The sequence below is a fragment of the Rothia nasimurium genome (assembly GCF_928381705.1).
Classification (GTDB): Bacteria; Actinomycetota; Actinomycetes; order Actinomycetales; family Micrococcaceae; genus Rothia; species Rothia nasimurium_G.
Map to the genome: position 1 here is coordinate 115,343 of NZ_CAKMSR010000003.1, position 57,671 is coordinate 173,013.

Here is a 57,671-nt window from a genome sequence, read left to right on the forward strand (position 1 = left end):
CCTTGTGTATAGTAATAACTCGTTGCCAGCACGGCTTCAGTTGAAGTCTGCAAGACACCTTGCGCGGGTGGCGGAATAGGCAGACGCGCTAGCTTGAGGTGCTAGTCCTCGTATTAGAGGGTGGGGGTTCAAGTCCCCCCTCGCGCACAAGAAAACCCCATGTGGGATATAGAAAAACCGGCTCCTGTCAACAGGAGCCGGTTTTTTGTTGATTTAGGCCCCTCTGCTGCGAGTCAGGCTCTGGCGGAATTTTATACCCCGGTAGATTATCAACTTTACTCATCAGTTAAACTGATTATTTTTGCCTGGCGCCCTTAAAAAATTTTGAAATCGGTGGCAGCTCCCAGCCTCCAAGCCAGTCTCTCTAGCCTTAGACCGGCGATAAACTAGCCCTATGCAGCCTACTGAACCCCGTGCGTCCGCCCCGCTCCTTGACCATACCTACAGCGAGACCTTCCCCGACCTCACCCGCCGTGCCCAGCCGGACATCCCGCAGGGTACCCGCCTGGCCTGGCTCAACGAGAATCTTGCCCGCGACTTGGGGCTGAACCCGGCCTGGTTGCGCACTGACGCCGGTCTAGCTTGGATGACTGGCAGGGGAGAGGCCCCCACGGTCGCCCTGGCCTACTCGGGCTACCAGTTCGGGCAGCTCTCGCCGGTGTTGGGTGACGGTCGGGCCCACCTCATTGGCGAACTGGCTACCCCCGCGCGAGAAGAAGGCGGTGGGGTTGCCCGTTGCGATCTGCACCTGAAAGGCAGTGGCCGGACGCCCTTCTCGCGCCCCGGTTCGGACGGTAAGGCTCCACTGTCGGCGGCCTGGCGCGAGGCTGTCATCGGAGAGTCCCTGCATGCGCTCGGCCTGCCGACCACCAGGGCCCTGGCCGTGTTCGAGACCGGAGAGAAGGTGCAGCGCCGCGCACCTGAACCGGAGCCGGCGGGTCTGGTCCTACGTGTTGCCGCTAGCCACCTGCGGGTAGGTACCTTCCAGTATGCCCAGTATCACTGCGACCCTGAGGTACGGGGGCAGCTGGTCGATTATGCCCTGGCCCGTCATTACCCTGACCTCATCTCGGGAGAAACCAGCAGTGAACGGGCCCTTGCTCTGCTTCGGGCCGTGGCGCGGCGGCAAGCTCACCTGGTAGCTAGCTGGCAGGCGCTGGGGTTCGTGCACGGGGTGCTCAATACCGATAACGTGACTATTTCCGGCGAGGCTATCGATTTTGGCCCCTGCGCTTTCATTGATGCTTTTGAGCGCGGCAAGGTTTTTAGTTCTATCGACCGCCAGGGCCGCTACGCCTACAACCACCAGCCCGGTATCACCGCCTGGAACCTTTCCCGTTTTGCCGAAACCCTGCTCGATATCATCGACCCTGAAGACCCGAACCGGGCAATCCACCTAGCCACCGAAGTGATCTCGGAGTTTGAAGATGAAGTGGTAGAGCAGCAAATAGCGGCATTTGCTGCCAAGCTGGGGATTGACCGGGGTGGGGTTGGTGAGGGCGTCCGCGCCCAGGTAGGCAGGTTTGGGCAGGCAACCCTGGGGCTACTCGAGCGCCACGCGCTGGACTTTACAGGGTTCTTTAGGTCTTTGACAGAAGGAACCTGCCTGCTACCCGAGGAAGACCGGCAGGGCTGGTTGACTCGGTGGGAAGAACTGAAGGTCGCTACAGGTACTACCCCTGAATGGGCCACGGAACTCATGCTGGCACATAACCCTGTCTACATCCCGAGAAATTTAGCCCTCGACGCTGCCCTACGGCAGATGGAGCGTGGAAACCAGCAACCGATTGAGGAGCTGCTGGAAGCCGTCAGTAACCCCTTTGAGCGCCATGCCGGCCTGGACTATCTGGAAGGCGCTCCTGCCGAGTCCCGCTTCTTCACGAGCTTTTGCGGAACATAGAGCAACTTCTCTTATCTAGAATTTGGTTTAAAAAGGCCGGGGCCTGCCGCCGAATTCATCGGTGGCAGGCCCCGGCCTTCTGCTATTGGGAGTGCCTAGCGGGAGCGGCATCTTCAGCCTGCTTGTTGCCCTGAGCGTTCTCCTGCAGACCCGAAGCTGCACGCAGCGGGGGAGTCTTGAAGAAGAGAGTCAGAACAAAGGCCAGAATGGTGGCAAAGAAGCCAACCCAGTAGACCGACAGGGTTGAAGCGTTGAAGCCAACCATGAAGGGGCGGGTGAGGCGGGCGTCCGCACCGGTGAGGTAAGAGGTATCAGAGGTTGAAACGCCTGAGCCTTCACCATCGGTGGAGGTAGAAGAAATCTGCTCTGCCAGGGTGGGGGTGAGCTGGTCTACCCAGTAGGAGCGCTGGGCTTCATCGGACCAGTCAACGGCCAGGGTGCCGTCCTGAACCGACGCGTGAGCCTGCTCGGCGGCAGATGCCAGTGCGGCCTCTTCAGCGGCCGGGGTGGCTTCAGCTACCTGGGTGTCAATGAAGGTCTGGGCCTGGTCGGCAGGCAGGGCACCAGCGTCAACCTGGGCCTGAACCGCAGCAGAAACCTGCTGGTACACCGTATCGTCGGCGGCGGTTCGAGCCTGGTCAGAGGCGGTTGAGAGCTGAGAGGCGATAGAGCTCTGGGCGGGCTCCACAATCTGATTCCACATCTGCTCCATGATGCCCTGGTTTTCAGGAGCGGAGGCCACTGCGGGAGTCAGCGCGGCGTCAAGACCCGAACGCAGGTCGTCCTCGTTGCCCATGGCCTTCATGATGTTGCCGGGCATAGCTGAGAAGAGAACCGACAGCAGGACGGCGGTACCCATGGTGCCACCGATCTGACGGAAGAAGGTGGCGGCGGAGGACGCCACACCCATGTAGGAGGGAGCAACAGCATTCTGGGCTGCCAGGGTCAGGGACTGCATGAGCTGACCCAGGCCAAGACCCATGATGAACATGCCTAGCATGAGGAACCAGAGGGGGCGGTCCGCTGTCATGAAGGTCAGGTAGTAGTAGGCAACTACCATGAGGGCGGTGCCCAGAATGGGGAAGATGCGGTATTTACCGGTGCTAGCGACCATTCGACCCGACACGATGGAGGCGGTCATAATACCGGCCATCATGGGTAGGGTTGCGAAGCCCGACTCGGTGGAGGTTAGCCCGGTGACAATCTGCAGGTAGAGGGGGATGGTCATCATGGCGCCGAACATGCCGAAGCCAACCAGGAAGCCCAGAAGGGACGACATGGAGAAGGCACCGGAGCGGAAGAGAGCCAGCGGGAGGATGGCGTCCTGGCCCATCTTGGATTCGATGATGAGGAAGGCTGCTAGACCCAGGGCGGAGATGACGAAGCAGGTGATGGACGCAGCGGAGGTCCAGCCCCATTCGCGACCCTGTTCAGCCACGAGCAGGAGGGGGACCAGAGCTACAACAACGCTGGTTGCACCCCACCAGTCAACGCGGGGCTTGAGGGCAGCATCGGTGATGCGAGGCAGGTGCAGGAACTTCCAGACCATAGCCAGGGCAATGATACCGATGGGGACGTTGATGAGGAAGACCCAGCGCCAGCCGGTAATCCACAGAATTTCGTCGCTACCGGCAAAGAGGCCACCGGTGAGGGGGCCGAGCACGGAGGAGATGCCAAAGACGGCCAGGAAGTAGCCCTGGTACTTGGCGCGCTCACGGGGAGCCAGCATATCGCCCATAATCGCCATAGGCAGAGACATGAGGGCGCCCGCACCGATGCCCTGGAAAGCGCGGAAGGCAGCCAGCATAATCATCGAGGTGGAGAAGCTGGAAAAAAGCGAACCCAGAATAAAGACGACGATACCGAAGAGGTAGAGGGGGCGACGGCCGAAGAGGTCGGAGAGCTTGCCGTAGATAGGGGTGGTGATCGTGGAGGTGATCATGTAGGCGGTGGTGACCCACGCCTGCTGTTCTAGGCCGTGGAGGTCATCACCGATCGTCCTGATAGCTGTAGAGACGATGGTTTGATCGAGGGATGAGAGGAACATGCCCGCCATAAGACCGACGATGACCAGCATGATTTGCCGATGGGTCATGAGGGGTTGGTCTTGGGTGGTTGTCTGCTCTGGTGTAGCTGGTGCTGTAGACATGACGAACCTTTAGGTCTGGAGTGAATTGCGGGTTCGCGCGGTTTTGCTTGGTCTACGGTGCGCGGACGCTTGTGGCGGGCGGTTGCGTAGTCTTGGGTTCGCGAACTTAACAAGCTTAAGTGCAGTTCTGCAAAAATACTTCCTTCTGAAAGCGTCTTGTGCGCCACAGTGGGCAGGGTGGCTTGAAATTATCTACGTAAGACCGGGTGTGAGCTTTCACAAAGGGTCATCCTGCACATATTTGGTTTTGTGGGCTTTTCTGACTAAAGGTCAGCAAAACCCCAAATGAAAAGCAGATAAACCCACATAAAAGCGTATTTTTTCTGGCATACTTGAGATGTAACGAACACAAAACAACCGCACAGCATCTGCTGAAAGGAACCTCCCATGGCTCTCGAAAAGAAGAACACCAAGCTCGGCGTTATCGGCGCAGGTGGTGTTGGTTCAGCAACCGCCTACGCAGCAACCCTGCGCGGCGCAGCTGATGAAATCGTTATCTACGACATCGCCGGTGAGCGCGCTGAGGCAGAAGGCCTCGATATCGCCCACGGCACCATGTTCGCCCACGAAGCTGAAGTTTCAGGCAGTGGCGATGTAGAAATCCTGCGCGACTCAGACCTCATCATCGTTACCGCAGGCGCCCGCCAGAAGCCCGGCCAGCCCCGCCTCGAACTGGCAGAAGCAAACGTCAACATCTTCAAGTCCATGCTTCCCAAGGTCATGGAGGTAGCCCCCAACGCTATCCTCATGATCGTCACCAACCCCTGCGACGTCCTCGCCGTTGTTGCTCAGAAGATCACCGGCCTGCCCACCGAGCGCTGCTTCGCATCCGGTACCGTGCTCGACTCATCCCGCCTGCGCTGGCTGATTGCTGAAAAGGCCGGTGTCTCCATCAAGTCAGTTCACGCCAACATCGTTGGTGAGCACGGCGACTCAGAATTCCCCGTCTGGTCAGCAGCCAACATCGGTATGGTTCCCCTTGACGAGTGGACCAACGAAGACGGCGAAAAGGTCTTCACCGAAGAAGTCAAGGCAGAACTGGCAGAAGAAGCCATGCGTGCAGCCTACAAGGTCATCGAAGGTAAGGGTTCCACCAACTACGCCATCGGCATCTCGGCGACCCGCATCGCCGAAGCTATCCTGCACGGCCAGGACGCCGTACTCAACGTCGCAACCCAGGTACGCGGCCGCTACGGCATCGAGGGTGAAGCCGCTCTCTCACTGCCCTCAGTTGTCTCCCGTGACGGCGTCAAGCGTGTACTCGACGTCCCCATGACCGACGAGGAAATCGAGCGTCTGCGCGCCTCAGCCAACGCCATCAACTCCTCACTGGCAACCCTGGGCTTCTAAAACCGGATAAGCACTAGCGCATCCGAAGCCTAGCCCTATAGACGGTGCCGCCCCGCTCCCACCCGAGCGGGGCGGCACTGTTATGTGTGATTCACCAAATTTTCACCGCCCGGTATTTCCCACGCACTGAGAAAGGGGGTAACGTCTACTGTATGAGTAATAACCCTCGTGCCGAACTGGCTCACCTGACCGCCGCCCTCGAAGAGCACCTCAACGCTATTATCAATAGCCGCGGTGAACACGACGCCGCCGTCGACAACACCTACGTAGCCATCGCAAACGCCTTTGAACGCTACGAAGAAGCCCTGTTCGACGCCTACGAAGAGGTCACACCGCTCGAAGTTTTCATCGAAGATGAAGATGACGACGATGACTTTGACTACGACTTCGATGATGAAGACGACGAAGACGATGACGAGGTGGAGTACTACCTCGATGAAGAGCAGAAGTAGACCGGTTATCTAGGTTCTACCTGTTATTCCAAGCACAGCACCGCGAGCGGTGCTGTGCTTTTTCTTTGACTCGCGTAGAGTTTTCTGCTGTGGAATGGATACAAGCAATCATCCTGGGTCTCGTCCAGGGTCTAACTGAGTTTTTGCCGATCTCGTCATCGGGTCATATTCGTATCGTGGGTCAGTTCTTGCCGAACGGTGAGGACCCCGGTGCGGCTTTTACCGCTATCACCCAGCTGGGTACTGAAGCGGCTGTTTTGGTCTTCTTCTGGAAGGACATCGTTCGCATCATCAAGAACTGGTTCGGTTCTCTGGTGGGCAAGGTTGATAAGAAGGATCCGGACGCCCGCATGGGCTGGTTCATTATCATCGGCTCCCTGCCGATTGGTATTCTGGGCATCCTGCTGGAGAACTACATCGATTCAACCTTCCGTAGCCTCTGGATTACCGCAACCATGCTGATTGTGTTCGCAATCTTCCTGGGTATTGCAGACCGTATCGGTCGCGAACAGCGCGAGCTGAAAGACCTCACCATCAAGCACGGTATTCTGTACGGTTTCGCGCAGGCCCTGGCCCTGGTTCCCGGTGTTTCTCGCTCCGGCGGTACTATCATGGCCGGTCTGCTCATGGGCTACACCCGTGAGGCTGCCGCCCGTTACTCCTTCCTGCTGGCAATCCCCGCGGTTTTCGCTTCGGGCCTCTACAAGCTGGCAGGCAGCATCTCTGAGGGCTTCACCGGCTACTACGGTTTCGGTTCCACCATGGTCGCAACCCTGGTTGCTTTCGTGGTCGGCTACCTGATCATTGGCTGGTTCCTCAAGTACGTTTCCAACAAGAGCTACAGCATCTTCGTCTGGTACCGTATCGCGCTGGGTCTTGCCCTGTACATCCTGCTGGGCACCGGCGTCCTCGCCGCGTAGACCTGTCTCACTTTTTACCCGCCCGGAAATACCTTTCCGGGCGGGTATTGTTTTAGGAAGAGAAAAAGTGCCGCCCGAGGCTATTTGGGGTAGGCGCACATCAACTATCGTGAGGTTTTCATGCGAGCTTGGGACCAGCCCACCATTCCGTCACTACCGGGGCAGGCGCCCCTTCCCACCGTCTTTGATACTGCGGCCGGAGGCCGGCAGACCCTTGAGCGTGAGAGCCGCGCCGGGCTGTATGTCTGCGGTATTACCCCCTACGACGCTACCCACATGGGGCACGCTTCTACCTATGTTGCTTTTGACGTGCTGAACCGAGCCTGGCGAGATGCCGGGGTAGAGGTAACCTTCGTACAGAACGTCACCGACGTTGATGATCCCCTGCTTGAACGTGCCGAAGCGACCGGCGTTGACTGGCGGCAGCTGGCTGAGGAACAGACCGAGCTGTTCCGTACCGATATGGTGGCCCTGAACGTCATTGCCCCCGACCACTACGTGAGCGTTGTCGACTCGGTGCCCTCTGTGGCGGCTGCCGTGCAGAAACTGTTGCACGAGGGCGTGGCCTACCGCGTGCCCGGTTTCACCGATGAGCATGGTGTTACCCAGCCCGACGGTGATATCTACTTCGATATTGAGGCCGCCCAGAAACTGGGTGAAGGCCGCGAAGGCGGCTGGTCGCTGGGTCAGGTGGCCCATTACAGTCTGGAAGAGATGCTGACCATTTTTGGCGAGCGCGGCGGTGACCCTAATCGCCCCGGTAAGCGTAATGCCCTTGACCCCCTGCTGTGGCGCGTTGAGCGGGCGGGGGAGCCTGCCTGGGAGGCGGGGGAGCTAGGACGCGGCCGCCCCGGCTGGCATATCGAGTGCAGTGTGATCTCGAGTGAGTTCCTGGGCGCACCCTTCTCTGTTCAGGGCGGTGGCTCTGACCTGATTTTCCCGCACCACGATTTGGGTTCGAGCCATTCCTTTGCCCTGAACGGTGAGCCTATGGCCCGCCACTACATGCACACCGGCATGGTGGGTCTTGACGGGGAGAAGATGAGCAAGTCCCTGGGTAACCTGGTGCTGGTGTCGAAGCTGCGGGCTGCCGGTGTAGAACCTGCTGCTATCCGCCTGGCGATTATGGATAACCACTACCGCACCGACTGGTTCTGGCAGGAAGATTTGCTGACCAAGGCCCAGGGGCGTCTGGAACTCTACCGCTCGGCTGCGGAAGCTGCCGAGGGGCAGCCCGATGAGGCCGCCCTTTCCCTGCTTGAGAGCGTCCGCCAGCATCTTGCCGACGACCTCAACACTCCCGCCGCTCTGGTTGCCCTTGACCAGTGGGCCCTCTCTACCCTTGAGAACGGTGGTGCCGGCGGTCAGCTGGTAGCCGACCTGCTCATGGCCCGCCTGGGTGTTGATTTGGTACCTGCTGCCTAGTTGTCGTCCTGGTCCTTGAGGAATTTCTCGAACTGGGCCGCAATATCTATTTGGCTGAGGTCAGCGATATCGTCGTTGGCCTCAGCTATTGATTCTAGGGTTCGTACGTAGCTGGCCAGCTCGGGCTCGTCCTCGATGAGGGCGTCGGCCTGGTGGTTCCAGCTGGCGATGTCGTCTGCGCTGCGCTCTAGGGGCATGGGGAAGCCCAGAATCGCTTCGAGGGCAGAGAGCAGGGTGAAGGTTGCCTTGGGGTGGGGCGGCTCAGGCAGGTAGTGGGGAACCGAGACCCAGAGGGAGAGCGCCGGTATGTGAGCCTGCCCGGCCTCGAACGCCAACACGCCGATCAGGCCGGTTGGGCCCTGGTAGGCATTGGCTTCTACGCCCTCTAAGGCGAGGACGCTACTGGTATAGCTGGTGACGCTTAGCGGCAGGGGCCGGGTATGGGGGACCTCATCGAGCAGGGCCCCGCAGAAAACAACCAGGTCAACCTGTTCCCGCTGCACCAGGTCTTTAAAACGCTCGATGTAGGCCTGCCAGTTCATGGAGGGTTCGGGACCCGAGAGGGTCAGCAGGCGGACGCCGGCGGTGGTGTGTGCCTCGGTGAAGACTGTATCGGGCCAGGCAATGCGCTGGGTGCCGTCCTCGTCGATACTCAGAAGAGGCCGGGTTTCGGTGTAGTTGTAGCAGCCGCTCACGTCAAAGCCGGGCGCCGGTGTGGCGGGGTAGTGCTCCCACAGTGCGCGGAAGGCGTCGATAACGGCATCACCGGCGTCATTCCACCCAGCGAAACCGACCAGGAGCACGGTGGGGGCGTGAGCCGGTAGGGTGGAGGTGCTTGCAAAATGGTTCAGAGCGTTGAGGGGGAGGGGCTGATTAATCACCCCCATATCCTACTCCTGATAGGCCGTAACCTCTACAGGCAATAGACTAGAGAGTTCCGGGGCGGTAGCTCCGGTGATGTAGCGCTCAGGAGGTAAAGGTATGACGTCCCATCCGGGTCTTCGGATTGGTTCTTTCGCGGGGGCGCCAATATATCTGCGCCTCTCCTGGTTCCCCCTCATGGCTTTGGTTGTGGTGGGTTACGGTATGAATCTGGCGTCATTGCGGTCTTTAACAGAGGTGCAGGGCTATCTCGCTGCAGGTGTGGTTGCCGGTACCCTGGCGCTGGGAGTCTTCGCCCACGAACTGGCACACGCTGCGGTGGGCCGGGCACGGGGGGTACGGATCTCGTCTATCTCCCTGAACATGTGGGGCGGGCAGACCAAGATGCAGACCGCTTCGGCGGCTACCTCGCTACTGGTGTCGGTGGCTGGCCCGCTGGTGAACTTTGCGGTAGCGGCCCTGTGCCAGCTTATCTGGCTGGTGACGGGTTCCGCCGACTTCTTTGGCTTCGCCTTAGCTGCCCAGGTCAACCTTGCTATCGGTATTTTTAACCTGATACCGGCCTTCCCCCTCGACGGTGGCTATGCCCTCGAAGCCCTGGTCTTTATCCTGGTAGGACGCCGGTCGGTGGCAACCCGGGTGACGGCCTATACGGGACTTCTGCTCCTTGCCCTCTTAGCTAGCGCCCTGCTCTTTACCGGCCTGTGGCGGTCCCCCTGGGTGTTACTGGTGGCCGCTGCCCTGGCCTTTTATCTGTGGAGCGGTACCAACCACTCCCTCAAACAACTCGCGCAGGATTCTGACCCTCACCATCCCCTACGGGCGTCCGCCCTGATGGTCCCCGCCCAGCTCGCTGACCCGCACAGCAGCATCGGTGGTGCCCACCAGCGCTGGGACGGCGTATCCCACCTTCTCCTGGTAGAGCAGCAGGGAACATCCGTGCACCCCCTTGCCCTCGTTGACCCTACAACCCTCGCTGCCTCGCTGGGCACTCTTGACCAGCAGCCCCTGGCCGCTATCGCCCAGCCCCTTGCAGCCCGCACCCTGGACATGCAGACCGGTTACATCGACACCCTCGATGAGTACAGCGGCTTTGCCCACTACCGGCTGCCCGAAGAGCAGCGGGGGCAGAACCTCACCTGGGTGGTGATGGACGCCGCCACCCCCGTAGGTCTGGTAACCTCCCAGGCCATGACCCAGGCGGTGCTGGCCACCGTGGGCGCTGGCACGTCTTCATCTAAATGACCCCACCGCGCTTTTCTGAGACAATAGAAGAAACCAGACCAAAAACGAAAGAGAAATCTGACCTTATGAGCACCCCTACCGGTAGTGTCAACCGTCGTGGCCCCTTCCGCCCGGGAGAGCGCGTCCAGCTAACCGACGAGCGCGGACGCATGACCACCATTACCCTGGCTGAAGGCGGGGAGTACCACTCTCACCGCGGTTTTTTTAAGCACAGCGAGCTCATCGGCAACGTTGAGGGCACCGTGATTGAAAACTCCGAGGGGTTCAAGTTCCAGGCCCTGCGCCCGCTCTACAAGGATTTTGTGCTTTCTATGCCCCGCGGCGCTGCCGTGGTCTACCCCAAGGATGCCGGCCAGATTGTGGCCATGGCCGATATCTTCCCCGGTGCCCGCGTGATTGAAGCTGGCGTCGGCTCCGGTGCCCTCTCTATCGCCCTGCTGCGGGCCGTGGGGGACGGCGGCCACCTGCGCTCTTTCGAACGCCGAGAAGAATTTGCCGATATCGCCCGCGGCAACATCGAGACCTTCTTCGGTGGGGAGCACCCCGCCTGGTCGCTGACCCTGGGCGATTTGGCTGAAGCACTGGGCGAGGTTGAAGAACCCGGTAGCGTAGACCGCGCCGTCCTCGACATGCTGGCCCCCTGGGAGTGCCTGGATGCTGTAGCCACCGCCCTGGCGCCCGGTGGCGTCATCATCTGCTACGTTGCAACCGTAACCCAGCTCTCCCGCGTGGCTGAGGCCCTGCGCGCCGATGGCCGCTTCACCGAGCCCGAATCCCACGAAACCATGGTACGAGGCTGGCACGTTGAGGGCCTGGCAGTGCGCCCCGACCACCGCATGGTAGCCCACACCGGCTTCCTCATTACCGCCCGCCGCCTAGCTGACGGGGCAGAGCGTCTGGCCCCCAAACGCCGTGCCTCAAAGACCGATTTCTCAGAAGAGGATATGAACGCCTGGACTCCCGCAGCCCTGGGCGAGCGCAATGTCTCTGACCGTAAGCTCCGCCGGGCCGGTCGCGATGCCCTGAACCTGGCTGAAAAGGCCGCCTCCGCCGCCCAAAAGGCTGAGGCAGCGCAGGCTGACCAGGATTCCGAAAACTAAAACCCCATGACGGCCCCGCCACCCGATGATTGGGGTGGCGGGGTTCTGACTCACCGGTGAGTCGTCACCAGAAGGAAGTGCCCCAGCATGAGTGAACGTTTAACCGTTTCGTCGGTAGATTACGAGCGTATTCTGCGGCAGCTCAATATCGCTAACGATAACCGCCGCAATCTGGATCGGCAGTTGCGGGCGGCTGGCGAGCGTAACCAGAAGCTGGTGACGGCTCTGACCAAGACGAAGAACGAGATTGAGCATTTGCGCATGGCGCTGGCTCAGGAGGTGGCTCCGCCGCTGAATTCTGCCCTGGTGCTGAGGGTGCACGGGGCGACGATAACCTACCAGGATCTTGCCGAGGGTAAGACTCCGGCTGAGATTGAGGAGCATCTTGATGTGCTCTTGGGCGGCCGCCTGGTGCGTATCACCTGCTCACCCCTGCTACCGATTGCCCAAGTGAAGCCGGGTATGACCGTCCTGCTCAACGAGCAGACCCAGGCCGTGGTGTCGCTGGGGTTTGAGGGCTACGGTGATGTGGTGACGGTGCGTGAGGTGCTCGATCACGATCACCTGGTGGTTGACCTGCCCAATCAGTCTAAGGCTGTGGCCCGCATCTCGGGCGCTCTGGACCCGGACGAGCTGCGGGTGGGGGATACCGTCACCTACGATTCGCGTATTCAGATGGTGACCTCCCTGGTTCCCCATACCGATGCCCAGGAGCTGGTGCTGGAAGAGGTACCCGATGTTACCTATGACAATATCGGTGGTCTGGGTGACCAGATTGACCTGATTAGGGACGCCGTTGAGCTACCTTTCTTGCATCCCGATATTTACCGCCAGTACCGCCTTACCCCGCCCAAGGGTATCTTGCTGTACGGCCCTCCTGGCAATGGTAAGACCCTGATTGCCAAGGCTGTGGCTAACTCTCTGGCTGCGCGGGCTGCGGAGCGGTCTGAGAATGGTAAAAAGACCGGCTACTTCTTGAACATCAAGGGTCCGGAGCTGCTGGATAAGTATGTGGGTGAGACCGAGCGACAGATTCGCGATATCTTCTCTGCTGCCCGCGACAAGGCACGCGCGGGCCACCCCGTGGTAGTTTTCTTTGACGAGATGGAGTCGCTCTTCCGCACCCGCGGTTCGGGCCGGTCTTCGGACGTAGAAACTACCATTGTGCCCCAGCTTCTGGCTGAGATTGACGGGGTTGAGAGCCTGGATAACGTCATTGTGATTGGTGCGACCAACCGCGAAGACATGATTGACCCGGCCGTGTTGCGCCCGGGGCGTTTGGACGTGAAAATCCGTATTAACCGCCCCAACCGGGCCGGCGCTGCCGAAATCTTCGGGCTTTACCTGACAGAGGATCTGCCGATTAGTCAGGCTGAGGTGGCACGAGCTGGGTCCCAGCAGCAGGCGGTTGCCAGCATGATTGAGACGGTCATCGAGAATCTCTTCTCCGCTGAGCCGGCGAACCGCTACATCAGTGTTGATTTAGAGAACGGCGTGAGCCGCTGGCTCTTCAGGGGCGACTTCCTTTCGGGTGCCGTGATCCGCAATATTGTCGATCAGGCTAAGAAGCTGGCGATTAAGTCTTACCTGTCTACCGGGGCTGAGGGTATCAGCACCGAGCACCTGCTTGAGGCCGTGCGCGCAGAGTTCGAGGATCAGGTCGAGGTTCCCCAGGCTAGCGAAATTGAGGATGTTCTCTCTACCCTTAACATTCGTCTGCGCGTGCTTAACGCCGCCCCGGCTCGTGCCGTCGATACCGGAGCGGGGGTCTAGCGATGACTGTTCGCCGTATCATGGGGGCCGAGACCGAGTATGGGGTTCATGCCCCGTCAAAGCCCCACGCCAACCCCACGGTGCTCTCTGCCTTTGTGGTCAACACCTACGACACCCTTTTCAAGCAGGAGCTCTCAGCGGCCCTTGAGACCCGCTGGGAGTACGGTTCAGAAGCACCGCTAGCCGATGCGCGCGGTTTCGACATGCCGCGCGAGCAGGCCCACCCCACCCAGCTAACCGATACCGCCCACGTGCTCACCAGCGAAGATATCGCGGCAGAAGCCCTGAGCGAGGCCGGGCATTTTGCCGAGCGTATCGACTGGGATGCGGTCACCATGAACTCGATTCTGCCCAACGGGGCCCGTTTTTATGTGGACCATGCCCACCCCGAGTACTCCTCGCCCGAGGTGACTAACCCGCGCGACGCCGTCCTCTGGGATGCGGCAGGCGACCACATCGCCGCACAAACCGTAGCCACCATTGAAAAGGTAACCGCTAGCCAGAGTTCGGCTATGCCTGCGGTCAACCTCTACAAGAACAATACGGACGGCAAGGGCCAGTCCTACGGTTCCCACGAGAACTATCTGGTGCCCCGCACCGTCGATTTTGAGTACCTGGCAGCTAGCCTGCTGCCCTTCTTCGCTACCCGTCAGGTCATGGTGGGGGCAGGACGGCTGGGCTTGGGTACAGCGGGGGAGCAGGCAGGTTTTCAGATTTCCCAGCGTGCTGACTTCTTTGAGCGCACCGTCGGTCTGGAAACCACCGTCCGCCGCCCGCTGATTAACACCCGCGACGAGCCCCACGCCGACAGCAACCGTTATCGCCGCCTGCACGTGATTACCGGTGACGCTAACCTGTCGCACACCTCCAACCTGCTCAAGTTCGGCACCATGTCCCTGGTACTGAACCTCATCGAGGCCAAGACTGCTCCTGCCATTAAACTGGCTGACCCGGTTGCTGCCATGCACACGGTCAGCCACGACCTGACCCTGAGCGCCAAGCTGCCCCTCGCGGGCGGGGGCAGCATGAGCGCCCTGCAGATTCAGCGGGCCTACCTCGATGCTGCCATCGCGCTAGAGACCAACCCCGATGAGGCAACCGCCGAGATTCTGCAGCTTTGGGGCGAGGTGCTAGAGGCCCTGGCAGATAACCCCCTATCCCTGGCCGACCGCCTGGACTGGGTTGCCAAGTACGCCCTACTGAAGGGCTACGTTGACCGGGGCCTGAGCTGGGATAACCCCAAGCTGGCCGCCATCGACCTGCAGTATTCGGACGTCCGCCCCGGCAAGGGCCTGTACCACAAGCTGGTAGCCCTGGGCCGCATGAAGACACTCTTCAGCCCCGAAGACATTGCCCGGGCCGCCGCCGAGCCGCCGCGCGACACCCGTGCCTACTTGCGCGGTAAACTCATCACCACCTGGCCCGACGAGGTCGTGGGAGCCAACTGGGACACCCTCTCGGTACGCAACCCGCTCTCCATCGACCTGCACCGCCTGACCATGGATAACCCCGAGTACTTTACCGCCGAAATCGTTGAACCCCACCTGGGGCTAGAGCACGCAGACCAGCTTTTTGCCCTACTGGCCGGCCAGCAGCAGCACAGCTAGCCGTCATATCACATAGAAAGAGAGACATCATGGACCGCATTCAGCGTCAGAACACCACCTCAACCACCTCCCAGCAGGTAGAAGAAGTAGCCATCGCCCACCAGAACACCGAGGTGAACGAGCAGGCAGTATCAGACATCGATGACCTGCTGGCAGAAATCGACGGCGTGCTCGAAGAGAACGCCGAAGACTTCGTCAAGGGCTTCGTCCAAAAGGGCGGCCAGTAGGCCCAGCCCCTCACAAGCAGCCAGTACCCGCCCCAACGCCTAAGGAAGACCCGTGGAACGCAGAATATTCGGCATCGAAACCGAGTTCGGCATCAGATACATCCCGAAAGGGCTTGGCCCCCTGGCCCCAGAAGAGGCCGCCCGCAAGCTCTTCAAACCGGTGGTAGACACCTGGCGTTCCTCCAACGTCTTCCTGCCCAACGGCGGGCGACTCTACCTCGATGTGGGATCCCACCCCGAATACGCCACCGCCGAGACCGCCTCGGTTCGCGATGCCCTGATTCAGGACAAGGCGGGGGAGTACCTGCTCAATGACCTGGTCAACCAGGCAGAAGATTCCCTCGAAGCAGAGGGCTATCAGGGGCAGATCTTCCTCTTCAAAAACAATGTTGACTCGGCGGGCAACTCTTTCGGCTCCCACGAGAACTACATGCTAGAGCGCAAGGTGGAGTTCTCCCGCCTGGTCCGCTCCCTGATTCCCTTCCTGATTACCCGCCAGATTGTGGTGGGGGCGGGTAAGGTACACCCGGCAGGCCCCCCGCAGTGGGGCGGACGTCCGCTCGGGCCAGAGGGGCAGCCCAGCTTCTCCTTCTCCCAGCGCGCCGACTACATCTGGGAGGGCTCATCAACAGCCACCACCAGGGCCCGCCCCATCATCAACACCCGCGACGAGCCCCACGCCGACGCCTCGCTCTACCGTCGTATGCACGTCATCAACGGGGATTCCAACATGTCGCAGGCCACCACCCTGCTCAAACTCGGGGCTACCGACCTGGTGCTTCGCATGCTTGAGGACTACTACCCCCTCGAGAACTTTGAAATCAAAGACACCGCCACCGCCCTGCGCGTTATCTCCCACGACCTGACCGGCACAGCAACCTTCCCCCTGGCGGACGGCCGTGAAGCCAACGCCCTGACCCTGCAACGTCACTACCAGGTGGCTGCCACCCGCTACATCGAAGAGAAAGGGGCCCACCACGAGGACGTGCCCTATATCCTGGATCTCTGGGGCCGGGCCCTGGATGCGGTGGAAAGCGGCGATACCTCCCAGATCGATACCGAAATTGACTGGGCCATCAAAAAGAAGCTACTCGATACCTACATCGCCCGCGGGGCCAGCGGCTACGACGACCCCAAAATCCAGCAGCTTGATTTGGCCTACCACGATATCGACCCCGCACGAGGCGTCTTTGGCCTGCTCACCCGCAAGGGCCTGGTCAAGAACCTGGTCAGCCCCGATGACATTGCCCATGCCACCGTGCACCCTCCTGCCACCAGGGCCTCCCTGCGCGGCCGCTTCATCAGTGCTGCCCGCAACGCCGGCGAGCCCTTCACCGTGGACTGGGTACACCTGAAACTCAACAACAAGCCCCACCTGACCGTCATGTGCAAGGACCCCTTCGCCACCGAAAGCGCCGCCATGGACGACCTGCTGGCCACCCTCAACCCCGGCCCCCAGGACGCCTGGTCCCCACCCTTTATCTAGGCAAACCGGCAAATTACCAGACCCCACCCAGCTCTATCCGCTAGTATGTACGCGGTGAATAAAAGCGTTCTGCTGAAGAGCGCAACCTCAAGGAAAGTGAAACCAGTGAAGAAAAAGTCAGCCCTTTTCGCATCCAGCGGCGCCGTGCTCGCCCTCGTTCTGTCTGCCTGCGGCGGCTCCGGCAGCGGCAGCAGCCTCTCAGATGTCGACTACTCCATGAACGGGGCAACCGCCGAACCCTCGGTTTCCTTCGCAACCCCCTTCGCAGCCAACGGCACCGAAGCCTACAAGATTGAGGACGGCGACGGCGCCACCATCGAGGACGGCGACAGCCTGCTCGTTGACGCCACCGTCTTCAGCGGAGCCGACGGCACCTCCCTGGGCACCACCTACACCGACGCACCCATGATTATCCCCGTGGGCGAAGACCTGAAGAACGCCGCCCCCGAGCTATACGACATTCTGATCGGCTCAAAGGTCGGTATGTCCTTCTCTTACTCCACCAACATCGATACCACCTCCACCTCAACCGCTGAGGCAACCCCCACCGTTTCAGCAGGCACCGCCACCAACGTCGAGGTCTACACCGTCTCCGGTAAGCTGCTCAAGAGCGCTGAAGGCACCGAGAACGAGAAGAAGTCATCTGCCCTGGAAAGCTTCTCCCTTGCCGATGACGGCACCGCCACCCTGACCCTGTCACCAGACCGCGGCGATGCCCCCACCGAGCTTTACACCGAAGACCTCATCACCGGCACCGGTGCAACCGTGAGTGAATCCGACACCCTCTACGTCAACTACGTTGGCGTGACCTGGTCAGACGGCACCCAGTTCGACGGTAACTTCGGCGCTACCCCCACCGCCCTCTCCCTGAACGGCGTCATCGAGGGCTGGAAGCAGGGCCTGGCCGGTAAGACCGTCGGTTCCCGCGTCCTGCTGGTCATCCCCAGCGAGCTGGCCTACGGTGAGGACGCCGCCACCAGCGGCGCCCCCGAAGGTGCCCTGGTCTTCGTGGTAGACATCCTGGGCTCCTCACCCACCCGCACCGCCGCAGCATCAGCTAGCGCCTCAGCCGACGCGTCCGCAGCTGCAACCGCAGATGCCAGCGCAAACGCTACCGAGTCTGCGAGCGCTGAAGCTACCGCCTCAGCCAGCGAATAAGACCTCTATTATCACTCGATTAGAAAAGGTAAAACCTCATGTCATTTGGTCAGCGTAATCTCGACCGTAGCAAGCCCGAAATTGATTTCCCCGAAGGTGGCACCCCCGAAGAACTCATCATCATCGATGAGATTGAGGGTGCCGGTGAGGTCGTTGAGGCTGGCGATACCGTGTCAGCCCACTACGTGGGTGTAGCTTTCTCCACCGGTGAAGAGTTTGACTCTTCCTGGGGTCGCGGTGAGCCCCTGCGTTTCCAGGTCGGTGTCGGTATGGTGATCCGAGGCTGGGATGAGGGCCTGCTGGGTATGAAGGTGGGCGGCCGCCGTCGCCTGGAGATTCCCAGCGAGATGGCTTACGGTTCCCGCGGTGCCGGTTCTGCTATTGGCCCTAACGAATCACTGATTTTTGTGGTTGACCTGGTAGACGTCATTAAGCGTTAATTCTCGCTGCGGGCTTGTGCCTGCGCGTGTTTGGCCCCCGGTTCGAAAGAGCCGGGGGCTATCTTTATGTATGTGACTTCTAAAGCTGTTGAACGTGCTGCTGCCTTACTTGATGTGCTCTCGTCTGCCCCTTGGGGGCTGGACCGGGATGCTGTGCGCCAGCGGGTGCCGGGCTATGACCAGGCGGCGACCGATGCTGCGTTTGAGCGTATGTTTGAGCGCGATAAGCAGGTCTTACGGGCCCTGGGCGTTGAGCTGGTGGCTGAGCGGGCTGATCGTTCTCGGCTGGGCTTTGTGTATCGGCTGGAGGCTAGGTCGCAGGCGGTGGCTGATTTTTCGGCCTTGGACGTGGTGGTGCTGAGCCACTGTGCGCGGGCCTGGGAAGGCACCGAGGTGGAGCGGCTGGCTCGTGCTGCCCTGCTCAAGGTGGGGGCGAGTGTGGGCCAGCGTCTTGGTGGTGAGCTGGGGGAGCCCGCCCGGTTCACCACGGTCCCCGGGGTTGCAGAGTGCCTGGCGGCGGTGGCTGAGGGTAAGGGCGTGAGTTTTCGCTATGCCGGTAGGGACGAGGTGCGCACGGTTACCTGCTGGGGGCTGGGTTTGCGGTTTGGTCACTGGTACCTGGTGGGCTGGGATCGGGCCCGTCAGGGGCAGCGTATTTTTAGGCTTGATCGGGCGGCAGGTTTGTCTGTTTTGGCTGTTGAGGGGCCGCAGCCCCCTGCCACTTTTTCGATGGTACGGGAGTTGGCCGCGCTTGAACCTGAGCAGGTTCCGCAGGTAGCTACCGTGCCCCTGCTGCCCGGGAAGGGGGCGGACGGGGTGCAGCTGGCTCCCTCCTACGGGGTAGTGGAGTCTGCCCTGCAGGCTATAAAGGGCGGACGCACCCACCGGCTCCCGGAGGGCACATCAGCTCCTGGCGTGGTGGGGGACTACCAGCGAAAGGTCGCTGATGAAGAGGAAAGACTACGGCAGGAGCTGCGGGCCTGGCACACCCCGGCGCCCAATATCGCTGCTCCTGAACGAACAAAGGCCTGGAAGCCTGTAGCTGCTCAGCGGGCCCGTGAAAGTGCTTCAGACCAGCTCATGAGGCTTCTGCTGATGGTGTCCCTGATCGAGAGCACCGGGGGTCTGCCCCTTACTACCCTGGCAGATTTCTTTTCAACGACGGAACAGAAAGCCCGTACCCAGCTGGAAGGCTTAGCCAGCAGCGTTGGGTTTGAGTCCTTGGATCTAGCCATTAACTCGGCTGGGTTTGTGACCCTGCGGGGGCAGCAGGTGCTGACCCGCGGTGTGTCTCTGACTGAAACAGAAGCCCTGGCGCTGAGCCTGGCTCTCGACCTGTCGGCCAGCCTCGATACAGAGTCCTTTTACCGCCACCTGCGCCAGAAGATATGGGCCTCGGTTGCTACCGAGAACCTACCCGAGGTTGCGCCCATGCCTGAACGGGTAGGGGTCTATCGGGCCGACCTTGACCCCCTAGTACAGCGGGCTCTTGATCAGCAGATTCCCCTCGATATCACCTACAGCTCCCACCGGTCTGTCTCCCGCCGCGTTATTGAACCGCTGGCCCTCATCGTTGATAACGGGCCTCGCTACCTGCAAGCTTGGTGCCGGTTGAGCGGGCAGGTGCGGCACTTTAGGCTTGACCAGATATTGAGTATGGCCCCGGTCGAGGGTGATAGTTTCACCCAGCAGGTGCTGACTGAATCCGAGGCGGGGGAGGACGCGTCCGCCCCCGTTAGCCCTCGCAGCTGGCTCACCCAGTTGACCAGCGGCCAAGTTGCTGCCGAGACCATGATTCTGGCTGTCGCTAAAAGTCTGCCGGTAGCCCAGCGCGAAAAAACCCACAGCACCCTCTACCGCTACGCCCTTGAAACAGCCGAAGAAAACGGTGTGACCTTCTACAAAATACCGGTCGCCCACACCGCCTGGGCCCTCAACCTGCTCATAGACCTGGGCCCGACCGTCCGCCTGCTCATCCCTGCCCACCTGCGGCAAGACCTACTAGAGCTACTGGGTGACTAGGGGCCACAAACAACTGCCCCGGCACATTACCCACCCATATCCCAGCAGAATCGGTGCAAGCCCACAGCAAAATATTCTCAAAACTAAAGCCGCTTGGGATATATAATTGTCACTATGCCTTGGTGGTTTTGGATAGTTTTATGGACCGTGCTCGTAGTGAGCTCGCTCTGCCTGCTAGCCTGGCTGCTATACCGCGTCTTCCGCAAAGCCTTAGGGGCACTCGATGCCGCCCAAGACTGGGAGTCCAGCATTACAGATGCGCTTGGGCAGGCCAACCACGCCCAGCCCCTCAGAGAAGAACCGCAACCGGCTCTTTTCACCCCGGTAGGAACCGCCTACGCAGACTACATCCAGGGCAAGAACACTCGAACGCTCGACCGAGCCCGCCGCCGCTCTCAGCGCCGCGACGAACTCGGACAGCCCCAACTCGTCGGAGACCTCAAACGTCTTCAAGAAAGGTGACGCTCGTGCTCGGTAACCTCGGCCCCGTCCATCTCATCATCCTCCTTGTCATCATCATCCTGCTCTTCGGTGCCCCCAAGCTCCCCGGCATGGCCCGCAGCCTCGGCCAGTCCATGCGTATCTTCAAGTCAGAAGTTGACGGCCTGAAGAACGACTCCAAGAAGAACAACGAAGCAAACGGCGACACCAACGGTTCCGTCGTTTCCGGTGAGGTCATCAACAACCCCACCACCACCGATCAGAACAAGGGCTCACAGAACTAAGTTCTCGCCCCCCCCAGAGCGTTCGTGAGTTAACCGCCCGACCCGTGCCCTGGCCACCCAGGGCGCGGGTTTATGGGCTCCCAGAGTTTCAGTAGAAGGCACCCATGGCTAAATCAACCAGCCGAAAGAACAACCCCCAGGCCACCATGGCCCTCGGCGAGCACTTTCGCGAATTCCGCAACCGCCTCATCAAAGCGGCTGTTGCTACCTTTATCTGCGCTATCGGCGGCTTCTTCCTCTACGAGCCCTTCATGGAGGCCATCAGCGCCCCGGTCTACGCCATCAACACCGAAGCTGGCCGCACCGCAGCCCTGAACTACTCCACCGCAACATCTCCCTTCGACCAGATGGTGCGTATCTCCCTCTACATCGGCCTGGTTATCGCAAGCCCCGTCTGGCTCTACCAACTCTGGGCCTTCATCACCCCGGCCCTCTACCGCAAGGAAAAGCTCTACACCCTGGGCTTCACCTTCACCGCCATCCCCATGTTCCTTCTGGGCACCGGCCTGGCCTGGTGGGTGCTGCCCACCGCCGTCCGCACCCTGACCATGTTCAGCCCCGATGGCGCAACCAACCTCTTCACCGCCGACGTCTACGTCAGCTTCGTGGTTAAATTCATGCTGGTCTTCGGTATCGCCTTCGTGCTGCCCGTTATCCTGGTCGGCCTTAACTTCATCGGCCTGATCCGCGGTAAGACCATTCTCAAGTCCTGGCGCTGGGTAGTCGTGCTCGTTGGTCTGCTCGCTGCAATGGCAGCCCCCGGTAACGACATCATGTCCATGCTCTACCTCATGCTGCCCCTGCTCTTCTTCTTCTTTGTTGCTATCGGTATCGCCATGCTTAACGACAAGCGCCGCGACCGCCGCAACGCCAAACTGGCAGAGGGTCTCACCGACGACGAACTCAACCGAGCCACCAGCTTAGAAGAACTCGACCAGCTCGGTCGCTCCTAAAACTTTCCCGCCCCGGCACGCTGTGTCGGGGCGGTTTTTTGTTCGCGCTGGAACGAAAGCTGACTGCGGGGTGCCTCTGGCCGAAATCTACCGCCTAAGATTAGACATATGGCTAGCTACGCTGAACAGTACCTGCGCGCCAAAGAACGCGCCACCTTCTCAAAGACCGCCCTCTACCGCTTTGAGCAGACCCTGAGCTTTGACCTGGATGACTTCCAGCGCCGGGCCTGCACTTCGGTTGAGGACGGCCGGGGCGTGCTGGTTGCTGCCCCCACTGGGGCGGGCAAGACGATCGTGGGAGAGTTCGCTATCTACCTGGCTCTATCGCAGGGTAAAAAGGCCTTTTACACCACCCCGATTAAGGCTCTGAGTAACCAGAAGTACAACGACCTGGTGGCAGCCTACGGTGAGGACGCCGTGGGGCTGCTGACCGGCGACACCTCCATCAATTCCGAAGCCCCCGTGGTCGTGATGACCACCGAGGTGCTCCGTAACATGCTCTATGCAGATTCCGCCACTCTGGCCAACCTGGGCTATGTGGTGATGGACGAGGTGCACTACCTGGCTGACCGCTCCCGCGGGGCGGTGTGGGAAGAGTGCATTATTCACCTGCCCGAATCGATCTCTGTTATCGCCCTATCGGCTACTATCTCTAACGCTGAGGAGTTCGGTGCCTGGCTCGATACCGTGCGCGGGCAGACCGACATTATCGTTTCTGAACACCGCCCGGTTCCCCTTTGGCAGCACGTGATGGTGGGCCGCCACCTCATGGACCTCTTCGCTGGCGATACCACTGTCGAGGACGCCGCAGCCGCCACCGACCTGCCCGAGGTCAACCCAGAGCTGGTGCGGGTCGGACGCCGCCCCCGCCCCTCGCGGGGTCCGGGCGGCAAGTCCTTCTCCCGCCTGGGCAAGGGCAAACGTAGTCGTAACCAGGGCTACCAGTCCCAGGGCTATGACCGCGAGCGCCGCAGCAGCGCGGACGAGGCGAGCGCCCCCGTCCGCCCCCAGCGCATTAGCCGCCCAGAGATGATTCGCTCCCTCGATAAGGCGGGTCTGCTGCCCGGTATCTGTTTTATTTTCTCGCGGGTGGGCTGCGATGCTGCGGTATCGCAGTGTATCGATGCCGACATTCGCCTAACAACCGAGGCCGAGGCCCAGGCTATTCGGGCCTATATAGCTGAGGCTACCGCTAGCCTTGAGACCAGTGACCTGGCGGTGCTCGGTTTTTACGAGTGGCGTGAAGGCCTGATGCGGGGTGTAGCGGCCCACCATGCGGGCCTGTTGCCGGTCTTCAAGGAGGTTGTTGAGACCCTCTTCTCTGAGGGGCTGATTCGCATGGTTTTTGCAACCGAGACCCTGGCGCTGGGCATCAATATGCCGGCCCGGTCGGTGGTTCTAGAGAAGCTCACCAAGTTCAACGGTGAGACCCACGTGGATATTACGCCGGGGGAGTACACCCAGCTGACCGGACGCGCGGGCCGCCGCGGTATCGACGTTGAGGGTCACGCTGTGGTCATGTGGCGCCCCGGACTAGAGCCCCAGCAGGTAGCGGGCCTGGCCTCGAAGCGCACCTACCCCCTCAATTCCTCTTTTAAGCCCACCTACAATATGAGCGCCAACCTGATTGCCCAGTTTGGCACTGAGCGCACCAAGAAGATTCTGGAAAGCTCCTTTGCCCAGTTCCAGGCCGATAAGTCGGTGGTGGGAGTGGCTTCTCGGGTGAGGAAGAACGAAAAGGCTCTGGCAGGTTTCGAAGAGGCGATGACCTGCCATCTGGGTGATTTTACCGAGTATGCTCGCATCCGCCGTGACCTCTCTGACCTTGAGAAAAAGGCCGAGAAGGGCCGTAGCCGTCTGCGGCAGTCCCAGGCGGTGGCGTCCGTCCTTGACCTGCTGCCCGGCGATATCATCGAAATCCCCCGGGGCCGTAATGCGGGCCCCGCCGTGGTGCTGGCCAGGGCCGAGTCTCTGGACGACCCGCGCCCGTCCATTCTGACGATGGCGGCGCAGCTACGCCGCCTCGACCCCCGCGACCTCGACGGGCCTGTTCTGCCGGTTTCGAAGATTAAGGTGTCAAAGAAGTTCACCGGCAAGACCCCTAAGGACCGCCGGGACATGGCCTCTCGTATGCGTGAAGCCCTCTATCAGGGGCTTCCTGCCCGCTCGGGGTCTCAGAAGAAGTACTTCAACGAGCGCGAGCGCGGGGACGAACAGAAGATTGAGGAGCTGCGCCGGGCCCTGCGCAACCACCCCTGCCACGGGTGCTCTGACCGTGAGAATCATGCCCGGTGGGCTGAGCGCTGGTACCGCCTGTCGCGCGATACCGACGGTTTGCGCCGTCAGATTGAGCGCCGCACCAACACTATCGCCCAGGTCTTTGAGCGTATTACCCAGCTGCTGGCTAGCTACGGTTATGTTGAGACGGTGGAGGGGCGTCGCGTGCTTACCGCCCGGGGTGCCTCCCTGCGCCGGGTTTACGGTGAAAAGGACCTGCTGACCTCCCTCTGCCTTGAGGACGGCTTCTTGCAGGGCCTTGACCCGGCGTCTACCGCTGCGGTGGTCTCAGCCCTGGTCTATGAGGCTAAACGCGATGAGCTGGGTCTGCTATCTCGCTACCCCGGTCACGGGGTTGAGGGGGCACTGATGACCGTGCTGAAGCACTGGAACAAGCTCAACGACGCCGAAAAACTCCACCGGCTACCGCAGACCGCTTCACCCGACTTCGGTATGGTTTGGCCCGTCTATAAGTGGGCGCGGGGCAAGAGCCTCGCCCAGGCGATCGATAGTACCGACCTGGCCGCTGGCGACTTCGTGCGCTGGACCAAACAGGTCATCGACAGCCTTGATCAGATTGCCCACGTGGCGTCGTCTGACCCCCAGCTACGCACCCAGTGCGAGGCCGCTATCAACCTGCTTCGCCGCGGCGTGGTAGCGACCCAGCTTTAGTCTGTTGTACTGTCAGTATTGTGAAAGGACGGCAATGATGCCCGCAACTGTCATGCTCGATGGCTCTGTCTACAGCCCCGCTGACCCCTTTGCTACCGCCCTGGTCATGAACGAGAGCCAGGTGGAATGGGTGGGGCAGGACGCCGGTGCCCGCTCCATTGCGGATTCCTCCATGACCGTGCAGGAGCTGGGCGGACGCCTGGTCACCCCCAGCTTTGCTCTAGCGGCGGCTTCTACGACCGGGGCGGACGCTCCCGCCCTGCTCGATGAGCTAGCGGCAGCTGGCTACGGTTATGCCCGCCTGTTGCTCACCGATTTCGCGCAGGAGCTCCCGGCGGCGCACCCTGCGGTAGCTGCTGACTACTACCTTCCCGTAGGCAGCCTTGAGGGTGGCAGGGAACTGCCCGCTGGCGTCCGCGGTATCTTTGTCTCCTCCCCGGGAGAGCTTAGCTCGCAGTTACTGGCTTCGCTGGCCGAAAAGCGCCTGCAGCTCATGTTGGTGGTCACCGAGGCGGCTCAGGTAGGGGAGTACCTGGCTCATCTGGCGCCTCTTGACGGCCTCGCCCGTCTGCGTATCAGCCCCAGCCTGGAGGGTCTCACCGAACTAGACCACAGTGACCTGGAACAAGCCAAAAACCTACAGGTCACCCTCGGTTTCTCAGGCGACTTCGACCGCTCCGGCGAAGCCTTTGGCCGGGCCCTGGCTGCGGGTGCTGCGGTAACCCTAGGGTCAGACCCCGGTACCCGACCCTCGCTATTGGGCTGGGAACTGGTGAACGCCGCCGTCAACCCCGCACAGACAGAACAGGCAGTATCGGCTCGCGCCGCTTTTGCCGCCTGCACCCGCGCAGTCTACCGCGCCGCGTCCGCCCCCAACCCCTTCACCGGCCAGCTCGTGCCCGGAGCCCCCGCCCACTGCGCCCTCTGGGCTATCACCGAACTCATCGTGCAGACCCCTGACAGCCGCATTGCTGCCTGGAGCACCGACCCGCGCGCCCGCACCCCCCTGCTCCCTGTCCTGGCCCCCGACGTACCCCGCCCTGAACTGGTCAGCCTCTACCGCAGTGGCCACAAAGTGGGCTAGGCGTCACCTCAGACCCAGGCCCGCGATACACGCTCGGGCACCTGCACCCTATATAATGAAAAACTGGTTTACACGCCGTCCCACGATTCAGATGGGCCATGACAAGGAGACCGCATGCGAGTACTAACCGTGATTCCTACCTACAATGAGAAGGAAAACCTTCCCATCGTAGTAGAGCGCCTGCGCGCAGCCGTGCCCGACTGCGACATCCTCGTCGTCGACGACAACAGCCCCGACGGCACCGGCCAGCTCGCCGACTCCCTGGCAGCAGAAGACAGCCACATCAACGTCCTCCACCGCACCGTCAAGGACGGCCTGGGTGGCGCCTACCTGGCAGGCTTCGACTGGGGCCTAGAAGCTGGCTACGACGTGCTCGTTGAGATGGACGCCGACTGCTCCCACCAGCCCGAACAGCTGCCCCTGCTCCTGCAGGCAATCGAAGGGGGAGCCGACCTAGCTATCGGTTCTCGCTACGTACCCGGCGGCAAAACCAAAAACTGGCCCCTGCACCGCCAGATCCTTTCCCGCGGAGCCAACCTTTATACCCGCCTGATTCTGGGCACCAAGGTTAAAGACATCACCGCGGGCTACCGCGCCTACCGCCGCGAAGCCCTGCAGAAGCTTAACCTCGAAGGCATCGACTCCAAGGGCTACGTCTTCCAGGTTGATTTGGCCTGGCGCTCCGAGCAGGCCGGCCTGAAAATTGTAGAAGTACCCATCACCTTCGTAGAGCGTGAAATCGGTAGCTCCAAGATGGACGGCAACATCATCGTTGACTCCATGACCAAGGTAACCCGCTGGGGCCTGACCGCCCGAGCAGAGCGCGTCCGCTCCATCATCAAGAAGTAATAGCAGTTGATAGACGAAGGGCCCCGCCAGATAACTGGCGGGGCCCTTGGTCTTAGAGGGAGGATAGCCTAGAGGGCGTGACGCTCCCGGTAAATCTCAAGACGCTGCTGCAGGGTCTCTTCAAGTTCTTCGACACTACGGCGCTCCAGGAGCATATCCCAGTGGGTGCGAACAGGCTTTTCAGCGTTCTCTTCAACCTTGCCGTCGCCAGAAACCAGGAAGGCCTCCTTGCCGGACTTGGCGGTCCAGGTTGCGGGAATCTCAGCTTCCTGCGCGAAGGTAACGAAGACTCGTTCACCGTCTTCGGTGCGGTATTCCACACGCTGGCGGGGAGCCGGCTCCACGCCTGATTCGGTTTCCATTGACTGTGAACCCAGGCGCATACCGCGCAGGCTGCGATCGCTCATTTTCTTCCTCCATAAACGGTGACTGAAGTGCTTGCAGGTTTGTAACTACTCAAAGGCGGGTAAACCGTGCAGGCCAAATACCCATTATAACCTTTAGGCGCCGGGGGTGTGGGGGTCTGTGCCCTCAGCTGATTCGTCGGTAGGGAGCTCGCCCTCCTGAGGGATTTCAACGCCGCTATCGAGCTTGTCGAGGTTGGGGTTGAGGTCTTCAGGGGTCACGCGGATCACCGGGGTGTCGACCAGGGGAGAGGACGGGGGAGTCGCAGGGGTAGACTCTTCCTCAGTCTCAGGTGCACCCTCGTTACCCAGGGGTGAGAAGGCGTTGCCGATACCGCGCAGGGCATCGCCCAGCTCGGTGGGAATGAACCAGAGTTTGTTAGCATCGCCCTCGGCTAGCTTGGGCAGGGTCTGCAGGTACTGGTAGGTCAGTAGCTTCTGGCTGGGGTTCGAGGCGTGGATTGCGTGGAAGACCTTCTGGATAGCCTGGGCTTCACCGTCAGCACGCAGGATAGCTGCCTTAGCGTCACCCTCAGCGGTCAGAATCTGGGACTGCTTTTCACCTTCTGCTCGTAGAATCGCAGCACGGGAGTCACCTTCGGCGGTTAGAATCTGGGACTGCTTCTGGCCTTCGGCGGTTAGAATAGCGGCTCGGCGGTCACGCTCTGCTCGCATCTGCTTTTCCATGGAGTCCTGGATGGAGTGCGGAGGCTGAATTTCCTTGATATCGACGCGGGAGACACGGATACCCCAGCGGCCAGTGGTGCTGTCAAGGACGCCACGGAGCTCGCTGTTAATCTGGTCGCGGGAGGTCAGGGTTTCTTCCAGGTTCAGGCCACCGACGACGTTGCGCAGGGTGGCACTGGTTAGCTCATCGACAGCCTGGATGTAGTTAGTGATTTCGTAGGTAGCAGCCTTGGGGTCGGTGACCTGGAAGTAAACCACGGTATCGATACCGACGACCAGGTTATCTTCGGTGATAACGGACTGGGCTGGGAAAGATACGACCTGTTCACGCAGGTCAATGAGGGGCAGGACGCGGTCGATAAAGGGGACGGTCACATGAAAGCCCGGGTTGAGGGTGGTGTGGTACTTACCCAGACGCTCGACAATGCCAGCGCGGGCCTGAGGAATAATGCGCACAGCCTTGAGCAGGGTGATGAGCACCAAGAGCACGAGGGCTGTAAGCAGGATGGTTGTGGTGATGGTTGAAGCTGTCATAGGTTACGACCTTAATCTTTAAGTTAAAGGTTATTTTGTGGTGTGAGGGGCTAGGTAGGCAGTTGCACCGCGAATGGCTACCACGGTTGCTGTTGACCCTTCAGGGAGAACCAGCTGGTTGCTTTCGGGGCGGGCCGTCCAGGTATCACCGGCGATACGGGCAAGACCTGCCTGCTCTGTGACCGTCTGGGTAATAAGAGCGTCCTGGCCAATAAGCCCATCAGAGTTCATCGCAATATTGGGTGAGCTTTGATGGAAACGCTTAATAAGCGGTGGGCGGAGCCCTAAGAGAAGGGCGATGCTAACAACTGCAAAAAGAACAACCTGACCAACAAAGGAGTCGAGGAAAGTGGTGCTCAGTGTTGCCGACAGGGCAGCTAAGGCCATCATTAGAAAGATGAAGTCGAGCATCAAAATCTCGATAATGGCTAGAACAATCGCAGCGGTGAGCCAGAAAGCCCAGAGGTTCTGTGCGAACCAATCAATCATGTGTACCTCCCACAGGTCGGTGTGTGTTAGTACTTATCTATTCTCCCTGATGTGGTTTCTCTGTGCTAGTCATTACGTGAGGTATGAGAGGATTTGGCCAGCTCAGCCAGGCTTTCCATAAAGCCGATAATATACATTATGTAAAGTAAAGCTAAAAAAGCTCCCCTGACGCCCTCGACTTACTCCACAGCTGCTGAGCTTAGCGCTCCTGCGTTAGAGTAAAACTATGCTCAGTTCAGTTGATTCAGGTAAATATTTTTCCCAGCCGGTTCGCGCCGTGGTTGACCTGGCCCTCGTCCTTCTTTTTATTGCCATCGGGCTCACTAGCCACCAGGAACCGCTATCCCAGCTATTAGCCACCGCCGCACCTTTCTTGCTGGCAGCCTGCGCTGGCCATATTGGTGTGTGGGCCGTGAGCTCCAGGCGGCAGCTTCCCCTCTTGCTTGAAGGTTTTATGATGTGGGTCAGCACCCTGGTGCTTGGGCTTGGCTTGCGCCTCTCCTTCGGCGATACTGCGGCAACTGCTTTTGTTCTTGTCTCAGCTCTTACTCTCTTGGTCTTCTTGGTGGGCTGGCGCCTTATCCTTGGCTTGGTGCGCCGCAAGGCCTAAATTTCTTGATGTAGACAGTCTTTAAAAAGGTGTGGCCCCAGAAAGTCTGGGGCCACACCTTTATGTTGTTATTTACTGTTGCTGTAAGCAATCCAACGTTCAAGCACAGCCTTAGCTTTACCTGATTCTACTGATTGGCGAGCGTCCCGCAGGGCTTCCTCAAAGCGTTCGGTAAAAGGCCTACCGTCGACCGGACGGTAAGCAGTCAAGCCTGCTGCAGCATTCAGTAAAACCGCGTTGAGGATTGGGCCGGGAGTCCCATCGAGAACCTGATGCACAACCTGGGCGTTATGCTGGGCATCTCCCCCGCGTAGATCGTCCAGGGTGGCGCATTCAATACCAAAATCGGTGGGGGTTAGTGAATGGTGCTCAACTCCCCCATTGAAGGTTTCCCAAACTTGCGATTCACCGGTGATGGTAATTTCGTCCAGGCCATCATTCCCCCGGAAAATCAGGGCGTGGTCGCCGCGGGAAGCGAAAACGGCGGCGATTTTCTCGGCCATCTCGGGGTCTGCTACACCGATGGCTGAAGCCCGGACCCGAGCGGGGTTGGTCATGGGGCCGAGGTAGTTGAAGGCTGTAGGTACGCCAATGGAGCGGCGGGCGGGCGCTACGTGACGCATGGAGGGGTGGAACACCTGGGCGAACAGGAAGGTGATGCCCGCAGCCTCTACTGCACCTGCCACATCTTTAATGTTTAGGTTTAGATTTATGCCTAGTTCAGCCAGCACATCTGCACTTCCACTTGATGATGAAGAGGCCCTGTTGCCGTGCTTAATGACGGGCACGCCCGCTCCCGCAATCACCAGTGAGGCCATAGTGGAAATATTGACGGTGTTCTGCTGGTCTCCACCGGTGCCAACAATATCTACAGCATCTCGGGTGACTTCTATGTGTTCCGCCTTGTCAAGCATGCCTTGCGCAAGTGCAGCAAGTTCTTCAGGAGTTTCACCTTTAACATGAAGTCCAACTAGGAAAGCTCCGATAATAGCTTCCGGGGTTGATCCCGCCATGATGTCTTGCATGGCCCAGTTAATCTGGTCTGACGAGAGGTCCTGCTGGGCTACGAGTTGATTGAGAATAAGTTTCCACGTGATGGTGCCTGTCATGGCTCACATTCTACGGTTCTTTTAGTTCCCGGGCGAGCTCGTGAGACGGACGTCCGCGGGGACTTTCCGTACCAGGGTTGCTGGACGTTGGGTTACGTAAGTTTTACACACAACGTGTCGCCAAGCCTGCACTAAAAACCCCTAGATTAGGGGGAAGATATGCAGGATTTACAACACACCTCCTAGCAAACCCCCTTACCTATTGGTTCACGGGCACTTTTACAGACATAATGTCTATGTGACAACTGCAACCCATACCCCAAGTAAGTCGGCACACGCCGCTCTGAATCGACCCAATCAGGTGTCTGTCGGCACCGTCGTTTGGCTTGCCTCAGAGCTCATGTTCTTCGCCGGCCTGTTCGCAATGTACTTCACTCTGCGCGCTTCTCGCCCCGATATTTGGGCTGAGAACACCCCGCTGCTTGAAGTCCCTCTCGCTCTCGCCAACACCATCGTGCTGGTGCTGAGCTCCGTTACCTGCCAGTTTGGTGTTTTCAAGGCTGAACAGCTCAAGCCCCGCCGCACCGGTTCCCTCTTCAATGTCCGTGAATGGGGCATGGTTGAGTGGTTCCTGCTCACCTTCATCATGGGTGCGTTCTTCGTTTCCGTCCAGGCTTACGAATACGCAAACCTTGTAGCTGAAGGTATGACTATCGCGTCAAGCGCTTACGGCTCAGCTTTCTACATCACCACCGGTTTCCACGCACTCCACGTAACCGGCGGCCTGATCGCCTTCCTGCTGATCATCGGCCGTGCCTATGTTGCTAAGCGTTTCGGTCACTACGAAGCAACCTCAGCAATCGTTGTTTCTTACTACTGGCACTTCGTAGACGTCGTCTGGATCGCCCTGTTCCTTATCGTCTACTTCCTCAAGTAACCGGTAACCGCTAAAAGTAAACCAACTAGCACACACACAAAGGAACAACGACGTGAAGGCACTTTCTCAAAAGCGACGTCATCCGCTCGCAGCTCTCGTGTTGCTTGCCCTTGCCCTCCTCCTATCTGGTGGCCTCTACGCAGTTGCCACGGCTACTAACGAGGCTCAAGCCGCTACAAGCACCACCTACACTGCAGAAGACATCTCAGAAGGCCAGAAACTCTTTCTGGCCAACTGTGCAACCTGCCACGGTACTAACGCAGAAGGCTCAGTAGACGGCCCCTCACTGATTGGTGTTGGCGCTGCTGCTGTTGACTTCCAGGTAGGCACCGGCCGCATGCCCATGCAGATGCAGGGCGTTCAGGCTCAGCTGAAGCCCGGCCAGTTCAACGATGAGCAGACTAAGCAGCTCGCAGCCTACGTTGCATCACTCGGCGCAGGCCCCACCATCCCCGAGGAAGAGTACCTCGATGTTTCCAAGGGCGATGCAGCCAACGGTGCAAAGGTATTCCTCGCAAACTGCGCTATGTGCCATAACGCTGCTGGCGTTGGTGGTGCTCTTACCCGCGGTAAGTTTGCTCCTACCCTGATGGGCGTTTCAGAAAAGCACATCTACGAGGCTATGGAAACTGGCCCGCAGAACATGCCCGTCTTTAACGACGCAAACATCACCCCCGAAGAAAAGCGCGATGTCATTACCTACCTGAAGTCCCAGGAAGTTAACGCATCGGTTGGTGGTTTCAAGCTTGGCTCACTCGGCCCCGTGTCTGAAGGTCTTCTGATCTGGACCCTCGGCCTGGTCATCGTCATTGTATTCACCCTCTGGCTGACTTCACGAGCTGCATAAGCTCACGCACACACATAAATTTCGTACCAAGGAAGATTTGAGGCAACACATGGGAAACCATAGTGACGGCGCACATGAAAAGGCTGCCGTAGTTACCTCTCAAGAGGCAAGTCAGGAGAAGTTCGCTAACCCCGGACTTCCCCCGCATGCTCCCCGACTCACCGACGTCGATTCCAAAAAAGCTAAGGGTGCCGAGCGACAGGTAGTTCTACTATTCGTCATCTCCATGCTGGGCTCCCTGCTTTTCTGGATTGGCTACTTCGGTGTAGAGGTAAGCGGCAACTTCTACGATGTCATGAACCCCGAAGCAAACAACATGCTTCGTCTGCAGAACCTTCTGCTGGGTCTCGGCATCGCTTTTGCCATGTTCGGTATCGGTATCGGTATCGTCCACTGGGCACGCTCACTCATGCCCGACCACGAAATGGTCGAAGAGCGTCACGCGGTTACCTCTGAAGAGGACCGCGCAGAGGCTCAGGAAATCGTTGAAACCATCATCGAAGAATCAGGCATCAAGCGTCGCCCGCTTCTTCGTAATACCCTCATCGGTTCCGTTATCCTCGCTCCCCTGACCTTCGTCACCCTGTTCCGTGACCTGGGCCCCGCAGACCCCTCAGTACTCAAGTACACCCTGTGGGACGAAGGCGTCCGCCTCGTGCGCGACCCCTCCGGCACCCCCATTAAGGCTGCCGACGTTACTCTGGGCTCTGCCTACCACGTCCTGCCCGAAACCCTCTCTAGCCTGACCCACGAGAACGGCTACCTCGAGGAAAAGGCCAAGGCCGTTGTGCTGCTCATGCGTCTGGATCCCGCTGACATCAAGAAGGTCACCCCCGGTCGCGAAAACTGGAACGTTGACGGCATCTACGCCTACTCCAAGGTTTGCACCCACGTAGGCTGCCCCATCGCTCTGTACGAGCAGCGCACCCACCACCTGCTCTGCCCCTGCCACCAGTCAACCTTTGACGCGGCAGAAGAGTGCAAGGTTATCTTCGGCCCCGCAGGCCACGCCCTGCCCCAGCTGCCCATCGCAGTTGACTCCGAAGGCTACCTGGTCGCCCAGAGTGACTTCCACGAGCCCGTTGGCCCCGGCTACTGGGAGCGTGCAAAGCACATCAAGGAAATGGCAGGTGAAGCATAATGTCGACTTCAATGCAGTCTGATTACAAGGCAAAGACCTCAACCGGTCGTATCGCCCACTACGTTGATCAGCGTGTTGGTGCTTCAGGCATCATCAAGGAATTCGGTCGCAAAATCTTCCCCGATCACTGGTCATTCATGTTCGGTGAAGTTGCGCTCTACAGCCTGGTTATCCTGATCATCTCAGGTACCTTCCTGACCTTCTTCTTCAACCCCACCATGGTGTCGGTAACCTACGACGGTTCCTACGTTCCCATGAAGGGCACCCACATGTCTGCTGCCTACGCCTCTACCCTGGACATCTCCTTTGACGTCCGCGGTGGTCTGCTGATGCGTCAGATTCACCACTGGGCAGCTCTGATGTTCATGATGGCGATGACCGTGCACATGCTGCGCGTCTTCTTCACCGGCGCTTTCCGCCGTCCTCGTGAACTGAACTGGGTTGTTGGTTGCACCCTGCTCATCATCGGTATTCTGGCTGGCTTCACCGGCTACTCACTGCCCGATGACGTGCTCTCAGGTAACGGTCTGCGCATTATTGACGGTATTTTCAAGTCAATCCCGCTGGTTGGTACCTACATCTCGCTCTTCTTCTTCGGTGGCGAGTTCCCCGGTACCGCTGTGATTGGTCGCCTCTACACCCTGCACATCATGATTATCCCCGCGATGCTTCTGCTGCTCGTGGCTATTCACATGTTCATGGTTGTACTGCACAAGCACACCCAGTACCCCGGCCCCGGCCGCACCGAGAACAATGTCGTTGGCTTCCCCGTAGGCCCCGTCTACGCAGCCAAGGCTGGCGGTTTCTTCTTCATCGTGTTCGGTATCATCGCCTTCCTTGGCGCAACCTTTACCATCAACGCGATTTGGAACTACGGCCCCTACGACCCCTCACCGGTACAGGCCGGTACCCAGCCTGACTGGTACGTAGGCTTCGGTGACGGCGCCCTGCGTCTGTGGCCCGGCGTCTGGCCCTGGCCCTGGGAATTCGAATTCCTCGGTGGCACCTGGGTTCTGAGCGTCCTTCTCCCCTTCGCTCTGATGGCTGGCTCAGTCATGATGGCCATGGTCTTCTGGCCCTGGATTGAGCAGTGGGTCACCAAGGACAACCGCGTCCACAACCTGCTGGACCGTCCTCGCAACGCCCCCTTCCGAACCGGTGTGGGTGTAGCAGGCATCATCGGCTACGCAGCCCTGATGATCGCGGCAAGCTCCGACTTGATTGCAACTCACTTCCACGTATCGCTGAATGACGTTGCCTACTGGCTCCGCTTTACCTTCGTATTCGGTCCCCTCATTGGCTTCTTCATCACCCAGCGCATCTGCCTGGCTCTGCAGCGTAAGGACCGTGAGCTCGTACTGCACGGTATCGAAACCGGTAAGGTCGTCCAGCTCCCCCACGGTGAGTTCATCGAGGTTCACAAGCCTCTCGATGAATACCGCCGCTACGAGCTGGTCTCCTTCGAGTCACCCGAGCCCATCCCGGCTCAGCCCAACAAGAAGGGCAAGGTTGGCCTGATCGAGAAGACCCGCGCAGGTCTCTCAAAGATCTGGTTCGAAGACCGCGTAGTTGCCGTAACTCCCGCTGAGCTCGAAGCAGCTCACCATGAGCACCACGGTGCACATGAGGTTGACGGCCACAAGGCCGACTCAATCGAAAAATAACATACGGTTGTAGTAACAGTGTGGGGCACCCCGTCAGGGGTGCCCCACACGTGTTTTAACAGGCTTTTACTGGCCCCGCGTGATTGGTTATCAATGACCGAGCCAATCATCGCCTCTAAGGGCTTCCTGAGCCTTTTAGGAGCCAAAACTAGTTTGTTGGGTTTAGCTCTGCTCCCCTATGCAGCCATGACGGCTCTGAAAAAAGTAGCGCACTCCCGAGGCCGCGTGTGCTGGCCCCGTTCTGCGCAAGATGCAGGGGATGATACAGAGGGGAATGAGGTAGCTCTCCCCTAGCTCACGGAGGCCCTTATACCTCTTTGAACTTCTTTTCTGTACATCGAGGACGCGGGGCACAGCGCGCCGTTTCAACCGGGGCGTCCCGCTGAGATTCTGCTATAGGGAGTGGTCTCCCAGCTCAGGGAACCATGGTGGCGTGCGCTCTTGGCTGGTAATCGCATCAGTTAAAGATTCTTTAAGTGGCTCGGCGTGTCGCACTCCTAGGGTGGGCTGGCAGGGTCAGGCTGGCGCCTGTGCCGTCCTGTGCCGTCCTGTGCCGTCCTGTGCCGTCCTGTGCCGTCCTGTGCCGTCCTGTGCCGTCCTGTGCCGTCCTGTGCCGTCCTGTGCCGTCCTCCCAACCTCCCCTCAGCAATCTAAAAATGGCACAAAAAAGGGTGGGGCCCCTATCCGAGAGGATAGGGGCCCCACCCTTTGAGCCAGGTAAGGCTCTTAGTGGGCGTGGTCGCCGCGGTTGTATTCGTAAACCCAACCCAGAACAGCTGCTGCTGCGAAGGGGATGGCGATGAGTACGATCCACCAGTCGATAGCCAGACCTACAACAACGATGGTGCAAGCAACACCGATGAAGAGGGGCCACCATGACCACGGTGAGTAGAAGCCGTAGTCGCCAGCGCCATCAGCGATTTCACCTTCGAGGTTCTCGTAGGGCATGTCGGGGTGCTTCTTGTCGGTGAAGTTCAGGAAGTACCAGAGGAAGAGACACATCACGGCGGTAGCCAGAATCGCGGGGAAACCGGCCCACTCGGTGAAGTCAGTCATCAGACCGTAGACAATGCCAACGGGAATCAGGAAGACGCCGATGAAACCGAAAATCTTAGCAAGAAGTTTCACAGTGGCCTCCTAGCGTGCAGTTGCCTGGCGGGCTGCTGCAGCGACGTCATTGTTGGTGGACAGTTCAGGGTGGTGCAGGTCAAGTGCAGGACGCTCTGAACGGATACGGGGCAGGGCGGTGAAGTTGTGGCGCGGGGGCGGGCAAGAAGTTGCCCATTCCAGTGAGCCACCGAAGCCCCAGGGGTCATCAACCTCAACACGCTTGCCGTTGCGGGCGGTGGTGTAGACGTTCCAGAACCAGGGAATCATGGAGATTGCCAGAATCATGGAGCCTACGGTTGAGAGCTGGTTCATCCAGGTGAAGCCATCTTCAGGCATGTAGTCTGCGTAGCGGCGGGGCATGCCGTCGACACCGAGCCAGTGCTGGATGAGGAAGGTCATGTGGAAGCCGATGAACAGCAGCCAGAAGTGGATCTTGCCCAGGCGCTCGTTCAGCATCTTGCCGGTGAACTTGGGCCACCAGAAGTAGAGAGCTGCGAACATACCGAAGACGAGGGTACCGAAGATGACGTAGTGGAAGTGAGCGACCACGAAGTAGGAGTCAGACAGGTGGAAGTCCAGCGGCGGGGTTGCCAGGATAATACCGGTGATACCACCGAAGAGGAAGGTGATCAGGAAGCCGATAACCCAGAGCATGGGGGTCTCAAAGGTGATGGAGCCCTGCCACATGGTGCCGATCCAGTTGAAGAACTTCACGCCGGTAGGAATACCAATCAGCATGGTCATGAAGGAGAAGAAGGGCAGCATGACCGCGCCGGTGACGTACATGTGGTGTGCCCACACGGTAACTGACAGAGCCGCAATAGCGATGGTTGCAAAAATCAGACCCTTGTAACCGAAAATCGGCTTACGTGAGAAGACGGGGATGATTTCTGAAACGATGCCGAAGAAGGGCAGAGCCAGAACGTAAACCTCGGGGTGACCGAAGAACCAGAAGAGGTGCTGCCAGAGGACGGCGCCACCGTTTTCGGGGTCGAAGATGTGGCCACCGAGACGGCGATCCATACCGAGGGCGAACAGGGCGGACGCCAGCGGCGGGAAGATCATGATGATCAGGATTGCGGTGATCAGGGTGGTCCAGGTGAAGACCGACATACGCCACATGGTCATACCGGGGGCGCGCATGCAGAGGATGGTGGTCAGGAAGTTGACGCCACCCATGATGGTGCCGAAGCCCTGAAGAGCCAGACCGAAGATCCAGAGGTCACCACCGACAGAGGGGCTGTAGGTGGTGCTGTTCAGCGGAGCGTATGCGAACCAGCCGAAGGAAGCTGCACCCTGGGGGGTAAGGAAGCCAGCGATGGCGACCAGTGAGCCGAACAGGAAGAACCAGAAGGCCAGGGAGTTCAGGCGGGGGAAGGCAACGTCGGGTGCACCAATCTGCAGGGGTACCAGGACGTTAGCGAAACCGGTGAACAGCGGGGTACCAAACATGAGCAGCATCAGGGTGCCGTGCATGGTGAAGAGCTGGTTGAACTGTTCCTTGGTTTCGAGGAACTGCATACCGGGGGTGAAGAGCTCCAGGCGCATAAGCAGAGCCATGACACCGGCAAAGCAGAAGAAAATAAACGCAGCGATCAGGTACATGTACCCGATGGTCTTGTGGTCGGTGGAAGTCAGCCAATTGACGATGATTCGTCCCTTGGACTTAGGAACCACCCGCGGGACAACGCTACCGGTTGTCTCAGCTGAATACTCAAGAGTAGTCACGGGTTACCTCTTAGTTGTTGGTGTTCATGTTGGGGTTACGGTTGTACTCGTCACCCAGACGGCCAATGTTGCCTTCATCTTCCAGTGACTGGATGTAGGCGTCGTAGTCTTCCTGGCTAACAACTTCAACATTGAAGAGCATCTCTGAGTGGTACTCACCGCAGAGTTCGGCGCACTTACCCTGGTAGCGAGCGGGCTCGGAACCGGTGGTGAAGTACATGTGGTTGGTCATGCCGGGAATGGTGTCGCGCTTCTCAAGGAAGGCGGGAACCCAGAAGGAGTGGATGACGTCACGGGACTTGAGCTGCAGGTCTACGGTTGAGTTGACCGGCAGGTAGAGGGTGGGGAGGGTTTCCTCAACGCCTTCCTTGCCTTCCTTGTCGAGGCGAGCCTGGACGCCGGCGAAGTAGACGTTTTCGTCGAGGTAGTTGAAGTCCCATGCCCACTGCTTACCGTAAACCTCGATGGTGACATCGGCGGTTTCAGACTTGGGAGCGGTGATTTCGCGCTCGGCACGGTCTGAGAAGGTGAAGAAGCTGACGATCAGGATGATCGGGATAGCGGTGTAGAAAATTTCCAGCGGAGCGTGGTAGCTCACCTGGCGGGGGTAGCCGGTTTCGTACTTGCGACGGCGGTAGGCGATGATGCACCAAAGCATGAGGCCCCAGGTCACAAGACCTACAGCCAACGCAGCGATCCATGTACCAATCCAGAGGTCCATGATGGTATCGGCGTTATCGGTTACACCACGCTGAGTGGGCAGCCAGCCCACTGATGCCTGTTCTGAACAACCGGTCAAGAGCAGCGCTGAAACGGCTGTGGCAGCGGCTACTGCCTTGCCCTTAAGCCCCTTGCTGCTGGTTCGATGCTGCGAACTCACAGACGGCCCTTCCTGTAGCGATGTGCGTGTCACCTGGTGCTGTGTGTGGACAGCATTAACCCAGGTGTTAATTCTTTCAATACGAGCTTACCCTCAAACGGGCGTTTCTGGTGACAACCTGTCAATGAACTGACGTGTCATTACATAAGTATTTCATGTTTGGGCGGGCTGAAACAGAAAAGTGGGGGTATGCCGGAGCATACCCCCACGTGTGAAGCGGGCTGGGCGGACGCTTAGTGGAAGGAATCTCCACAGGCGCAGGAGCCCTGGGCGTTGGGGTTATCGATGGAGAACCCCTGCTTCTGAATGGTGTCTTCGAAGTCGATGGTTGAGCCTTCGAGGTAGGGAACACTCATACGATCAACGATGACTTCTACGCCGTCGAAGTCGCGGACGGCATCACCGTCGAGCACGCGCTCGTCGAAGTAGAGCTGGTAAATCAGGCCTGAACAGCCGCCGGGCTGCACGGCGATGCGCAGGCGCAGGTCGGTGCGTCCTTCCTGCTCAAGCAGGGAACGAACCTTACCGGCTGCAACCTCGGTGAGGTTAACGCCGTGGGTGGGAAGATCTTCAAGTACTGCCTCAGACATGAGCAATCCTTTCGTGGGGTGTTTTGATGTCAATCTTACGCCTCTTGGGTGCGGGGCGCGAGATGTTCGCAGTCAAGTGAATTTCCTAGTTGCCGGTGTGAGCTGCCGCCAGCATAAGGGCCTCAGCCAGGATTGCCTTCTGGAAGTCGGGGATGAACAGAGACTCGTTGGCGCTGTGGGCACGGGTGTCGGGGTCTTCGATACCGGTAATCAGAATGTGGGCATCGGGGTAGACCTCGGTGAGGGTCGCAATGAAGGGGATGGACCCGCCCATGCCGGTGGTGACAGGCTCAACTCCCCAGGCCTCCCCCAGTGCTGCCAGGGCTAGCTGGGCGCCACTGCCAGAAAGGTCGGCCTGGTAGGGCTGGCCGGAGTCTTCTGCGTGGTAGGTCACCTCTGCCCCGTGATGGTTGTGGCGGGCGAAGTGCTCGGCAAGTGCCCGGTGGGCTGCGGCGGGATCCTGGCCGGGAGCCAGGCGGACGCTGATGCGCGCCTTGGCCGTGGCAGCAATAGTATTTGAGGACTCGGCAACCGAGGTGATGTCCATACCGATGACGGAGATAGCGGGCTGGGACCAGAGGCGGGAGGAGATGGACCCCTGACCTGCCAGCTTCATGCTGTCGAGAATGCCAGAATCGGTGCGGAAATCGGTCTCAGGGTATTCAACGTCAGGTTCAGGTGCAGTAACTAAACCTTCAACCGCAACTGAACCTTGAGTATCGTGCAGGGTGGCGAGTAGCTGGATAAGGACGGTGTTGGCGTCCAGCAGGGGGCCGCCGAACATGCCGGAGTGAACCGAGTGGCTGCTCACGCGTACAGAAATATCACCGCTCGCCACACCACGCAGGCCCGCGGTAAGGGCCGGTACGCCGGTTTTCCAGTTAGCCGAGTCTGCTACAACGATGTAGTCGCCAGCAAGCTTGTCACGGTAGGTATGCAGGAAGTTATCAAAGCTGGGTGAACCAGCCTCTTCCTCGCCCTCGATAAAGAGGGTGACGCCAACCTTAAAGTCGTCGCCTAATACTTCACGCGCAGCCTTAAAGGCAGCCAGGTGGGCGATGACGCCGGCCTTGTCGTCCGCAGCTCCGCGGCCGTAGAGGCGATCGCCCTTGCGAGTGGCGACAAAAGGCTCGGTTTCCCAGAGGGAGCGGTCGCCAGCTGGCTGCACATCGTGGTGGGCATAGAGCAAGAAGGTGGGGAAGCCAGGTGCAGCCGGTGAGTGGGCTACGACCGCAGGCATACCCTGCTGGCCTTCCCCGTAGGACGCTGAGAGAATCTCAACACTTTCAAAACCGGCATCTACTGCCAGGCTCTTCACCTTTTCGGCACTGCGCTGTACTTCGGTGAGGTCAAAAGACTCCCAGGCAACAGAAGGGATGGCCACGAGCTCAGCTAGATGTTCAAGCTGAGCTTCAAAGTTCTCTTCGATGTAGGTTGCTAGAGCCGGGCGGGCAGAAAAATCAAAATCGTGTGTTGTCATACATCTCAGAATACGCTCTGACTGTATATCTACGCACGAACTTGGTTATTCTTAAGGGGTGTTTGGTCGTAATAAGAAATCATCAGAAAATGCTGGTTCTGTGGTTGCCGAGGCTACTCCGGTAGCAAACGAAACCCCTGAAACCACCCAGCCGGGGTACACCGCGCCTAAGGGGCGTCCTACCCCTTCCCGAAAAGAACGCGAAGCTGCCCGCCGCACTCCCCTGGTTCCCGCAGATCGCAAGGCTGCAAAGGACGCCCAGCGTGAAGCTGACCGCGAGTTCCGGGCAAAACAGCAGCAGGCCCTGCAAACTGGCGATGAACGCTACCTGCCCGCCAATGATCGTGGCCCCCAGCGCCGCTACATCCGTGACTATGTTGATGCCCGTTTCAACGTAGGCGACATCATGATTATCGTCATCCTGGCTGTCTTTATCGTGGGCCTTTTCTCCCCCAGCATGCAGCAGTACACTATCTTGCTGATGTGGGGCATGATTCTACTCTGGGCCATCGACTACATGATTATGTGGCGCGGGCTCAAGAAGAAGTTGACCGAAAAGTTTGGCTCCATTGAGCCCCGCTCCGGCTTCTACGCCTTCAACCGCGTCATGATGATTCGCCGTTTCCGCCTGCCCAAGCCTCAGGTTAAGCGCGGCGAATACCCCAAGTAAGGCCACGACGGAGTAAATCCGCTAGCTTTCAACCTTAAATTCAAAGGGGCGCTACCTCTCTAGAGAGGTAGCGCCCCTTTGTGTCATAATCTCACGTGTCTAGTCTAGCGGGTTTTCCGCAATTTCAATAGTCCACGATTAATATGAGCTGCCCACAGGGGGCCTTCGTAGATGAAAGCAGAGTAACCCTGCACCAGATTGGCGCCCGCATCCAGGCGGTCGGTGACGTCCTGAGCGGTGGTAACGCCACCTACCGAGATAAGAGCCAGTTGGTCGCCCACCTCAGCTTTCAGCAGACGGAGAACCTCAAGTGAACGCTTCTTGAGGGGCTCGCCTGAGAGTCCACCTGCGCCAATTTCCTCAACCTTAGCTCGAGGGCTAACCAGGCCCAGCCCTTCACGAGCAATCGTGGTGTTCGTGGCAATAATGCCATCTAACCCCAGACGCAGAGCCATCGCGGCAACGTCCTTAATATCTTCATCGGCCAGATCAGGAGCAATCTTCACGACCAGGGGCACGCGGCGCCCCTGCACAACGCGGTCGGCTTCAGCACGTACAGCCTCAAGTAGAGGTTCAAGAGTCTCAATCGCCTGAAGGTCACGCAGACCCGGAGTATTCGGTGAGCTGACATTTACAGCGAGATAGTCAGCCTGGGGCGCAAGCACCCGAGTGCTCACCAAGTAGTCCTCGATGGCGTCCTTAAGGGCTACCACCTTGGTTTTACCGATATTGACACCAATGACGGGGCGTACCTTACCCCGATATTCGGCTTCAAGGTCCGCGCGGGCGGCAGCGACACGGGGCCCAGCTGCTGCCGCCCCATCGTTATTGAAGCCCATGCGGTTAATAATGGCCTTATCATCTACCAGGCGGAAAAGGCGGGGCTGGGGGTTGCCCGGCTGAGCCTGACCGGTAATAGTGCCGATTTCAATGTGTCCAAAACCCAGGTTACCCAGCGCCGGAATTGCCTTACCGCCCTTATCAAAACCAGCAGCAACGCCGAAAGGCGAGGGGAAAGTAAGGCCCATGACCTCGGTAGCCAGTGACGGGTGTGGCGCAAAGTAGCGGCCCCCCAGGCGAGAAATACCGGTGCGGCGAAGGGTCTGCACCCCCCACATGCCCACATGGTGCGCTTTCTCGGCGTCCATGGGTTTGAAGAAGAGTTTGAACAGGGTTGGGTAGATCCGCATATCGGACCCCTTTCAGCCGCGGCTTTCGCCTAGTATGGGAGGAAACTTAGGGTTGGGTCACCTTATCAACGGCCCCTCCGTAGCGGCGGTCGCGGAGGGCATATTCTTCTACCGCCTGCCACAGTACCGTACGGTCAACATCGGGCCAGAGCACGTTCATAAAGACCATCTCGGCATAGGCACTTTGCCAGAGAAGGAAGTTAGAGAAACGCTGTTCACCCGAGGTTCGGAGGAAAAGATCAACGTCGGGCAGGTCAGGCTCGTCGAGATAGTTCTGAAAGATTTTTTCGTTGATGTGCTTGGGCTTGAGGCGCCCGGCTGCGACGTCCTCGGCAATCAGGGCGGCGGCGTCCGCAATTTCTGCCCTACCCCCGTAGTTGACGCACATGGTCAGGGTACACAGGGTGTTGTGCCTAGTTTCTTCTTCGCACTTTTCGAGCAGCTTGATAACCGACTTCCAGAGCTTGGGCCGACGGCCAGCCCAGCGGATGCGAACCCCCCAGCTCTTGAGGGTCTCTAGCTGACGTTCTAGAACCTCAGAGGAGAACCGCATGAGGAAGGCGACCTCGTCGGGGCTACGACGCCAGTTCTCGGTTGAAAAGGCATAGGCAGAAACATAGGGAATACCCATTTCGATAGCACCAGCCACCACATCAAGCAGGGCTGCCTCACCGGCTCGGTGGCCCTCATTGCGGGGTAGGCCGCGTTCGTTGGCCCAGCGTCCATTACCGTCCATCACCACGGCCACGTGCTGAGGCACGAACTTGCTCGGAATCGCAGGGGCTACGGCGCCGCTGGGGTGGCTGTAGGGCTTCACCGGTGTCATCTACTAGATTTCCTTCTCTAGGGTGGTTAGAGTTTTGAGCGGCCGCTCAAGCTGCCACTGCACATAGTCCATGATATGCCGTTCTGCCCTCTGCCGGAGCGCGGGCGGGTGCTCGCTCAAAATGCCGGGCCAGTCGCCAGTAGCGAGGGCCGCTAAATAAGCGGGTTCTTCCTGTGCTAGGGGGCTGAGTTGAGGGAAGTCACCGGTGCGCGCACACCCGGTGCACAGCACCCCCAGGGAGGGGGAGAAATAGGTGAGGTCATCCAGACTGCCGCAGGCGGCACAGGCACCAATGGCCATGCTCCAGCCCGCCCTGTGCAGGGCTCGCAGCAGGTAGGAGTCAAGGATGCGGTGGGGCGGGTAGGTACCCCGCGCTAGGGCTGAGAGGGCCCCGGCCAACAGCGTGAACTGCTCCTCTAAGCGCTCTTGTTCGTGGTTGAGAAGTTGCTCTGCCACTTCGGCTAAGACAGCCGCGACCGTGTAACGGGTGTAGTCGTTGATAATCGGCCCCAAATAGGCGCGGCGGGTAACAACCTGCGAAATCGTAGCGAGTTTTTTACCGGGTGCAGCCGAAATATCGACCAGCATGAAGGGTTCGAGCCGAGCACCAATCTTTGAGCTACTCTTGCGCACTCCCCTGGCTACTGCGTGCACAATCCCCCGCTGCCGGGTAGCCAGGATAATAATGCGGTCGTGCTCCCCCAGATCCTGGGTGCGTAAAACAATAGCGCTATCACGAATGGTCTTAGTCGTAGATAGCGCTGAAGTCACGTCTTTATTCTCCCACATTCAGTGTGCCAGGTCTCTACCCTGACCTGTTATACGGGGCACTGTCAAAAGGTGAGCCGTACCGGAAGTCCCGGTACGGCCCACACTTATGCTCTACTCAGCAGAGTCACGCAGTGCGCGGTTCACCGCTGAAATCATCGCCTTGAGTGAGGCACGAGTGGTCGAGCTGTCGATACCGACACCCCACAGCACCCGGCTCCCCACCGCTGCCTCAATGTATGAGGCCGCCTGGGCGCTCGCCGCAGAAGCCAGGGTGTGCTCCGAGTAGTCGAGCACGCGGACGTCCACGCCCTCCTTGGCCAAAATTGACTGCAGGGCCTCGATGGGGCCGCTACCCTGACCCACGCGGTTGTAGGTATGGCCAGCAATATTCAGGCCAACCCGCATGGTGGTCTCTCCGTGCTCCTCAGAGTCAATAGAGAGCGATTCAATGCGGTACTTGCCCCAGCGGGCGTCCGCCTCCCTGCTCGGTAGGTACTCATCGGCAAAAATATCCCACAGGGCCTTGCTCTCAACCTCGCCACCCTGGGCATCGGTCTGAGCCTGCACAATAGCAGAGAACTCCTGCTGGGCGCGCTTGGGCAAATCGAGCCCAAAGTCCTTCTTGAGCAGGTAGGCCACCCCGCCCTTGCCCGACTGAGAGTTCACACGAATCACAGCCTCGTAGGTACGGCCCAGATCCTTGGGGTCAATGGGCAGGTAGGGAACAGCCCATACCAATTCATCGACGCTCTTACCCTGCTCGGCAGCGTCCTTCTCCATACGCTCGAAGCCCTTCTTGATGGCGTCCTGGTGTGAGCCTGAGAAGGCGGTGAAGACCAGGTCGCCACCGTAGGGGGAACGCTCGTGAACGGGCAGCTGGTTGCAGTACTCAACGGTTCGACGAATCTCGTCGATGTCGGAGAAGTCAATTTCGGGGTCGATGCCCTGGGTATACATGTTCAGGCCCAGGGTAATCAGGTCAACGTTACCGGTGCGCTCGCCATTGCCAAAGAGGCAGCCCTCGATACGGTCTGCACCGGCCAGGTAGCCCAGCTCAGCTGCAGCTACACCGGTGCCCCGGTCGTTGTGGGGGTGCAGGGAGAGAATGACGTGCTCCCGGTTGGTCAGGTTGCGGCTGACCCATTCTACGGAGTCGGCATATACGTTAGGGGTAGCCATCTCAACGGTGGCAGGGAGATTGATAATAACCTCGTTGCCCTCGCCAATACCCAGCTCATCGGTGACAGCGTTGCAGACGCGAACCGCGTATTCCAGCTCGGTGCCGGTGAAGGACTCAGGTGAGTACTCGTAGGTGATCTTGGTGTCGCCAGCCAGCTGCTCTTCGTACTTCTTGCAGAGACGGGCACCGGTGAGGGCGATATCCAAGATGCCGTCCTGGTCCTGGTTGAAAACCACGCGGCGCTGCAGCACAGAGGTGGAGTTGTAGAAGTGGACGATAGCCTTGGGGGCCCCGTCGATAGCCTCAAAGGTCTTCTGAATCAGGTGCTCACGGCACTGTACCAGCACCTGGATGGTGACGTCGTTGGGAATGTGGCCCTCTTCGATGAGGGTACGCACGAAGTTGAAGTCGGTGGCCGAGGCTGAGGGGAAGCCGACCTCAATTTCCTTGTAGCCCATCTTGACCAAGAGCTTGAACATGGCGAGCTTGCGCTCGGTGTCCATGGGGTCAATCAGGGCCTGGTTGCCGTCACGCAGGTCAACAGCGCACCAGCGGGGGGCCTTGGTCATGGTCTTGTTAGGCCAGGTGCGGTCGGGCAAAGAAACCTGAATCTGCTGGTCAAATGGCACGTACTTGTGTACGGGCATGGGTGAGGGCTTCTGAAAGTTTTTCATCGTGATGACCTTAGATGTTGAGATCGGTGAGGAAGGGGTATCGTCCCGGGTAGCACTGACCCGTATCGAAGCTACACCCGGGGCGCTTCGATACGGCAGATAAGGAGTACCAGTGTCATCTCACTCATACTGTCACGGTATCACACAGAGACGGGCGGCGGCAGAACCTGCCACCGCCCGTCCACTATTTGGAACCGTTGTGGGTGCTTAGTAGCTGAAAGACTGCTGGCAGGTCACCTGATCGGCGGTCTGGCCGGTAGCACCCGCTGCAATCTCAGATTGGGGGGCTTCAATGGTGTCGCTCTCAGCCAGGTCTGACCCCAGAACAACGGCAATTCCCACGTACTGGTCTGAGGGGGTCAGGGAGGTAATACCGAAGAGATCGGCAATAGCCTGAGCTTCGGCCTCATAGCCGTAGGGGTAGTAAATTGCCGACTCGGTGTAGACCGCATCGGTGGTGGAGGTTGTCACCGAGGTGAAGCCAGCCTGCTCAATCTTGGGAGCCAGTTCTTCAGCACGGTCCTCAACACCGGTGGCATCGGTAACGCTCACACCCAGCGAATAGGTCAGTTCAGCAGCCGGGGCGGACGATTCACTCGCGCTGGCAGTAGCAGCGGGGGCAGGCTCGACCAGGGATTCATCCTTCTGAAGTTTGGTGAAGAAATCCTCTGCATCGGCAGAGAGCTGGAGCTTGTTCTCGTCGTAGATGTAGGGCTCGTTGGGGACGGTTGCAAAGACGACCTTGCTCAGGTCGATGTTGGCAAAGATAGAGCCGATGCTCACCAGGTTACCCAGGTTAGTCAGTTCCTTATCGACGGTGACGTTCTGGGTAATAGCCTCAGCGATGTTGAGTAGCATAGCCGGGTTGGTGAGAGTTCCCTCAGCCTGGACCTTCCGCAGTAGGGAGGCGAGGAAGCTCTGCTGGGCCTGGATACGGGCGGTATCGCTGCCGTCGCCAAAGCCGTGACGAGAACGTAGGAAGGCCAGAGCCTGTTCACCCTCAACGCTGGAGGTTCCGGCGGGGAGCTTGAGCCCGCTGTAGGTGTCGTCAATCGGCTCAGTTACACAGACCTCAACGCCACCCACAACGCTCGATAGGGCTTTGACGGCGTTAAAGTCCACCAGCATAAAGTGGTCGATAGCTACGCCAGTGAGGTTGCTGATTGTGGCCACGGTGCAGCCGGGGCCACCGCGTTCGAGGGACTCGTTAATCTGGGTTTCTTCGGTGGCGGGGTAGACCTCACCGGTTTCGGCGTCCGTGCACTTGGGAATATCGACCATCAGGTCGCGGGGGAAGGATATGACGTTGACGTTTGAACGGTCTTCGCTCACCTGAACCAGCATCATCACATCGGAGCGGGCCCCGGAGGCGGCGTCCTCAGCAGTACCGTAGGCCCCGTTGTTCCCGGCACGGGTATCGGAGCCAATCACAAGAATATCGAGAGGGCCGCTGGCAAGATTCGATGATAGCTCACCAATGTTCATCTCGGCGGTCTGCACGTTGCTGCGCAAACGCACCAGGGCAAAACCGCTAAAAGCAACCACCATAGCGAGAAGGGCAACGCACGAGAGCGCTATCCACTTGACCCGCTGAGACTTAAGAGGCTGGTTGCTCATATGACGCCCCAGGGGCGTAACAACTCGCTGCGGGGGCTGACCCTGTGGCGCCATAAAAGGTATCTCCGATTCGTCTACGGTACGGGGGTGACCGATTCTTCAGCCCAGCTTAGGGGGTAAAACTGGGAGGAAACTCCTGATAAGAGGGGAAAACTTAGAAGCCCAGCTTGCCCAGAGCGCGGGGGTCGCGCTGCCAGTCCTTGGCAACCTTCACATGAATGGAGAGGAAGACCTTGGTGCCGAGCAGGGCCTCGATGTTCTTACGGGCGGTTTGACCGATTTCTTTCAGGCGAGCTCCCCGCTTACCGATAATAATTCCTTTTTGGGAGTCTCGCTCTACAAATAGGTTTACGTGAATGTCGAGCAGGGGGTTATCCTCGCTGCGGCCCTCGCGCAGTTCCATCTCTTCAACGGTGACGGCTACTGAGTGGGGCAGTTCGTCCTGCACGCCTTCCAGAGCCGCTTCTCGCACCAGCTCAGCTACCAGGGTGGCCTCAGGCTCGTCGGTCAGCTCGCCGGTGGGGTACAGCGGGGGTGAGTCAGGCAGGTAGGACGAAAGGAGCTTCGCGACCTCTTCTACCTGGTAGTCCTTAACCGCAGAAACCGGGATGATATCTGCCCAGCCGCCACGGCCGTCATTAACCGGAGCAGGCGTGGCCTGACCCTTCTCACGGGTAGCGGCCGGGCCGCTACCCTTACGGAAGGGAAGCTCCTCCCCCTTCTTCTTGCGTTCCTGACGTTCGCGGCGCTGCTGGCGGGCAGCCCGCTCAGCGCTCATGACCTCATCGCCCAGTGCCGAAACGGCAAGGAGCTGCTCTGTCAGTTGCTCGTGACCCACCTTATCGGCCTTGGTGACGATAGCGACGATGGGCTTGTTGCCCGAGGCAGCCAGCTGCTGCGCAATGTAGCGGTCACCGGGGCCGATTTTTTCGTCGGCAGGAATGCAGAAACCAATGACGTCGACCTCAGAGAGAGTCTGCGCCACCATGTCGTTCAGACGCTCACCCAGCAGGGTACGGGGGCGGTGCAGACCGGGAGTATCAACCAGCACCAGCTGGAAGTCCTCACGGTGCACAATACCGCGGATGGTGTGGCGGGTAGTCTGCGGGCGGTTGGAGGTAATAGCGACCTTCTGCCCGACCAGCGCATTGGTGAGGGTTGACTTACCGGCGTTGGGGCGGCCTACCAGAACGGCAAAGCCCGCAGTGTAGTCGTCGGGGAAGGAAGCAAACTCCATGCAGATACTCCAATGATGGGATTAAGTAATGTCTTGGCTTTACTTTACAGGGTGTTGCGGCGCAGGGTCCGCCCAAACAGAGAGCGTGCCAATCTTATTGCGGCGCCCACGAGAACCAATAGCCTTAATGTGAATACCCTCAACAACAACTTCGCTGCCGATAATCGGTACCCGACCCAGGTGTTTAGCTAGCAGACCGCCGACCGTATCGACGTCCTCATCATCAAGTTCTAGGCCGAAGAGCTCGCCCAGTTCCCAAATACTCAGGCGGGAGCTGATCTTGAAGGTGCCGTCGTCTTGCAGGGTGATTTCGGGCTTCTCGTTGTCGTACTCGTCAGAGATGTCGCCGACCAGTTCTTCAATGAGATCTTCTAGGGTTACAAGACCGGCGGTTCCGCCATACTCATCAACAACCACAGCGACGTGGGTAGATTCACGCTGCATTTCCTTGAGCAGGTCCATCACGCGCTTGGATTCTGGCTCATAGCGGACCGGGCGCATCAGAGAGGTAATCCCCAAGCTCTTAAGGTCTGCCCCCGCCTCGCGTGAGGCGGCCAGGGCGTCCTTGAGGTAGAGCATGCCACGCACATCGTCAAAGGACTCCCCCAGCACCGGCACGCGGGAATAGCCCGACCGCAGGAAGAGGGAGATAGCGTCGTCCAGGCTTTCGGTGACGTCAACCGTCACCATATCGGCACGCGGCACCATAATTGAGCGGATGCGGGTCTCATCGAGTTCAAAAATGGACTGCACCATCTCTGCCTCGTCGTCTTCGATAGCCTCAGAAGAACTGGCGCGGTCAACGAACTCAAGAATCTCATCTTCAGTGAAGATGCCGGTCACCTGCTCGGAGTCCTTGGGGCTGACCTTACGGGACAGGGCGGTGAGAGCGGACGAGAAGGGGCGGGTCAGCACGCCCAGCCCGTAAACCACCCCAGCCATCGCCGAGAAGACCTGAGTATGCTTGGTGCGGCCCACCAGGCGGGGGGCAACCCCGAAAAAGGCAAAGACCACAACGGTCATGACCAGCAGGGTGACCAGGACGCTCACCCAGGTGCGGCTGAACAGGTCGTGGACGAGCAGGAAGAAACAGACGACTGAAGACACCTCAGCCAGAACCCGCCAGATACGCAGGGACCGGAAGTAGGGCTCGGGGTCAGCGAGAATAGCCCGAATACTCTTGTTCTCGGGCTCCTCCCCCAGACGCTGGGCCTCAGAGCGGGGCAGGTAGGTGTAGGACGACTCAACGGCGGTGAGCAGGTAGCCCACCAAGACTAAGAGCAGGACGGCACAGGCCAGCAAAGCAGAAGAAAACACCGGTTAGTGCCTCGTCTCTACAGGTGCCGGGCGCCCCAGAAACTCTTCAAGAATGGTGCGCTGAATACCGAACATTTCAGCCTCTTCTTCCGCCGTGGCGTGGTCGTAGCCCAGGCAGTGCAAGATGCCGTGGGTTGTGAGCAGGCAGAGCTCATCGAGGGTGCTGTGGCCGGCGTCCGCTCCCTGACGGGCGGCAACGGGCGGGCACAAGACAATATCGCCAAGGACGCCGGTGGCCAGCTCCTCGTCGGTGCCGGGGGTGAGCTCGTCCATGGGAAAGCTCATCACGTCTGTGGGGCCGGGTAGGTCCATCCAATCAATATGGATTCGCTCCATCTCCTCTTCACCCACAATGGCGATGGACAGCTCGGTCTCGGGTGAAACCTTCATGTGGGCAAAGGCGTGGGCTACCAGCTTCTCCAACACACCGGTATCGACAGCCTCAAAAGACTCACGCACAAAGTCGCTCGCCTCTGCGCCGGGCTCTTCAATATCAAACTCAATATTCACAGGGCTAGGCCTTCTCTTCGGGGGTTACATCGATACCTGACTGCTGCAGCAGCTTTTCGGCCGCAGCCTCAATGGTCTGGCGCTTGACCTTGCGATTACGGCGGCGCTCCATCGAGGTCTTGGCATCATCCCACTTATCGTAGGCACTCACAATATCCGAGACCAGGGAGTGGCGCACCACGTCCTCGGCCTGCAGAACCGCGAAATGGATATCGTCAATACCTTCAAGAATCTGACGGATCTGCTTCAGACCTGAGGCCTGACCACCGGGCAGGTCCACCTGGGTGACGTCGCCGGTAATCACCATCTTGGAGCCAAAACCCAAGCGGGTCAGGAACATCTTCATCTGTTCCACCGTAGTGTTCTGCGCTTCATCCAAAATAATGAAAGCGTCGTTCAGGGTACGACCGCGCATATAGGCCAGGGGCGCCACCTCGATGGTCCCGGCCTCCATCAGGCGGGGAATGGTCTCGGGATCCATCATGTCGTGCAGCGCATCGTAGAGCGGGCGTAGATAGGGGTCAATCTTCTCGTTCAGCGACCCAGGCAGGAAGCCCAGGCGCTCGCCCGCTTCAACAGCGGGGCGGGTCAGGATAATGCGGTTGACCTCCTTTGACTGGAGGGCTTGAACAGCCTTAGCCATTGCTAGGTAGGTCTTACCGGTACCTGCTGGGCCGATACCAAAGACCACGGTGTTGGCATCGATAGCATCGACATAGGACTTCTGGTTGATGGTCTTGGGCCGGATATTCTTACCCCGCGAGCTCAGAATGTTCTGGCTGATGGCGGTTGCGGGGTGAGAGAGGCTGGCAGTCATCATACCCATGATGCGCTTGACCACGTCTCCGGTAACCTGGGTGTCGTTCTCTACCAAAATGGTGAGTTCAGCTAGTAGGCGGACGGTGGTGGCAACGGTTTCTGAGGGGCCGGTAACAACCACGTCTAGTCCCTTGGGGCGAATGGTGAGACCGGGGAAGGTTTGCTCGATGAGGGTGATGTTTCCGTCGTGGGGGCCAAGTACCGCGACCATCTCTTCGGTTGACCGGAAGGAGAAGGTGCGGGCAACAGAGAGGGGGCGGCTGCTAGCCGTAGATGAGGTAGTCATAGATGCCCGTGCGGGCTGTCAGAGCTCCTTGAAATACAAAGCGTACGCGGTAGTTCTTACTTTACCTGTAGCAGAACGGGGTTTACCAGCGTCCTAACGCAACGTTGAGGGCAGAAATAGCGGCTGCACCGGCGGTAGAACTGCGGAGGATTTCTGGGCCAAGCAGCACCGTGTGGGCCCCGGCTTCTGCGAGCAGGTCGAGTTCTCGGGGGCTGATACCACCTTCGGGGCCAACGATGAAGTAGACCTCTTTTACCCGATCGGTCAGGTGCCGCTCAAGAGCTTGGGTGAGACGGTAGTCTGCCTGTTCGTGGAGAACCAGGAAGAGGCCGTCCTCCCCCAGCTCGTGGGCAAGATCGGCTAAATCTGCGGTCGAGTGCTGCTCGTAGACCGGGGGCAGCAGGGCCCGGCGGGACTGCTTAGCTGCTGCCCGCACCGTATTCTGCCACTTAGCCCGTGCTTTGACGGCCCGCTCCATCTTCCAGCGCACAATCGACCGGTCGGCGCTCCAGGGCACAATCCCGTGAGCGCCCAGCTCGGTGGCCATCTCAATGGCCTGGATATCCCTATCCCCCTTAGCCAGGGCCTGCACAAGGTATATCTCTACCCCCACCGTATCTTGGGTGAGCTCGAGGACCTCAAGCACGGGGCCGTCCTGACCCAGCTCAGTAACCCGGGTGATAGCGCGGTTGCCCTCACCGTCTACTACGTCGAGCCCTTCCCCGAGCTCGGGACGTTTAACGAGGGCGTGGTGCCCCTCGTCGCCGGTCAGGTGCAGGGTGGCACCTGGCGTCAGGGCAGCCAGCTCGTCAGGTTCGATGTAGTAGACAGCGTTGCTCATGGGGTCGTCCTATTTGAGGTGGTCTTTGAGGCGGGAGAAGAAGCCGCCCTGCTTATGGGTGACGGTTTCGCTGACCTGCAGGTCCTCGCCGCGAAGCTCGGAGAACTGCTTGAGCAGGTTCTTCTGTTCCTCGGTGAGGTCGGTGGGGGTGCGCACCTCAATCTGTACACGGATGTCGCCGCGGCCGCCGCCGCGCAGGTGGGTGACGCCCAGGTCCTTGAGGGTGACCACGTCACCTGACTGGGTTCCGGTGGGAATCTGTACCTGCTGGGGGCCGTCGAAGGTATCGAGGGTGATGGTGGTGCCCAGGGCCGCTGCGGTCATGGGCACACCTACGGTGGCTACCAGGTCATCGCCGTCCCGGCTGAAGGTGGGGTCGGGGTTGACGCGCAGCTCAACGTAGAGGTCGCCGTTGGGGCCGCCTGCGGTACCGGCTTCACCCTGGCCTGCCAGGCGGATGCGGGCGCCGTTGGTGACGCCGGCGGGAATTTTGATGGTGAGGGGCTTGCGTTCCCGCACGCGACCTTCGCCGTAGCATTCGGCGCAGGGGTGCTTGATAACGGTGCCGAACCCGCGGCAGGTGGGGCATTCAACGGGCTGCACGACGGTGCCCAGAATCGACTGGACCTGGCGCTGCATGTAGCCCTGGCCGTGGCAGGTATCGCAGGTTTCGGGGTGGGTGCCCTCAGCGGTTCCTTCACCCTTGCAGAGGTCACAGGTGACGGCGGTATCAACGGTGATGGGCTTGTTGGTGCCAAAGACGGCATCTTTGAGGTCGATCTTGACGTTGATGAGGGCATCCTGGCCCTGGCGGACGCGGCTCTGGGGGCCGCGCGGGGTAGAGTTGAAGAAGGTATCGAAGATATCTTGGAAGCCGCCAAAGCCCCCGCCGAAGCCGCCTGCTCCTGCACCGAAGCCACCGGCGGTGCCGTTTTCGTTGCCGGTCTGGTCGTAGATGCGGCGCTTTTCGGGGTCAGAGAGCACATCGTGGGCGAGGGAGACGCGCTTGAACTCCTCGGCAGCTTCTTCCGAAGGGTTGATGTCGGGGTGCAACTGGCGGGCCTTCTTGCGGTAGGCCTTCTTGATTTCTTCGGGGCTGGCATCGCGTGAGACGCCGAGGGTTTCGTAGTGACTGCTCACTGGTTCTCTCTTTCGATGGGCTGGTTTAAAGGGGGTAGGCGCAGGGCTAGGCCTGGCCCAAAATCTTGGATAGGTACCGGGCTACGGCGTTGACCTTGGAGACGGTGCTGGTGTAGTCCATGCGGGTGGGGCCAACGACTCCCACGTGGGCAGCTCCCCCGGGCCCGTAGCTACTGGCGACGACCGAGGTTTCGACCAGGGATTCGCTGCGGTTCTCAGAGCCGATACTCACGGCAAATCCGCGTTCATCGTGGTCTAGGTCGGTGAGCAGCTTGAGGAGTACTACTTGCTCTTCTAGAGCGTCCAGTACCGGGGCGATACTGCCCCTGAAATCTACGGTGGAGGCTGCAAGATAGGAGGTACCCGCGATGAGCACCTGCGATGAGGCACCCTGGGCTGCTAGTAGGTGCAAAGCCTCGGTGAGGGTGCCGAGCAGGTTATTGCCGGGGGCGGACGCCGGTGCTGCGGCTATGCTGTCGAGCGTACGGTTGGCGTAGAGGTCAAGGAGCTGCTGGCGGGCTACTGCAAGCTCTTCGGGGCTGTGGGCAAGGGTGAGGGTTCGCTGGTTAACCTGGCCGGAGTCGGTAATAAGAATCAGCAGCACCGTGGTGCTGGAGAGGGAGACCAGCTCGATATGGCGCACGCTGGTAGCCGGGCCGGTGGGGTACTGCACCATAGCTACCTGGTGGGTGAGCGATGAGAGTAGACGTACGCTGGTCTTCATCATCTCATCAACGCTTTCGGCGCTATCGAGCAGGGTGTGAATTGCCCGTTTTTCAGCGTCAGAGAGGGGCTGTAGGGACGATATCTGGTCAACGAAAAGGCGGTAGCCCCGGTCGGTGGGCACCCGCCCGGCACTAGCGTGGGGGGCTTGTATCAGCCCCTGTTCTTCGAGGGCTGCCATATCATTGCGGACGGTAGCGCTAGAGACCCCCAATTGGTGCCTCTCTAGAAGGGTTTTGGAGCCCACCGGTTCGCGGGTGTGCACGTATTCTTCAACGATGGCTTGCAGAACCTGCAAGCGTCTCGGGTGGTTCACGGCACCTCCTGGGTTCTTTGGGCTTGAGTCCTGGCTCCTGGGTTTTGGGTGGAGCAAAGACGGCTACTGGGTCAAGTTAGCACTTACTGTCCTTGAGTGCTAAGTTACCCATTAACTCTAATACCACTGAACTAGAATCAGAACTCGGTACGCTGATGGCTAATGCCCCTAGATAGGGCTAGAAAGAGAGTGAGAGGCAGACAGATGGACTACCGCGATAGCTGGGGCCAGGCAGACCTCAGGCCCCACCGCCCTAGCCTACCGAAGGTGGCCTTGACCCCCGGTATGGTACTGGAGGACGCTGCCACCGGCTTTGTGGGCGCGGCAGTTACCCTGCGGGCAACGGCGTCCGGGCCGCAGGTGGGTCTTGAAGACCGGATGGGCCGAATCAAGTTCTTCCCCCTGGGCCCGGGGTTTTTGCTTGAGGGCCGCAGTATTGACCTCATCAAGCCTCAGAAGAAGCCAGCACCTGTGAGTAAGAAGGTTTCCAGATCTGGGTCAGTAGCTGTGGAAAATGTTCAGGCCCGGACGGCCAGGGCTAGCCGTATCTGGGTAGAGGGTGTTCACGATGCCGAACTGATTGAAAAAGTCTGGGGTCACGATTTGCGGGTTGAAGGTATTGTAGTCGAGCCCCTGCACGGGGTCGATGACCTTGCTGCTGCAGTGGCTAGCTTTGGCCCGGCTTCCCACCGTAAGCTCGGAATTCTGGTAGACCACCTGGTGGCAGGTAGTAAGGAAGAACGCTTAGCGCAGGAAGCTATGGAAGTTGCCGGTGCCCGGAATAACGTGCTAATTGTGGGCCACCCCTTCGTGGATATCTGGCAGGCCGTTAAGCCCCAGGTGCTTGGCTTGCAGGCCTGGCCCGAGGTCCCCCGCGGGGAAGACTGGAAGACCGGCATACTGCGGCGTTTCGGCCGAGCAGCCGAAACCCCCGAGGACGTCCGCGCTGGCTGGGACTCTATCCTCAAACGAGTCAATAGCTATACCGACCTTGAAGCCAGTCTCTTAGGGCCGGTGGAACACCTCATCGACTTCGTCACCCTTGACGAGTCAATAGGCTAGAGCGGTTACAGCCGGTGTGACAAATATCGTCCTGCTCCCCCGAAAATTCGTAGGCTTGGCGTATACCGTCCCACAGCGGTATTGACTAAAATTGTGTTTGCTGGACTTAAAGCCCACGCATCACTCATTCGCCTTTCAACCTCAAAGAGAAGAATTCTTGAAGACCGCAACTGCACCTTCCTCGACCGCCTACAAGGGGTCATCTGCAACCGCTGCACACCTGTCTGTTAGCGCAGACCGAAATATCGCAACCGCTGCACATTTTGGGGGCGTGCTAGGTTGTATCCCTGCGGCCGTCATCTACTACCTCTACCGGGGCCGTGGCCCCTTCACCGAGCAGGAATCTCGCGAAGCTCTCGACTTCACCCTGCTACCTACGCTGGTTCTGGCTATCTCCATCATGCTGAGCAATATTCCGGCTATCGGTTGGCTCTTTGGCCTGATTGCTGCTCTGGCCTGGACCTATCTGGCAATCTCAGCCCTGGTCGCTGGCAGCAAGGTCACCCGCGGCAACCCCTATCAGTACAAGGGCAACACCCGTCTTTTCAGCAAGCTCACCCGCCGCGGTAAATAGGCACCCGGGCTTTATCCCAAAGGGGGCGGTTTGACTCAGCTGATTCAAACCGCCCCCTTTAGTTTCCCCTGGCAGGGCAAGAGTAGTTAGCTGTCGATATCTGGCAGCAGCTCACGGGTCACCGCATCTCCCAGTAGACGCCCCTGCAGGGTGAGCTGCACGCGTCCGCCCGCTCTTGCCTCGGGATCAATCAGACCCTGCCCTTGAAGCCAGTCAAGGGAGGTCTCCACCCGGCCAGTAGCACCGTTGTCCAGCAGACGGGAAATCTCCAGACCATCAATGACCCTGACCTGCAGCATGATGTCCTCAAACCGACGGGTCTGCTCCCCTAACACTTCGCGGGCAGCTGCCGGGCTCTGGCCGGCACGGACCCGGTTGGCATAGGGAACAGGGTGTTTGAGGTTCCACCAGCGGGTGCCGTTGATATGGGAGTGAGCACCGGGGCCAATCCCCCACCAGTCTTGATTGCGCCAGTAGGCATAGTTATGGCGGGAGCGGCACTCAGGTGACTTGGCATAGTTCGACACCTCATACCAGTGGTAGCCGGCCTCATTGAAGATCTGCTCAGCCAGCAGGTACATATCCGCCATCAGGTCTTCGTCGGGCATGGTGTAGTCACCCCGCCGAATCTGGGCAGCTAGCTTGGTACCCTCTTCAACAATGAGCGAATAGGCAGAAATATGGTCGGGGGCATACGACACCGCAGCCCGCACCGACTGCTCCCACTGGGCCAGACTCTCCCCCGGTGACCCGTAAATCAGATCAACCGACACCTGCAGCCCAACCTCTTTGGCCCAGGCAACCACCTTGGGAACATTCGCCGGAGTGTGGGTACGATCAAGCACCTCAAGTACCTCAGGTACCACCGACTGCATACCGAAGGACACCCGGGTAAAGCCACCGGCCTTCAGCGTCTCAAGGTCCTCACGGGTCACCGAGTCGGGGTTGGCCTCGGTCGTTACCTCAGCACCCTCTTCTACACCAAACAGCTCAACCGCTTCGCGCAGAATCCTCACAAGGTCAGCTGCCGGCAGCTTGGTGGGGGTTCCCCCACCAAAAAAGACAGAGTAGA

General features: G+C 59.4%; 52 protein-coding genes and 1 tRNA gene (1 of these 53 cut by a window edge). 29 read left to right on the top strand and 24 right to left on the bottom strand.

The features are described 5' to 3' along the window. The first annotated feature begins 61 nt into the window (after positions 1-61). Both L6762_RS03790 and L6762_RS03795 read left to right on the top strand, forming a co-directional pair. A tRNA-Leu gene (locus tag L6762_RS03790) sits at positions 62-147 on the top strand. Between the two features lie 247 nt (positions 148-394). Continuing rightward, a complete protein-coding gene (locus L6762_RS03795) occupies positions 395-1,900 on the top strand; it encodes a protein adenylyltransferase SelO (protein ID WP_237185655.1) in 1,506 nt (501 codons plus the stop codon). Positions 1,901-1,982: 82 nt separating this feature from the next. On the opposite strand, the gene L6762_RS03800 is transcribed toward L6762_RS03795, so the two are convergent. After that, a complete protein-coding gene (locus L6762_RS03800) occupies positions 1,983-4,049 on the bottom strand; it encodes an MDR family MFS transporter (protein WP_237185656.1) in 2,067 nt (688 codons plus the stop codon). 387 nt (positions 4,050-4,436) lie between these two features. Between L6762_RS03800 and L6762_RS03805 the strand changes: the two genes are divergently transcribed. The 4 genes from L6762_RS03805 (at position 4,437) to mshC (ending at position 8,196) form a co-directional block, all read left to right on the top strand. Beyond that, positions 4,437-5,399, top strand: a complete 963-nt coding sequence (locus tag L6762_RS03805; protein WP_237185657.1) for an L-lactate dehydrogenase — start codon at positions 4,437-4,439, stop codon at positions 5,397-5,399. A 152-nt stretch (positions 5,400-5,551) separates the two neighbouring features. Next, positions 5,552-5,851, top strand: a complete 300-nt coding sequence (locus L6762_RS03810) for a hypothetical protein (RefSeq protein ID WP_237185658.1) — start codon at positions 5,552-5,554, stop codon at positions 5,849-5,851. Between the two features lie 89 nt (positions 5,852-5,940). Next, entirely contained in the window at positions 5,941-6,771 is an 831-nt protein-coding gene (locus tag L6762_RS03815; RefSeq protein WP_237185659.1) for an undecaprenyl-diphosphate phosphatase, read from the top strand. 120 nt (positions 6,772-6,891) lie between these two features. Beyond that, positions 6,892-8,196, top strand: a complete 1,305-nt coding sequence (mshC, locus tag L6762_RS03820; protein WP_237185660.1) for a cysteine--1-D-myo-inosityl 2-amino-2-deoxy-alpha-D-glucopyranoside ligase — start codon at positions 6,892-6,894, stop codon at positions 8,194-8,196. Here the strand turns inward: mshC and L6762_RS03825 are convergent. Then, positions 8,193-9,077 carry a PAC2 family protein gene (locus L6762_RS03825; protein ID WP_237185661.1) on the bottom strand — a complete coding sequence of 295 codons (885 nt, stop codon included), beginning with the start codon at positions 9,075-9,077 and terminating at the stop codon, positions 8,193-8,195. The genes mshC and L6762_RS03825 overlap by 4 nt on opposite strands. Positions 9,078-9,177: 100 nt before the next feature. Between L6762_RS03825 and L6762_RS03830 the strand changes: the two genes are divergently transcribed. From L6762_RS03830 to L6762_RS03900, 15 genes are all read left to right on the top strand, one after another. Further along, the gene (locus L6762_RS03830; protein WP_237185662.1) at positions 9,178-10,323 is read left to right on the top strand and encodes a site-2 protease family protein; all 1,146 of its coding nucleotides are present in this window, start codon (positions 9,178-9,180) and stop codon (positions 10,321-10,323) included. A gap of 65 nt (positions 10,324-10,388) precedes the next feature. Beyond that, positions 10,389-11,423, top strand: coding sequence for a tRNA (adenine-N1)-methyltransferase (locus L6762_RS03835; RefSeq protein ID WP_237185663.1), 1,035 nt, complete (start codon positions 10,389-10,391; stop codon positions 11,421-11,423). Positions 11,424-11,510: 87 nt separating this feature from the next. Further along, positions 11,511-13,196 (top strand): proteasome ATPase, encoded by a 1,686-nt coding sequence (gene arc / locus L6762_RS03840; protein ID WP_237185664.1) that lies wholly within the window; start codon positions 11,511-11,513, stop codon positions 13,194-13,196. A gap of 2 nt (positions 13,197-13,198) precedes the next feature. Continuing rightward, positions 13,199-14,803, top strand: coding sequence for a depupylase/deamidase Dop (dop, locus tag L6762_RS03845; RefSeq protein ID WP_237185665.1), 1,605 nt, complete (start codon positions 13,199-13,201; stop codon positions 14,801-14,803). A gap of 29 nt (positions 14,804-14,832) precedes the next feature. Then, entirely contained in the window at positions 14,833-15,030 is a 198-nt protein-coding gene (locus L6762_RS03850; protein ID WP_237185666.1) for a ubiquitin-like protein Pup, read from the top strand. 52 nt (positions 15,031-15,082) lie between these two features. Beyond that, on the top strand, positions 15,083-16,516 hold the full coding sequence (pafA, locus tag L6762_RS03855; RefSeq protein WP_237185667.1) for a Pup--protein ligase: 1,434 nt from the start codon (positions 15,083-15,085) through the stop codon (positions 16,514-16,516). A gap of 105 nt (positions 16,517-16,621) precedes the next feature. After that, complete coding sequence (locus tag L6762_RS03860; RefSeq protein WP_237185668.1) at positions 16,622-17,674, top strand: FKBP-type peptidyl-prolyl cis-trans isomerase; 1,053 nt, start codon at positions 16,622-16,624, stop codon at positions 17,672-17,674. Positions 17,675-17,712: 38 nt separating this feature from the next. Then, complete coding sequence (locus tag L6762_RS03865) at positions 17,713-18,114, top strand: FKBP-type peptidyl-prolyl cis-trans isomerase (RefSeq protein WP_237185669.1); 402 nt, start codon at positions 17,713-17,715, stop codon at positions 18,112-18,114. A gap of 72 nt (positions 18,115-18,186) precedes the next feature. Then, positions 18,187-20,136: a helix-turn-helix transcriptional regulator gene (locus L6762_RS03870; RefSeq protein WP_237185670.1), complete on the top strand. Its 1,950-nt coding sequence runs from the start codon at positions 18,187-18,189 to the stop codon at positions 20,134-20,136. A gap of 147 nt (positions 20,137-20,283) precedes the next feature. Then, positions 20,284-20,598 (top strand): hypothetical protein, encoded by a 315-nt coding sequence (locus L6762_RS03875; RefSeq protein WP_237185671.1) that lies wholly within the window; start codon positions 20,284-20,286, stop codon positions 20,596-20,598. Between the two features lie 5 nt (positions 20,599-20,603). After that, positions 20,604-20,861, top strand: a complete 258-nt coding sequence (tatA, locus tag L6762_RS03880; protein ID WP_135013989.1) for a Sec-independent protein translocase subunit TatA — start codon at positions 20,604-20,606, stop codon at positions 20,859-20,861. A 104-nt stretch (positions 20,862-20,965) separates the two neighbouring features. Further along, positions 20,966-21,814, top strand: coding sequence for a twin-arginine translocase subunit TatC (tatC, locus tag L6762_RS03885; protein WP_237185672.1), 849 nt, complete (start codon positions 20,966-20,968; stop codon positions 21,812-21,814). A gap of 108 nt (positions 21,815-21,922) precedes the next feature. Beyond that, the gene (locus L6762_RS03890; RefSeq protein ID WP_237185673.1) at positions 21,923-24,763 is read left to right on the top strand and encodes a DEAD/DEAH box helicase; all 2,841 of its coding nucleotides are present in this window, start codon (positions 21,923-21,925) and stop codon (positions 24,761-24,763) included. A gap of 34 nt (positions 24,764-24,797) precedes the next feature. Continuing rightward, a complete protein-coding gene (locus tag L6762_RS03895) occupies positions 24,798-25,847 on the top strand; it encodes a hypothetical protein (RefSeq protein ID WP_237185674.1) in 1,050 nt (349 codons plus the stop codon). A gap of 114 nt (positions 25,848-25,961) precedes the next feature. Then, positions 25,962-26,696 carry a polyprenol monophosphomannose synthase gene (locus L6762_RS03900; RefSeq protein ID WP_237185675.1) on the top strand — a complete coding sequence of 245 codons (735 nt, stop codon included), beginning with the start codon at positions 25,962-25,964 and terminating at the stop codon, positions 26,694-26,696. Positions 26,697-26,764: 68 nt separating this feature from the next. Here L6762_RS03900 and L6762_RS03905 read toward each other — a convergent pair whose 3' ends face one another. The 3 genes from L6762_RS03905 to L6762_RS03915 form a co-directional block, all read right to left on the bottom strand. Continuing rightward, complete coding sequence (locus L6762_RS03905) at positions 26,765-27,103, bottom strand: RNA polymerase-binding protein RbpA (protein ID WP_135011868.1); 339 nt, start codon at positions 27,101-27,103, stop codon at positions 26,765-26,767. A 93-nt stretch (positions 27,104-27,196) separates the two neighbouring features. Further along, positions 27,197-28,321 (bottom strand): SPFH domain-containing protein, encoded by a 1,125-nt coding sequence (locus L6762_RS03910; protein ID WP_237185676.1) that lies wholly within the window; start codon positions 28,319-28,321, stop codon positions 27,197-27,199. A gap of 30 nt (positions 28,322-28,351) precedes the next feature. Continuing rightward, positions 28,352-28,810 carry an NfeD family protein gene (locus tag L6762_RS03915; protein ID WP_237185677.1) on the bottom strand — a complete coding sequence of 153 codons (459 nt, stop codon included), beginning with the start codon at positions 28,808-28,810 and terminating at the stop codon, positions 28,352-28,354. Between the two features lie 226 nt (positions 28,811-29,036). On the opposite strand from L6762_RS03915, the gene L6762_RS03920 reads away from it, so the two are divergent. After that, entirely contained in the window at positions 29,037-29,420 is a 384-nt protein-coding gene (locus L6762_RS03920; protein ID WP_237185678.1) for a DUF3054 domain-containing protein, read from the top strand. 68 nt (positions 29,421-29,488) lie between these two features. Here the strand turns inward: L6762_RS03920 and trpD are convergent, their stop codons facing one another. Continuing rightward, positions 29,489-30,529: an anthranilate phosphoribosyltransferase gene (trpD, locus tag L6762_RS03925; protein ID WP_237185679.1), complete on the bottom strand. Its 1,041-nt coding sequence runs from the start codon at positions 30,527-30,529 to the stop codon at positions 29,489-29,491. 238 nt (positions 30,530-30,767) lie between these two features. On the opposite strand from trpD, the gene L6762_RS03930 reads away from it, so the two are divergent. Genes L6762_RS03930 through L6762_RS03945 form a run of 4 tightly spaced genes read left to right on the top strand, consistent with a single transcriptional unit; the run spans position 30,768 to position 35,058 of the window. After that, positions 30,768-31,406 carry a cytochrome c oxidase subunit 3 gene (locus L6762_RS03930; protein ID WP_185172915.1) on the top strand — a complete coding sequence of 213 codons (639 nt, stop codon included), beginning with the start codon at positions 30,768-30,770 and terminating at the stop codon, positions 31,404-31,406. A 52-nt stretch (positions 31,407-31,458) separates the two neighbouring features. Next, a complete protein-coding gene (locus tag L6762_RS03935; protein WP_237185680.1) occupies positions 31,459-32,253 on the top strand; it encodes a c-type cytochrome in 795 nt (264 codons plus the stop codon). Between the two features lie 49 nt (positions 32,254-32,302). Next, positions 32,303-33,394, top strand: coding sequence for a ubiquinol-cytochrome c reductase iron-sulfur subunit (locus L6762_RS03940; RefSeq protein WP_185172913.1), 1,092 nt, complete (start codon positions 32,303-32,305; stop codon positions 33,392-33,394). Further along, a complete protein-coding gene (locus L6762_RS03945) occupies positions 33,394-35,058 on the top strand; it encodes a cytochrome b (protein ID WP_237185681.1) in 1,665 nt (554 codons plus the stop codon). Before L6762_RS03940 ends, L6762_RS03945 begins: the two co-directional genes overlap by 1 nt. Positions 35,059-35,784: 726 nt before the next feature. Here the strand turns inward: L6762_RS03945 and L6762_RS03950 are convergent. From L6762_RS03950 to L6762_RS03970, 5 genes are all read right to left on the bottom strand, one after another. Further along, a complete protein-coding gene (locus L6762_RS03950) occupies positions 35,785-36,186 on the bottom strand; it encodes a cytochrome c oxidase subunit 4 (RefSeq protein WP_237185682.1) in 402 nt (133 codons plus the stop codon). A gap of 9 nt (positions 36,187-36,195) precedes the next feature. Then, positions 36,196-37,896 carry a cytochrome c oxidase subunit I gene (gene ctaD / locus L6762_RS03955; protein WP_185172910.1) on the bottom strand — a complete coding sequence of 567 codons (1,701 nt, stop codon included), beginning with the start codon at positions 37,894-37,896 and terminating at the stop codon, positions 36,196-36,198. 10 nt (positions 37,897-37,906) lie between these two features. Further along, complete coding sequence (gene coxB, locus L6762_RS03960; RefSeq protein WP_185172909.1) at positions 37,907-38,776, bottom strand: cytochrome c oxidase subunit II; 870 nt, start codon at positions 38,774-38,776, stop codon at positions 37,907-37,909. A 233-nt stretch (positions 38,777-39,009) separates the two neighbouring features. After that, positions 39,010-39,366, bottom strand: coding sequence for a HesB/IscA family protein (locus L6762_RS03965; protein ID WP_237185683.1), 357 nt, complete (start codon positions 39,364-39,366; stop codon positions 39,010-39,012). 85 nt (positions 39,367-39,451) lie between these two features. Continuing rightward, entirely contained in the window at positions 39,452-40,846 is a 1,395-nt protein-coding gene (locus tag L6762_RS03970; protein WP_237185684.1) for a M20/M25/M40 family metallo-hydrolase, read from the bottom strand. A 58-nt stretch (positions 40,847-40,904) separates the two neighbouring features. Here L6762_RS03970 and L6762_RS03975 point away from each other — a divergent pair, with 58 nt between their 5' ends. Continuing rightward, positions 40,905-41,516, top strand: coding sequence for a DUF3043 domain-containing protein (locus L6762_RS03975; RefSeq protein ID WP_237185685.1), 612 nt, complete (start codon positions 40,905-40,907; stop codon positions 41,514-41,516). A 104-nt stretch (positions 41,517-41,620) separates the two neighbouring features. On the opposite strand, the gene L6762_RS03980 is transcribed toward L6762_RS03975, so the two are convergent. The 12 genes from L6762_RS03980 to hrcA form a co-directional block, all read right to left on the bottom strand. Beyond that, positions 41,621-42,706, bottom strand: coding sequence for a quinone-dependent dihydroorotate dehydrogenase (locus L6762_RS03980; RefSeq protein WP_237185686.1), 1,086 nt, complete (start codon positions 42,704-42,706; stop codon positions 41,621-41,623). A gap of 46 nt (positions 42,707-42,752) precedes the next feature. Next, positions 42,753-43,532 (bottom strand): isoprenyl transferase, encoded by a 780-nt coding sequence (locus tag L6762_RS03985; RefSeq protein WP_237185687.1) that lies wholly within the window; start codon positions 43,530-43,532, stop codon positions 42,753-42,755. Between the two features lie 3 nt (positions 43,533-43,535). Continuing rightward, the gene (gene recO, locus L6762_RS03990; RefSeq protein ID WP_237185688.1) at positions 43,536-44,303 is read right to left on the bottom strand and encodes a DNA repair protein RecO; all 768 of its coding nucleotides are present in this window, start codon (positions 44,301-44,303) and stop codon (positions 43,536-43,538) included. Between the two features lie 111 nt (positions 44,304-44,414). Then, positions 44,415-46,157 carry a 2-isopropylmalate synthase gene (leuA, locus tag L6762_RS03995; protein ID WP_237185689.1) on the bottom strand — a complete coding sequence of 581 codons (1,743 nt, stop codon included), beginning with the start codon at positions 46,155-46,157 and terminating at the stop codon, positions 44,415-44,417. 207 nt (positions 46,158-46,364) lie between these two features. Then, positions 46,365-47,774 (bottom strand): LCP family protein, encoded by a 1,410-nt coding sequence (locus L6762_RS04000; protein WP_237185690.1) that lies wholly within the window; start codon positions 47,772-47,774, stop codon positions 46,365-46,367. A 154-nt stretch (positions 47,775-47,928) separates the two neighbouring features. After that, entirely contained in the window at positions 47,929-49,011 is a 1,083-nt protein-coding gene (locus tag L6762_RS04005; RefSeq protein WP_237185691.1) for a GTPase Era, read from the bottom strand. 39 nt (positions 49,012-49,050) lie between these two features. Beyond that, positions 49,051-50,328 (bottom strand): hemolysin family protein, encoded by a 1,278-nt coding sequence (locus tag L6762_RS04010; protein ID WP_237185692.1) that lies wholly within the window; start codon positions 50,326-50,328, stop codon positions 49,051-49,053. A gap of 3 nt (positions 50,329-50,331) precedes the next feature. Beyond that, positions 50,332-50,838 carry an rRNA maturation RNase YbeY gene (ybeY, locus tag L6762_RS04015; protein WP_237185693.1) on the bottom strand — a complete coding sequence of 169 codons (507 nt, stop codon included), beginning with the start codon at positions 50,836-50,838 and terminating at the stop codon, positions 50,332-50,334. Positions 50,839-50,842: 4 nt separating this feature from the next. Continuing rightward, the gene (locus L6762_RS04020) at positions 50,843-51,943 is read right to left on the bottom strand and encodes a PhoH family protein (protein ID WP_237185694.1); all 1,101 of its coding nucleotides are present in this window, start codon (positions 51,941-51,943) and stop codon (positions 50,843-50,845) included. Positions 51,944-52,025: 82 nt separating this feature from the next. Beyond that, positions 52,026-52,784, bottom strand: a complete 759-nt coding sequence (locus L6762_RS04025; protein WP_237185695.1) for a 16S rRNA (uracil(1498)-N(3))-methyltransferase — start codon at positions 52,782-52,784, stop codon at positions 52,026-52,028. Between the two features lie 9 nt (positions 52,785-52,793). Further along, on the bottom strand, positions 52,794-53,924 hold the full coding sequence (gene dnaJ / locus L6762_RS04030; protein WP_237185696.1) for a molecular chaperone DnaJ: 1,131 nt from the start codon (positions 53,922-53,924) through the stop codon (positions 52,794-52,796). A gap of 46 nt (positions 53,925-53,970) precedes the next feature. Next, positions 53,971-54,963 (bottom strand): heat-inducible transcriptional repressor HrcA, encoded by a 993-nt coding sequence (hrcA, locus tag L6762_RS04035; RefSeq protein ID WP_237185697.1) that lies wholly within the window; start codon positions 54,961-54,963, stop codon positions 53,971-53,973. Between the two features lie 204 nt (positions 54,964-55,167). On the opposite strand from hrcA, the gene L6762_RS04040 reads away from it, so the two are divergent. Then, positions 55,168-56,025 carry a DUF3097 family protein gene (locus tag L6762_RS04040; protein ID WP_237185698.1) on the top strand — a complete coding sequence of 286 codons (858 nt, stop codon included), beginning with the start codon at positions 55,168-55,170 and terminating at the stop codon, positions 56,023-56,025. A 157-nt stretch (positions 56,026-56,182) separates the two neighbouring features. Beyond that, a complete protein-coding gene (locus L6762_RS04045) occupies positions 56,183-56,599 on the top strand; it encodes a DUF4870 domain-containing protein (RefSeq protein ID WP_237185699.1) in 417 nt (138 codons plus the stop codon). 86 nt (positions 56,600-56,685) lie between these two features. On the opposite strand, the gene hemW is transcribed toward L6762_RS04045, so the two are convergent. Then, positions 56,686-57,671, bottom strand: the 3' portion of a protein-coding gene (gene hemW / locus L6762_RS04050; protein ID WP_237185700.1) for a radical SAM family heme chaperone HemW. It continues 265 nt past the right edge of the window; 986 of the gene's 1,251 nt are visible here — the last part of the coding sequence; its start codon lies off the right edge, out of view; its stop codon occupies positions 56,686-56,688.

Excerpts from the sequence above, each read along its gene's own strand:
- L6762_RS03850 (WP_237185666.1), top strand. The coding sequence starts at position 14,833 with ATGGACCGCATTCAGCGTCAGAACACCACCTCAACCACCTCCCAGCAG.
- dop (WP_237185665.1), top strand. The coding sequence starts at position 13,199 with ATGACTGTTCGCCGTATCATGGGGGCCGAGACCGAGTATGGGGTTCAT.
- trpD (WP_237185679.1), bottom strand. The coding sequence starts at position 30,529 with ATGACAGGCACCATCACGTGGAAACTTATTCTCAATCAACTCGTAGCC.
- tatC (WP_237185672.1), top strand. The coding sequence starts at position 20,966 with ATGGCTAAATCAACCAGCCGAAAGAACAACCCCCAGGCCACCATGGCC.
- L6762_RS03940 (WP_185172913.1), top strand. The coding sequence starts at position 32,303 with ATGGGAAACCATAGTGACGGCGCACATGAAAAGGCTGCCGTAGTTACC.
- L6762_RS03805 (WP_237185657.1), top strand. The coding sequence starts at position 4,437 with ATGGCTCTCGAAAAGAAGAACACCAAGCTCGGCGTTATCGGCGCAGGT.
- L6762_RS03865 (WP_237185669.1), top strand. The coding sequence starts at position 17,713 with ATGTCATTTGGTCAGCGTAATCTCGACCGTAGCAAGCCCGAAATTGAT.
- L6762_RS03985 (WP_237185687.1), bottom strand. The coding sequence starts at position 43,532 with ATGACACCGGTGAAGCCCTACAGCCACCCCAGCGGCGCCGTAGCCCCT.
- L6762_RS03795 (WP_237185655.1), top strand. The coding sequence starts at position 395 with ATGCAGCCTACTGAACCCCGTGCGTCCGCCCCGCTCCTTGACCATACC.
- L6762_RS03900 (WP_237185675.1), top strand. The coding sequence starts at position 25,962 with ATGCGAGTACTAACCGTGATTCCTACCTACAATGAGAAGGAAAACCTT.
- L6762_RS03915 (WP_237185677.1), bottom strand. The coding sequence starts at position 28,810 with ATGATTGATTGGTTCGCACAGAACCTCTGGGCTTTCTGGCTCACCGCT.
- L6762_RS04005 (WP_237185691.1), bottom strand. The coding sequence starts at position 49,011 with ATGGAGTTTGCTTCCTTCCCCGACGACTACACTGCGGGCTTTGCCGTT.
- L6762_RS04040 (WP_237185698.1), top strand. The coding sequence starts at position 55,168 with ATGGACTACCGCGATAGCTGGGGCCAGGCAGACCTCAGGCCCCACCGC.
- L6762_RS03965 (WP_237185683.1), bottom strand. The coding sequence starts at position 39,366 with ATGTCTGAGGCAGTACTTGAAGATCTTCCCACCCACGGCGTTAACCTC.
- L6762_RS03970 (WP_237185684.1), bottom strand. The coding sequence starts at position 40,846 with ATGACAACACACGATTTTGATTTTTCTGCCCGCCCGGCTCTAGCAACC.
- L6762_RS03920 (WP_237185678.1), top strand. The coding sequence starts at position 29,037 with ATGCTCAGTTCAGTTGATTCAGGTAAATATTTTTCCCAGCCGGTTCGC.
- L6762_RS03835 (WP_237185663.1), top strand. The coding sequence starts at position 10,389 with ATGAGCACCCCTACCGGTAGTGTCAACCGTCGTGGCCCCTTCCGCCCG.
- L6762_RS03910 (WP_237185676.1), bottom strand. The coding sequence starts at position 28,321 with ATGACAGCTTCAACCATCACCACAACCATCCTGCTTACAGCCCTCGTG.
- L6762_RS03800 (WP_237185656.1), bottom strand. The coding sequence starts at position 4,049 with ATGTCTACAGCACCAGCTACACCAGAGCAGACAACCACCCAAGACCAA.
- mshC (WP_237185660.1), top strand. The coding sequence starts at position 6,892 with ATGCGAGCTTGGGACCAGCCCACCATTCCGTCACTACCGGGGCAGGCG.
- arc (WP_237185664.1), top strand. The coding sequence starts at position 11,511 with ATGAGTGAACGTTTAACCGTTTCGTCGGTAGATTACGAGCGTATTCTG.
- L6762_RS04025 (WP_237185695.1), bottom strand. The coding sequence starts at position 52,784 with ATGAGCAACGCTGTCTACTACATCGAACCTGACGAGCTGGCTGCCCTG.
- L6762_RS03830 (WP_237185662.1), top strand. The coding sequence starts at position 9,178 with ATGACGTCCCATCCGGGTCTTCGGATTGGTTCTTTCGCGGGGGCGCCA.
- L6762_RS03945 (WP_237185681.1), top strand. The coding sequence starts at position 33,394 with ATGTCGACTTCAATGCAGTCTGATTACAAGGCAAAGACCTCAACCGGT.
- L6762_RS03980 (WP_237185686.1), bottom strand. The coding sequence starts at position 42,706 with ATGCGGATCTACCCAACCCTGTTCAAACTCTTCTTCAAACCCATGGAC.
- L6762_RS04000 (WP_237185690.1), bottom strand. The coding sequence starts at position 47,774 with ATGAGCAACCAGCCTCTTAAGTCTCAGCGGGTCAAGTGGATAGCGCTC.
- L6762_RS03810 (WP_237185658.1), top strand. The coding sequence starts at position 5,552 with ATGAGTAATAACCCTCGTGCCGAACTGGCTCACCTGACCGCCGCCCTC.
- L6762_RS03905 (WP_135011868.1), bottom strand. The coding sequence starts at position 27,103 with ATGAGCGATCGCAGCCTGCGCGGTATGCGCCTGGGTTCACAGTCAATG.
- L6762_RS04020 (WP_237185694.1), bottom strand. The coding sequence starts at position 51,943 with ATGACTACCTCATCTACGGCTAGCAGCCGCCCCCTCTCTGTTGCCCGC.
- L6762_RS03895 (WP_237185674.1), top strand. The coding sequence starts at position 24,798 with ATGATGCCCGCAACTGTCATGCTCGATGGCTCTGTCTACAGCCCCGCT.
- leuA (WP_237185689.1), bottom strand. The coding sequence starts at position 46,157 with ATGAAAAACTTTCAGAAGCCCTCACCCATGCCCGTACACAAGTACGTG.
- L6762_RS03890 (WP_237185673.1), top strand. The coding sequence starts at position 21,923 with ATGGCTAGCTACGCTGAACAGTACCTGCGCGCCAAAGAACGCGCCACC.